This is a genomic window from Gemmiger formicilis (genome assembly GCF_018784445.1).
Classification (GTDB): domain Bacteria; phylum Bacillota; class Clostridia; order Oscillospirales; family Ruminococcaceae; genus Gemmiger.
In genome coordinates, this window is the sequence record NZ_WQOH01000045.1 from 1 (window position 1) to 57,671 (window position 57,671).

The following is a 57,671-nucleotide window of genomic DNA, read 5'->3' on the forward strand; positions in this document are numbered from 1 at the left end:
ACCCCATCTTGATCAGATACTCTATTTGCAAAAGCGGTTCGATATTCAGTTTTGAGGGTACATCCCTTGACAGGGTAGCACGAAAGTGTTATCCTAAACAAAAAGAGGAGCATGACGAAGGTCACGCGTTGGCCGGTGTCGATGACGGTGAGGTTCCACCTGTTCCCATTCCGAACACAGAAGTTAAGCTCACTTGTGCCGAAGATAGTTGGCTGGAAACGGCCTGTGAAAATAGGTAGATGCCGGCTTCTCGTAAAAAGGCCCTGTTCATCCTAGTGATGAGCAGGGCCTTTTTGTTTGTTATGGCGCTGCAGGGGCCGGGTCTGCCCGGCCTTCGGTTTTAAATTGCAATAACGGCGAAGTGGCCGGGTGGACTATATTTTGTGCCTGCATTGTTGACAAATCAATAATGATGCAGTATACTAACACGTATTGTTGAGTAATCATTGAAAGGTATGGGCAGATTGAAAGTAAAAACAAATTTTAAAAAGAAAGTTATGGCGGCGGTTACAGTCGTTGCTGTCGTATTGGCGGCGGTGCTGCTGGCGGTCAGCGTGTATCTGGTGAATTATGCCATTGGCCGCAGCGGCAGCGGCGGCGACCGTGATGTGGCGCTGGAAGTGGAAGCCTCGCCGGACAGCGTGGAGGCAGTCATTGCAGCGAATAAAGCGCAGTGTAAGGGAAAAATTGACGCTTTCACACAGGAAAATCCCGGGGAAAACCTGGCGATCACTTCCCAAGATGGACTAACGCTGCACGGTGTCTGCTACACCCATGCGGACGCAGACAGCCACCGCTGGGCCATTGTGCTGCACGGCTACCGCGGAGACTACACCGGGGCGCTGTGCCTGGCAGAACCTTACTATGAGGCTGGCTACCAGGTCATTGCACCGGATCTGCGCGCCTGCGGTGAAAGCGAAGGCAGCTATGTGGGCATGGGCTGGCTCGACCGCGAGGATATCTTGCAGTGGATCGACTATATCACGGTGCGCGACCCGCAGGCAGAAATCGTCATTCATGGCATTTCAATGGGCGCAGCCACCACGATGATGACTGCGGGTGAAACCACGCCCGACGCCGTGAAGGCGTTTGTCGAGGATTGCGGGTACACAAGCGTCTGGGATGTTTTTTCCAGCGAGCTGCAGCTGCGGTTCGGGTTGCCGGAATTTCCGATCCTGTACACGGCCAGCGCTGTGGCAAAGCTGCAGGCGGGGTACAGCTTTACCGAGGCCAGTGCGCTTCAGCAGGTGGCGCACTGCGAGAAGCCAATGCTTTTCATTCATGGTACGGCAGATGATTTTATCCCCTATGAGATGATGGATGCGCTTTACAACGCAAAGCCCGGGGACAACAAAGCGGAGTTGACCGCAGAGGGCGCGGGGCACGGTGAGGCACTTTACGCGCTGGGTGGCACGTACTGGGATACCGTGTTTGCGTTCCTTGAACCTTATATGAACTGATGCAAAACGGCGCGGCCTGCGGGTTGCGCCGTTTTTGTGTTACCGTGCCGCGCCCCGGCGTACAATGCAGCAGAGGGAGGGAGTACAGATGGAATATATCGTCATAGAAAAATTCTTGCACCCAAATGAAACGGAACACCGTGCGGCGCTGGCGCAGCTTCTGCGGCAGGCAGAAAATGCTCCCGCGTAAGGGGTGGGCGGCGGTATACTGCCGCCTGAGCAAGGAGGACGAGGACAAAGCCGCGGCGGAGTCCGAGAGTATCCGCAATCAGCGGGCACTGCTGCTGGACTGGGCGGCGACGCACGGCTACCATGTTTACAACGTCTACACCGATGAAGACTACTCAGGCATCGACCGGGCGCGGCCGGGGTTCAACGCCATGCTAAACGACGCGCGGCAGGGGAAATTTGAGGTCATCCTAGCCAAAACGCAGTCCCGCTTTACCCGCGATATGGAGCTGGTGGAGCGTTATCTGCACGGCCTGTTCCCCGAGTGGGGCGTGCGATTTATCGCCGTGCTGGATCATGTGGATACCTGCGACCCGGCCGGGAAAAAGGCGCGGCAGATCAACGGCCTTATCAACGAGTGGTATCTTGAAGATTTATCCGGCAATGTGCGGGCTGTGCTGGACCACAAGCGGCACAGCGGGTGCTACATTGCCAGTTTTGCGCTGTACGGCTACCGCAAAGACCCCGCCGACCACAACCGGCTGGTTATCGACCCGCCCGCAGCGGCGGTGGTGCGGCGTATCTTTGCCCTGTATGTGCAGGGGGCTGGCGCGGGAAAGATCGCGCAAACATTGAACGCCGAAGCCATCCCCCCGCCGTCCGTTTACCGCGCAGCGCAAAGCGGCCAACCCGCCGCAAAGCCAACACTGTGGAGCAAGGCAACTGTGCGGCGCATCCTGTCCAACAGCACCTATGTCGGCGACATGGAGCAAGGGCGCGTGCGCAAGCTCAACTACAAATCAAAAAAGGCCATCCGGCTGCCCCGCGACGAGTGGATCATCGTACCGGGCACCCACGAGGGCATCATCAGCCGACGGCGCTTTGCGGCCGTGCAAAAGCAGCTGGCAGCCCGCAGCCGTGTCGCACACGGAGAAACACAACACCCACTGGCGGGGCTTGTCCGGTGCGGTATGTGCGGCGGAAAGATGGAACTGACCGGCAGCGGCCCGCGCCGTTACTACCGCTGTTGCACAGCGGCCAAGAGCCGCGCGGCCTGTCCGGGGCAGCCATATCTGCCCATGCACGACTTAGAAAAGCTGGTGCAGTCCAAACTGCAAACCTATACACCCCAGCCGCTGACCTATGCCCTGGTGCACGCCCTGATACAAACGATTATCGTCAGCCCGCCAGAAAACGACCAACGCACGATAAAAATAGTCTGGCGCTTTTAACGGCCGTGTAATACCGTACTGTGTGGCGGGAACGCCATCCCAGGTAGGGTAGACCTCACTGGACGCGACGTTGGCGATGTAGGACTGAAAATTGACCGTCACATTTCTGACGTTGGCGGATGGCTTCCCCAGATGCACCGTGATTTTTTTCGGCACGACGACCCGGGTCAGGACGTTGCCGGGCAAGAGTTCCTCCGGTGCCGGGCCGCTGCCGCCGTCCCCGGCAAACAGCGTGTGGGGCGGGATGGTGATGACATCAGGATCCGTCTCGCCGCCCGCTGCCCGTGCGGCGCTGGGGATGCCGCCGTTGGGCAAAAGCGACAGCCGGGCCACGGTCTGTTGGCCGTCAAAGACCTGCACGCCGTTCAGCACGACCGTTTGCCAGCCGTCCAGTACGGTCTCTACGCTGTAAATCGCGTAGGGGCGCACCGCTGAGTTGGCCTCGTCCAGACTGTACGCGGCGTCGGGGGCGGGCAGGTCGGAGACTTCGGCAAAGCCGTCCGCGTCGGCCGTCAGGTGGGCGAGCGCCGCGCCGTTCTCGTCCAGCACGGTCAGGGCGACACCGGCCAGCGGGGCCGCCTGCCCCGCCGATGTGTAAATTTGGATACTGCCATTGGCCATAGCAAAACACCTCCTGTCCCACGCTATGCAGCGGCGCGAAAACGTGCTACAATAGGGGAAAAGGAGGCGGGCGCATGATTTATCTTTCCGGGTTTCGGTTCCCCGATGCAGCACAGGAGGCCAACTACATGGCGAACAGCTGGCGGGCAAAGCAGACATGTTATGATTCCTATTATCCGTTCGGGCTGTTTGAGGGCCGCACGCTGCCGGAGCTGGATTTTCTGGAAATCACGATTTTGTACGGCGGCAATGGCAGCGGCAAGACGACACTGTTAAATGTGATGGCCGACGCATTGCGGCTGCATCGCCGGGCAGAGTACAACCGCACGCCGTTCTTTGACGATTACGTGCGCCTGTGTGAGCCGCGCACAATGCGCCCGGTGCCGGCAGGCAGCCTGATTCTGACGAGTGATGATGTGTTTGACTATATGCTGGACCTGCGGGCGCTGAATGACGGCGTAGATATGCGCCGCGAACAGATGTTTGCAGATTATAATTCGCTGCGGTGCGAAAAGTTCCAGATGCACGGTATGCAGGACTATGACCGGCTCAAGCAGGTCAGCGCAGCGCGGCGGTACAGCCAGTCCCAGATGGCCCGCCGCACGCTGCCCGCCAATGTGCGCACCCGCTCCAACGGCGAAAGTGCGCTGGCAGTGTTCAGTGAGCGCATCCGCGAGAACGCGCTCTACTTGCTGGACGAGCCGGAAAACAGTCTTTCGCCCGCGCGACAGTTGGAATTGGCGCAGTTTTTGCATGATTCGGCGCGGTTTTATAACTGCCAATTTGTCATCGCGACCCACTCGCCGTTTTTGCTGGCCATGCCTGGGGCGCGGGTGTATGATTTGGATGCCGAGCCTGTCACAACACGGAAGTGGACGGAATTGGAGAATGTAAGGGCGACGTGGGAGTTTTTCCAGGCGCATAGGGATGAGTTTGCATAGAGCGTCTGGTGGAAAATTCAGCCAACAGCATTTGCCGCAACCACGCCGGAACCCACAATGCCGTCGCTGCCAAGGAGGGTGACGTGGTAGTAGGTCATCGGCAAATCGGACTGCTCCATCAGCTGTTTGACCTCCCGCAAAACCGTCTGCACATCCGTCTCCGTCGCCGCCGTCGGCCAGAAAATGGTGAGGGTAAGACAGGAGGGAACTTTGTCCAGAATCGCTTCATCCATCGGGGCATCAAGATAAATCACATCGCTGTAATGTTCCGCATGTGGGGCATAGCCGCTGCTGCTGTCCGCGTCTGGCTCTACGCAGAGTTCCACTTGGAGGGTGCCGTCCAAATCCGACCGGTCGCTCAGAGCGTCAAACATCCGCTGGGCCTTGTCGGTCAACGCTTGTTCCATCCGCTGACGGGCGGTCACGCCGTTGGTCACAGCGTCGGTGGTGCCGTAGTCATCCAGCCACAGCCACTTGCGCGTCTCCACTGTGAAATGGGTATCAGGGCTTTGGTCGGATTGCACCTCGACCGAATAATTGAAGTAGTAGGAATACCAGCTGCCCTTCGGCGCGGTAAAGGTCTGGCCGGGAAAACGCTGCTCAGCATAGCGGATGGCCCGTTGCTGCGCCCACGCACCGCTGATGGGGTCGCCGTTGACTGTGTAGGCAAACAGCGCAACAAGCAGCGCCGCCGCCAAAGCCAGTGCCAGCCAGCCGCGAACGCGCCGCCGCAGTCTGCACAGAATTCTTGCATCATCCGGGAGGGTATCCGGGGCGGGGGAGGGCGTATCCCCGCATTCGGCCTGCCACACCGCGCGGCATTCGGGGCAGGCGGCCAGATGGGCACGCACGGCGGCTTCACTCTCGGGGGCGGCCACACCGTCCAGCACCAGCGGCAGCAAATCGCGGCAAATGCCGCAGGAAATTTTCTCGGGCGTCATTCGTATCCCTCCTTCGTCAAATCCGCACGCAGCCGGGCGCGGGTGCGGTGTTCAATCACTCGGGCGGAGTTTTCGGTAATGTCCAGCCGCGCGGCAATCTCGGCGTAGCTGTACCCTTGCGCCCGCAGCAGTACAATGTCCCGGGGGCGGTCGCCGTAGCCGTCCAGCAGTTCGCGCACGCGGTGCAGCAGGGCGCGGGTCTCAGTGTGGGTATGCAGGGTGTCATCGGCCAAGTATTGCGCGGTCACCAGTTCGTCGGTGCTGACGGTGGGGTGCTGCCGCCGCAGGCTTTCGCACCAGGCGTTTCGGGCAATCGTGAAGAGCCAGGTCTTGACGCCGCTTTCGCCACGGAACGTCACCGCGCCCTTCAGCGCCCGCAGGAATGTCTCGCTCAACAGGTCTTCCGCCGCGGCGGAGTCGCGGGTCAGGCGGCAGAGATAGCGGTACAGGTCGGCGCGGTAGAGGGCGTACAGTTCATCCAACTCGGGTATATTCATATGGTGCGCCCCCCTTTCTGCTCTTATATCATTAGAGTACACAAAGCGGCAAAATATTACAAGCCGCACAAAAATAAAAACGCCCGCAGGCGTGGTGGAAAACCACACCTGCGGGCGAAATGCTTATTTCAGGCAGCTGAAAAATCAAGCCTTGTTGGCAGAGCCGAACAACTCGATCTTCTCGCGGACGGTAGCCTTGATGGCCTCGGCGCCGGGGGCGAGCAGCTTGCGGGGATCGAAGCCCTTGCCCTCGAGATCCTTGCCGGCCTCGATGTACTTGCGGGTAGCATCGGCAAAGCTCAGCTGGCACTCGGTGTTGACGTTGATCTTGGAGACGCCCAGGGAGATGGCCTTCTTGATCATCTCGTCAGGAATGCCCGTGCCGCCGTGCAGGACCAGAGGAATGTTGTCGGTGGCGTTGTGGATCTTGTCCAGCGCGACGAAATCCAGGCCCTTCCAGTTGGCGGGGTACTTGCCGTGGATGTTGCCGATACCGGCAGCCAGGAAATCGATGCCCAGGGATGCGATCTTGGCGCACTCAGCGGGGTCAGCAACCTCGCCCATACCGATGACGCCGTCCTCCTCGCCGCCGATGGAGCCGACCTCAGCCTCGATGGACAGGCCGTGGTCATGGGCCAGGGCGACCAGCTCGGTGGTCTTGGCGACGTTCTCGTCGATGGAGTAGTGGCTGCCGTCGAACATGATGGAGGTGAAGCCGGCGGCGACGCAGGCCTTAGCGCCCTCATAGGTGCCGTGGTCCAGATGCAGAGCAACGGGAACGGTGATGCCCAGGCTCTCGTCCATGGCCTTGACCATGGCGGCCACGGTCTTGAAACCGGTCATATATTTGCCAGCACCCTCAGAAACACCGAGGATGACGGGAGAGTTCATCTCCTGTGCGGTGAGCAGGACACTCTTGGTCCACTCCAGGTTATTGATGTTGAACTGACCGACTGCGTAATGACCATCGCGGGCCTTCAGCAGCATATTGGTAGCATTTACCAGCATAGAACATACCTCCACGTAAAACGTTATCAGTAGTGACGTACCGAGGTCCGGTGCGCCATCAAGTCTATTATAACCCGACTTTGACAAAAAATCAACAGGTTTTTTCGCGGTGGAAGATGTACTTTTGTCACAACCGGAAAGAATGCACGGATTTTGTGCAGTTTTTGTAAATTTTGTAAGGAAAACCAGAGGTTTCGCCTTAAAAATCAGCGTTATTCCAGGTTGACAACCGGGTTTATCCGGGCTGTTATGTGGAAAATTTCTCCACTGTGATTGTTGAAAACTTGGTTGAAATGGTGGAAAAGCCCATCGTAAAGCAGATTTTTAACACTTTCCACAGAGTTTTCAACAGGTGGAAAACCCGGTTGGCTCTACGCTTTGTATAAACAGCGATGTTTCGACAAGGCGCAAAAACGATTTGCACTTTTGGTGTATTTCGGGCGGCAAAGTTGTAAAAATGCGCCCGGCGGGCCGCAAATGGCGCAAAAAAAGATGACAAAGCCCCCCTGAGTGTGCTATACTGTTATCTGATTATAGAGCATAGTCGATAACTGTCGGCTTTTTACGATACAGATGGAGGACACTATGGAAAAAATCGCCCGCGACCGCGAACTGGCACCCGACCGTGCTGAACGCACCGACACCCTGGTATGGGGCAAAAATGCCGTGACTGAGCTGCTGAAAAGCGGCGGTGCGGTGGACACGGTCTACCTGACTGACACGATGCCCCAGGCGGTGGCGGGCTATTACACCGCCCTGTCCAAGGAGAGCGGCGCGGTCGTCAAGCGCGTGCCCGCCAACAAATTGCAGAAGATGTGCGGCACGCCGGACCACCAGGGCGTGGCTGCCCGCGCAGCCGAGGTCGAATACGCGAACCTGGACGATCTGCTCAAGGCCGCCGACGCGAAAGGCGAGCAGCCGTTTTTGGTGCTGTGTGACGGTGTCGAGGACCCGCACAACCTGGGTGCTATCGTGCGCTCGGCTTACCTGTGCGGTGCGCACGGCGTGGTCATCCCCAAGCGGGGCGGCGTCGGCGTGACAGGCACGGTCATGAAGGCCAGCGCCGGGGCTGCCGCGCGGCTGCCCATCGCCCGGGTGCCCAATCTGGCGCAGGCCATCCGCACGATCAAAGAGCATAATATCTTTGTCTACTGCGCAGACCTGGGCGGTGCCCCGCTGGCCAAGACCGATCTGTCCGGCCCTGTGGCGCTGGTTCTGGGCAGCGAGGGCGGCGGCCCCGGTGCCTTGACCCGCAAGCTGTGTGACGCTGCTGTGACGCTGGAAATGGCCCCCGGCCAGGCGACCGGCGTGGACAGCTACAACGTCAGCGTCGCCGCCGGCATCCTGTGCTATGATGTGATGCGCAGACGGATTGCGAAGAAGTAAAAACGAAGTTCATCCTTTTACAAAGAGGAATCACCATGCCAAGCAAACGTACCAATGATTCGGTTGACCGTATTCTGGAAGACCTGAATATACAGCAGGCGCAGGCCGGGCTGCGGGACAGTGTCACCGACCACCAGGTCGATGAGATTTTGCGCAGCGTCGGCATTTCCACCGCGCCTGCACAGCCGGTCCAGGGCGGCTTTGCCTTTGAGGCGGACGGCGACCTGGGCGCCCTGCTGAACGACCCCGGCCCTGCGCCGAGCCAGGCCGCCCCGCAGCCAAGGCAGGCCGCCTCGGCCCCGCGCCCTGTGCAGCCTGCGCCCCAGCCGACGGCCCCGCAGACACGACCAGCCGCCCCGGCGACCCAGCCGCCCCGGCAGAACCTGCCGATGGCGGACACCGGCACGACGACCTTCAGCGGCGACACGACCGGCACCGGCATCATCAAGGGCTTTCTGGTCAAGATGGCCCCGGAGGGCAGCAACGCCGACAGCGACGCGCTGAACCTGGGCAAAAACCAGTTCCAGAAATTCTTCAAAAACTCCGTCGCGGTCGTGCCCGATGAAAAGGGCCGCCTGCGGGAGCCGGGCAAGAAAAAGCACGGCCTCTTCGGTATGAAATACGCCGACGACACCGGGGAATTTGTGCCCATCAATGTCTCGTTAGGCGGCGGCAGCACTGCGCCCAAGCAGCCCACGCCCGAACCGCCCGCGCAGGAGGAATACTACCCCGACGAGGAACCCGCTCCCGCCCGCCAGCCCGCAGCCAAAAAGCACGGCTTTTTCGGCGGCCTGTTCGGCGGGGAAGGGGAGACCGAGGAACTGATGATCCCCGAGGAACGCGTGGAGGAACCGACGCTCTCCCGCCCGGCGGTGACGCAGCCCGCCCCGGCGGAGGATACCTCCACCCAGGAGGTCTGGCGCAGCAAGTACACCCGCCCGGCCCGCCGCGCCGCCGAGGAAACCGAAAGCCGAACGCTGGAGCGCATCCAGAGCACGGTGGGCTGCGCCCAGCAGCACCCCGCGCCGCCGTCTAACAGCGGCGCGACCGGCACGATCTACCGCAAAAAGCGCAACACGGTCGAGTTTACCCCCGGCCAGAAGATACAGACGACCCCGCCGCCCCAGCCGATGCCGCAGCATGTCGGCGAGCCGGTGGGCGAACCCATCGAGACGCCCCGCAATCAGCCTGCCCAGCCGCCGGTCTCCACCGGCTTCACGATGCAGATGGACGCGCTGGACGCCAAGCCGGTGGACAGCACCCAGGAATTCATGAGCGCTTACAACGCCGTGCGCCGTCCCCGCCCGGCTGCGCAGCCTGCCCCAGCGCCCCGGCCTGCCCCGGCCCCGCAGCCGAAGCAGCCGGAATCGGAAGAGGACGCCTACGACGACACCCTCGTCATCGGCGACCAGTCCCGAGAGGCCATCGAGGAGACCGGCGAACGGCTGCTGCCCCACCGCCAGCGCGACGATGTGGATACCCTTGTCGATACGCTGACCGGGCGCATCAAGCTGACCCCGGTTGCCCCGGCCCCGCAGCCCGCTCCTGCACAGCCTGCCCACACCGGGTTCACCCAGAACCTCGGCATGGTGCAGCCTGTCCCGGCACGGCCCGCGCAGGCCCACAGCGGCTACACGCAAGACCTGGCTGGCCCCGCCCCGGCAGAGCCGAACACCTCGGCTTTCGTCAGCGACATTGCAAATGCCATCAACAGTGAAAAAGAGGATGCGGCCCAGTACGCTGCCGCAGCGGCCCGGCTGACGGCCTCGCTGGCTGAGGACGCCGGTGCCACCCGCACCCGCGCCCGCATCCCCACGGCAGCCGACGTGAAAAAGGCTGCCGCCCGCCTGACAGGCCCCGCCGCCGACGAGGGCGACGACAACACCGTCTCGCCGTTTGACACATCGGAGATTCCTGTGCCCCACAGCCGTGAGTATGAGCGGGCCGAGGATGCCCCCGCCGTGCGTGCCGAGCTGGCAAAACGCCTGACCCGGGCCACGATCGGCTGTATCGCGGCAGGTGTGGCCGCAGCGGTCATGATCGTGCTGGCAGTGCTGCCTGCCCGGCCTGCCGCCCTGAACGATGCCACCGTCTACCCGGCGGTCATGCTCGTGCTGCTGCTGGCAGCCTGCGTCGCCAACTGGCAGACGTTTTTGAGCGGCTTCAAGGGCCTTGCCAAGATGCCCACGCCGGACAGCCTGGCCATTCTGCCCGCTCTCGGCGCGGCCATCCAGTGTATTGTGCTGCTGGCCACCGGCGGCTACACTGGCACGCTGCCGATGATGACCGGCCCGGCAGCGCTGGTACTCTGCCTGAACGCCGTGGGCCGCCGCCTGAACGCGGTCACGGTCAGCGAGAACTTCCAGCTTGTCAGCGCCAAAGTCGAGCATTCCGTCGCCTACCGGCTCAAGGACGCCGGGGCGCTGAAAGCTGTCTCCCAGGGCCTGGCCGAGCCGCACCCCAGTGTGCTGGTCAGCCGCCCGACCCAAATTTTCCGCAGCTTTTTGACCAACAGTGCTGCCCACGGCACCAGTGATAAGAACCAGCAGCAGTTCGCCTGGGTGCTGGCGGCCTGCGGCGCGGCGGCGTTCCTTTTCACGGTTATTTCCACCAAGAACGTGGCCACGGCGGCCACGGCCATGGCGGGTGTGTTCTGCCTGGCGGCCCCGTTGGCCGGTACGCTGCTCTCGGCTCTGCCTGCCCGCATGATGCAGCGCAGCGCTGCCCAGGTGGGCGCGGTCATCCCAGGCTGGCGCGACATCCGCCAGCTGGGCCGCATCAATGTTATCCAGGTCACGGCGCGTGACCTTTTCCCGGTAGGGTGCGTCACGCTGGCGGGCATAAAGCCTGTCAAGCCCGAGCATATCGACACTGCCATCGTCTACGCGGCCTCCATCTTGTCCGAGGCCGGACCCACCCTGCGGGACGTCTTTATGAATATGCTGGGGGAGAACCGCAGCCTGCTAGCCAAGGTCGACGACCGTGAGACGGTCTACGGCAAGGGCTATGTGGGCTGGGTCAACAAGCGCCGCGTCCTGGTGGGCAACCGCGCCCTGATGCAGGACTACGGCATCAAAATCCCCAGCCTGGAATATGAGCAGCACCATACTGTGAACCAGCGCCGGGTCATCTACCTGGCTGTATCCGGCAAGCTGTTTGCCATGTTCCAGGTAGCCTACCAGCGCGACCCCGACACCGCCGCCGTGCTGGAAACGCTGCACCACAACGGCCTGTCCCTGGTGGTGGACTGCGATGATTTCAACTGCGACGTCAAGCTGCTGGAGACCGCGTACAGCCTGCCCGCCGGTTCGGTCAAGGTGCTCTCCAGCGCCGAACACCAGGCCATGGCCCCGGCGGTTGCCTGGCTGCCCGAGAGCGAGGGCAATATGCTCCATCTGGGCAGCTTCGCCAGCTTTGTCGGCGGGTTGGAGGCCGCCTCCGGCGCAGCCGAGGGCGAGCATAAGTCGGCCATCGTGCTGACGGTGAGTGTGCTGCTCAGCTGTGTGGTCGGCGTGTTGCTGACCCTGACCGGCGGCCTTGTCACGCTGCCGCTGCCCGGCATTGTGCTGTATCAGGCGGCGTGGTGTGTGCTGGCGCTGATCTTCCCGCTGCTGCAGCGCTACTAATGTAAAAAGAAAGGGGAAATCCCAATGTACCGTGCGCGCGAAAAACAGATGTCGATTTACGACTATCTGCCGCCCTACCATGGGGAACTGTGCAACGCCAACCGTTGGGTGCAGCTGGCCGCCGCCATCGACTGGGATGGCTTTGAAAAGGCGTACAGCGAACTGTTTGCCCCCGGCGGCAAAGTGGCCCTGCCCGCCCGCGTGGCGCTGGGCTGCCGTATCATCCAGCTGCACTACGGTGTATCGGACCGTGAGGTCGTGGCGCTGGTGCAGGAAAGCCCCTATCTGCAATATTTTTTAGGGTTTGAAAATTTCACCGACGAGGTGCCGTTTTCTTCCCGCACGGTGGCGCGGTTCCGCGCCCGCATCCCCGATAAGGCTGTGCGCCCGGCAGTCCGCCTGCTGCGCAGCTTTCAGTGACCCATAGTTTCATTATAGAGAGGTATTCATGGAATTGTTTGTAGACGCCCTTCTGGACGCCTTGGTCGATGGCGTAAAAATGCTGCCGTTTCTCTACTTGGCCTACCTGCTGATCGAATGGCTGGAACGCCACCACGGCGAGAGCATTGAAGGTGCCCTCGCAGGCGGCGGGCGCTGGGGGTTCATCCCCGGTGCGCTGCTGGGCTGTGTGCCGCAGTGCGGCTTCAGCGCGGTAGCCTCCAACCTGTACGCAAGCCGGGTCATCACCCCGGGCACGCTGCTGGCCGTGTTCATCGCCACCAGTGACGAGGCCATCCCCCTGCTGGCGGCTGAGCCGTCCCAGTGGGTGACGCTGGTGCTGCTGCTGGCCTGCAAGGTGGCCTTTGCCATCGTGGGCGGCTGGCTGCTGGATATCCCGCTGCGCCATATCCTGCCCCACTCGCTCTACGGCGGGTATGAGGGCCACGCCGACGACGTGGACTGCCACGAGGAACACGAGGAGACGAGCAGCATCTTTTTGGCGGCTCTGCGCCACACGCTGGAAATTTTCGTGTTTATCCTGCTGTTCAGCTTTATCATCAGCCTGCTGTTTGAGGGCTTTGGTGAGGAACCCATCACGGCGGCACTGTCCGGCATGGGCATCTTCCAGCCGATGCTGACGGCGCTGGTCGGCCTTGTGCCCAACTGCGCGGTCAGCGTGCTGCTGGCCCAGCTCTACGTGCAGGGGGCCATCAGCTTCGGCAGTCTGTTTGCGGGCCTGACCGCCGGTGCAGGCGTGGGCCTGGCCGTGCTGTGGCGGGTGAACCCCAGCTGGAAGCAGAACCTTTTCATGACCGGCCTGCTCTGGGCCATCGGCGCAGCTGTGGGTATGCTGCTGCAGATACTGCCGATATAAAATAACACCAAGCGTAGGGCGGCATGCCCTCATGCCGCCGCGGCGGGGTGAGGACACCCCGCCCTACATTCGCGTGAAAACGCACTTTAAAACTGTATACTATACAATTTGTATATTTATAAGGAGGCTTCCCTATGCAATACAGCATTGAAAACGACATCCTTCGCCTGACCGTGGATACCCACGGCGCGGAGCCTGTCAGCGTCATCCACAAGCCCACCGGGGCTGAACTGCTCTGGAGGGGCGACCCCGCTGTCTGGGGCCGCCATGCGCCCATTCTGTTCCCCTACACCGGCAAGCTGACCGGCGGCAAGATGATTGCTAAGGGCGTGGAGTACGCGGGCGGCCAGCACGGCTTTGCCCGGGATGTGGAGCACACGATGACCCACCACACCGAAGCCCTGCTGGAATTTGAGCTGCACGCCAACGCCGAAACGCTCCCTAAATGGCCCTACGCCTTTGTGCTGCGCTCCACCTTCACGCTGGAAGGGGAGACCGTCCACCACACCCTGACCGTCGAGAACCCGGTGGAGGAAGAACTGCGTTTCGGCATCGGCTACCACCCGGCGTTCGCCTTCCCCTTCGATGACCGCCATGTCACCGAGGACTACGAGATTCGCTTTGACGGCATCGAGTCGCCGCTCTGCGTCAGCGCCCAGCCCAACGGCCTGCTCAACGGCGAGAGCTATTATCTCGCCCGCAACGTCGAGGCCATCCCCCTGACGGACGATTTGTTTGACAACGACAGTCACGCTATGGTCAACCTGCGCAGCGGCCATGTCTCAGTCATCGAGAAGGACACCGGCCGCAGCGTCATCTGCGATGTGTCGGACTTCCCCTACACGCTGATTTGGTCTGCTGCCAAAAAGCCGCTGCACTTTATCTGCATCGAGCCTTGGCACAGTCTGCCCGGCGAGGAAAACGGTCCCCTCGAATGGGAGCAGCGCCCTTGCGCCGCATCCCTCAAGCGCGGTGAAAGCTGGTCCACCACCCTGTCCACGACGTTTGTGCGGTAAAAATTGGCAAAGATGAAAACACTGAAAAAATATCGCTGGCCCCTCACCGGTGCGCTGCTGGGGGCGCTGATCTTTTTGCTGCTGTACGGTGTGCGGGTGCTGGACCCCACCAGCGTTGACTGGATCTTGAACAACCCCAGCCCCGACCCCGCGCAGCACTACCTCGGGTGGGAGCTGTTCCGCCGCAGCCCGGTACATCTGCCGTATATCGGCGCGAACTACAACGCAGTCTATCCCTTCCGCACCAGCGTCCTGTTTACCGATTCGCTCCCGCTGGCGGCGCTGCTGTTTAAGCTGCTGGGCGGCATCCTGCCCACCCGGTTCCAGTATTTTGGCTGGTGGGGGCTGTTCTGCTACATGATGCAGGGCGGGCTGGCGCAGGCCGTCATTGCCCGCATCGCGGGCGTGCAGCCCACATTTGGCCGGGGCGACAAGAGCAAGGCCGCCATCGCCATCATCATGAGCCCCGGCCAGACCGCCAAACTGTGGGGCAGTGTGTTGGGTGCGGGGGTGCTTGTGCTCTTCCCGGCGCTGACGATGCGCACTTTCGCCCATGAGGCGCTGGCCGGAACCTGGCTTGTATTGCTGGCGCTCTACCTCTGGCTGCGCAGCGACGAACTCATGTCTGCGACCCGCCGCGCCTGTCTGCTCTGGGGGCTGATGGGGCTGCTCTGCGCGGGCATCCATCTGTATTACCTGCCCATGGTCGGGCTGGTGCTGGTAGGGTACGCGGTGCGCCGCGCCCTGCAAAAGCGCGGTCCGGCGGCGGTGCTGCTGCCCATTGCCGCATTCTGCGCGGCGGCACTGGCCGAGCTGTTCCTGCTCGGCGCGTTTGCCGTCAACTTCGCAGGCTACTCCAACGGATATTTAAGCGGCGCGGACTATCTCGGCCTGTTTGTGCCGTGGCTCGCGCCAAGCTGGGAGCAGAATGTCTACATGGGCCTCGGCGCAGTGCTGGCTGTTGTGCTGGCGATTTTTAGCGTGGTCTGCAATGTGCGCAAAGCGGAGAGGTTCTTCACCGCGCACCATGACTGGGTCGTGGCGGGTGTTGTCGTGCTTGTACTCGACCTGCTGGCTGCGGGCGGCAACGCCATCACGGTAGGCGGCAAGACGCTGTTCACCGTGCCCATTCCGCGGTTCTTGATGGATTTTTGGGCGATGTTTTCCTCCTGCGCGCGTCTGGCGTGGGTGGCGGGCCTGCTGCTGGCTGTCGCCGCCTGCGGCCTGGTGCTGCGCTTTTGGCAAAAGGGCGTTGTACCCGCTTTGATGCTGGCCGTCTGCGCTGTGGCGCAGGGCTGGGGCCAGCGCGGGGAACTGTTCAACCGCTGGACGGACTACCACTACTACGGCTTCCGCTACGAGAATAAGACCCTGCTGACCGACCCCGTGTGGGAGGACATCGCCGCCAGCGGCAAGTACAGTCATCTTGCGTTTGCCAGCTTCGACTTTGAACATGACGAGTTCTGGGACCTGGTGGATTTTGCCGCCGACCACGGCTGGACGTCCAACAGCTTCTACATGGCGCACATGGACGGCAACCTGGCCGCGGTCACGCTGCCGGGCGAGCTGAACGACCTTGCCGCCGACACGCTCTATGCCTTCATCGACGAGGACGAGCTGGCGCGGAACAGTTACGACCTGCACTATTACCGGCTGGATGGCATCCTGATCGGCAGCGTCGAGCCCATCGACGGCATCGAGGAGGAGCCTGCGCCCGAAGTGCCCGCCCACACGATGGATTTGACGAAGTCGGATGTTGACCCGCTCTTTCTGGCGGCGGACGGCATTGTTCTGGGCATGAACGGTGAGATGATGACCGAGGAGTGGACGCTGTTCCCCGGGCGCTACCGTGTGACGCTGACCGGCAGCGGCTTTGACCACAGCTACATCTACGCCCGGTACGGCCTTATCAACGAGGAAACCTGCAAGCTCGATATCGACTTTACCGGCATTGACCCCAACGAAATGACCTTTGAGTTCACGGCCACCGAGATGCTCCACTACTGGCGCGTTGCCGTCCATACTCTGGACGATGCCAATGTCACCGTCAGCAGCGTGACGGTAGAAAAAATCGGATAAAAAACTGCCTGCAAATGCGATTCCATTTGCAGGCAGTTTTTTATCCGGTACTTACTTAAATACTTACTTAAAACGCAACCTTTTTGGCAACGTAGTCGCGCAGCTCGGAAATCGGCATACGGATCTGCTCCATCGTGTCGCGGTCGCGGACGGTCACGCAGCCGTCGGCCTCAACCTTGTCGTCGCCCACGGTCTGGAAATCGACAGTGATGCACAGCGGGGTGCCGATCTCGTCCTGGCGGCGGTAACGCTTGCCGATGGAACCGGCGTCGTCGTAGTCCACCATAAAGTCCTTAGCCAGCTCGTTGCGGATCTCCATCGCCTTGTCGCCCAGCTTTTTGGACAGGGGCAGCACGGCGCACTTGAACGGTGCCAGGTAGGGGTGCAGATGCAGCACGGTGCGCACATCCTCCTTGCCCTTGGCATCGACAAGGTGCTGCTCGTCGTAGGCCTCGCACAGGAAAGCCAGCGCCACACGGTCGCAGCCCAGGGACGGCTCGATAACATAGGGGATGTAATGCTCGTTCGTCTCGGGGTCAAAGTACTCAAGCGACTTGCCGGAGGCCTCCTGATGGCGGCTCAGGTCGTAGTTGGTACGGTCGGCAATGCCCCACAGCTCGCCCCAGTCGGTGAACGGGAAGGCATACTCAATGTCGGTGGTGGCGCGGGAGTAGAAGGCCAGCTCGGCGGGCTCATGGTCGCGCAGGCGCAGGTTCTCTTCCTTGATCCCCAAGCTCAGCAGCCAGTTCTTGCAGTAGTCCTTCCAGTAGGCGAACCACTCCAGATCGGTGTTGGGCTTGCAGAAGAATTCGCACTCCATCTGCTCAAACTCGCGGGTGCGGAAGGTGAAGTTGCCCGGGGTGATCTCGTTGCGGAACGCCTTGCCCACCTGGCAGACGCCGAAGGGCAGCTTGCGGCGGGTGGTGCGCTGGATGTTCGCGAAGTTGACGAAGATGCCCTGCGCGGTCTCGGGACGCAGATAGCAGGTGGAGGAGGAATCCTCGGTAACACCGATGGCGGTCTTGAACATCAGGTTGAATTTACGGATGGGGGTAAAGTCATGCTTGCCGCAGACGGGGCAGACGACCTCATCATGGCTGGCGATAAAAGCATCCATCTCATCAAAGGTCATGGCATCCACATCCACGCCCTTGCCCTGCTCACACTCGGAGATCAGCTTATCAGCGCGGTGACGGCTCTTGCAGGCGCGGCAGTCCAGCAACGGGTCAGAGAAGCTGGACACATGGCCGGTGGTGACCCAGGTCTGGGGGTTCATCAGGATGGCGGCGTCCAGGCCGACATTGTAGGGGCTTTCCTGCACGAACTTCTTCATCCATGCCTTTTTGACGTTGTTCTTGAACTCAACACCCAGCGGGCCGTAGTCCCAGCTGTTTGCCAGGCCGCCGTAAATTTCGCTGCCCGGATAGATGAACCCGCGGTTCTTGCACAGGTTCACGATCATGTCAAGGGTCTTTTCACTGTTCTTCATTACGTTACTCCTTCCGCATGGCTGGCTGCCACACAAAGCGATTATTCCCACCGCGCCGGATAAATTTGGCGCGATATAACCATTATAGCATACCATGCGGGCGGGAACAAGGCACTGCAGCAAAAATATGTCTGCGGGTGCGGCGTAGTTTATCGGACACGCAAAAACCTTTTGCCGCGTCGGAAAGACCGCTGCAACTGCACCATCAACGTATTGCTGTAATTTATGGGTCTAAATTTGTGCCATTTACCCAAAAATTGCCCGGTCTGGCATCGAATTCAAAAAAAGTGTTTATTTTGTTGCAGAGAAATAGTATAATGTTTCCAGTAATATACGCCGCGTGCCCTGCCCGGCAGCGGATAAATTTTGAGGTGACCACTGTTATGGTTTTTAGTATGTATGACCCCAAGCTGCTGGAAGGCGTCCGCACGATCCATTTTATCGGCTGCGGCGGTTCCGGCACCTATCCGCTGATCCAGATCCTGCACAGCCGCGGCTACGCCATCACCGGCTCTGACGTCGAGGAGACCAAGAACACCGAGGCCGAGCGTGCCCTGGGCGTGCGCGTCTCCATCGGCCACGACGCCGCCAATGTCGGCAACGCCGATCTGGTCGTGTACAGCGCTGCCATCCACGACGACAACCCCGAGCTGCAGGCCGCCCGCGCCCGCGGCATCAAGGCCATTGAGCGCAGCGTTATGCTGGGCTATATCAGCCGCACCCATTCCCAGAGCATTGGCGTGGCCGGTACCCACGGCAAGACCACGACCACCGGCATGATCACCACCATGCTGGAACTGGCGGGCAAGGATCCCGCTGCGGTCATCGGCGGCAAGCTGCCCCTCATCGGCGGCTATGGCAAGGCCGGCAACGGCCAGAGCGTCGTCATTGAGGCCTGTGAGTACCACGAGACGTTTTTGCAGCTGACCTGCTCGGTGGGCGTCATCCTGAACATCGACAATGACCACCTTGAATATTACGGCACGATGGGTCAGCTCAAGCTCGCGTTCCAGAAGTTTGCGCTGCTGTCCCGCACGGTCGTCTTCAACATGGACGATAAAAACACGATGGATGTTGTCAACTCCATCGACCGCCCGGTGCTGAGCTTCGGCATCAAGGAGGAGGCCCGCTTCCGCGCCGTCAACATCGGCGAGTACAAGCCCGGCTTCTTCGAGTTCGACGTCCTCGAGCTGGGCGAGCAGTTTGCCCACATCAAGCTGGGCGTGCCCGGCTACCACAACATTTACAATGCCCTGGCCATGTGTTGCTGCGTCCGTCCGCTGGGCCTCAAGCCTGAGGATGCCGTCCGCGCAGCCGAGCAGTTCCACGGCACGGGCCGCCGTTTTGAGGTCAAGGGCGAGTGCAACGGCGCGGTCATCGTCGATGATTACGCCCACCACCCCACCGAGTTGGCCGCCACACTGGCAACTGCCAAGGAGATGGGCTATGACCGCGTGATTGCCGTGCACCAGCCCTTCACCTTCAGCCGTACCAAGATGCTGATGGATGAGTTCGCCAAGGTGTTGAGCGCCGCTGACCAGGTCGTACTGCTGCCTATCATGGGCGGCCGCGAGAAGGACGACGGCACGGTCAAGAGTGAGGACCTGGCCGCCAAGCTGCCCGGCAGCGTTGTGGTCGATGGCCTGGAAGGCGCTGCAAACTGGGTCAAGCAGAACGCCAAGAAGGGCGACCTCGTCGTCTGCATGAGCTGCGGCGATCTGTACAAGGCCGCCGATATGATGGCAGGAAAATAAAATCTGATGACAGGCTGTCCGGCAGGGCAGCCTGTTTTTTGCAACAGAGTGCAGGGGCCGGGCATGCCCGGCCCGGTCGTGTAAGGTGAGCGGCTGTCTGTGGGAAAGCCGCGGGCCACACATATGCGGCCCTTACAACGCTGTGCCGCCGCCAACTTGCCAGTACCACCCACTTTATGCTACAATATCAGCAAACAAACATTATATAAAGGAGATCACCCCATGAACCAACACTTCCTCCAACTCTACGCCGATTTTATCGTCAAGGTAGGCGTCAATGTGCGCCCGCGCCAGAACTTTATCGTTCGCTGCCCGGTCACGATGCCCGACTTTGCCCATGCCTGCGTCCGCGCGGGATATGAGGCGGGCGCAAAAACCGTTGTTGTCCGCTGGGAGGACGACAAGCTCACCCGACTGAACATGGAAATGGCCGACGAAAAAGATTTGGCCGCCATGAAGCCCTATGAGCTGCGCAGCTACCTCGACTATGCCGAGGACCCGGACGGTTGCTGCACGCTGGCCATCCACGCCGAGGACCCCGAGGCGCTGACCGGTCTCGACGCGGGCAAGCTGAACCGCGTCAACCTGGCCCGCCGCAACTTCCTCAAGCCCTGGCAGGAGTACACGATGAACGACCGCGTGCAGTGGTGCGTGGCCGCTGTGCCCGCCCCGGGCTGGGCCGCCAAGGTATTCCCCGAACTGCCTATCGACGAGGCTGTTGAAAAACTGTGGGCACTGATTTTTGACGTCTGCCGCGTCTCCACCGGCGACCCGGTCGCCGCATGGCAAGAGCACGTCGCCAAGACGAAGGCCCGCCGCGACCACATGAACGAGCTGGATCTCGACCGCATCCACATGACCAGCGCCAACGGCACCGACCTGACCGTCGGCCTGGCCGACGACGCCACCTGGGAGGGTGCATCCAGCAAGACCGAGGGCGGCATTGAGTTTATCGCCAACGTTCCCACCGAGGAAGTTTTCTGCGCGCCCCACCGTGAGCGCACCAACGGCATCGTCTACGGCACCAAGCCCTACGCCTACAACGGCCAGCTCATCGAAGGCTGGCACGTCACCTTCAAGGATGGTGTCGTTGTCGAGCACGGCGCGGAGAAAAACGCCGACCTGCTGACCGAGCTGCTCTCCACCGATGAGAACTCCAACCGCATCGGCGAGGTTGCCCTTGTGCCCGCCTCCAGCCCCATTAACCGGAGCGGTGTGCTGTTCTTCAATACGCTGTTTGACGAGAACGCCGCCTGCCACATTGCCTTTGGCGCGGGTTATCCCACGAACATCAAAGGCGGCTCCGCCATGACCCGCGACGAACTGATGAAGAAGGGCCTGAACAACTCCGCCATCCATGAGGACGTCATGATCGGCGCACCCGACACCCGCGTCATCGGTATCACCAAGAGCGGGGAAGAAGTCACGATCTTTGAAAACGGCGAATGGGCGTTCTAAACCGCGCCCCTGCGCCCATCGACGCAGACCGCCCGGCGGCTGCGGACTTTGTGCGGGTGCTGGCGACCTGGGCCGTCGGCGCGTTCCACATCTGGCAGCAGAGCTGGTACGGCGGCGCAGCCCCGGCACACTGGCTGCGGGCGGGCAGCGTCGGCGTGGACCTGCTGGTCATGCTGTCGGCGTTCTGCCTGTTCCTGCCCTGGGCCAACGCGGCTGTGCGGAACCAGCCTTGGCCGCGCATCCGCCCGGCGGAATTCTACCGCCGCCGCGCCCTGCGGCTGCTGCCCGCCTACTACGTCAGCCTGCTGTTCAGTCTGGTGCTGGCCGTGGCGCGGCGTGGGTGGAGCAAGGCGCTGGCGCTGGATCTGGTTGCCCACCTGGCGCTGACCCAGCAGCTCTACCGCCCGGCCTACCTGGCCTGCCAGCTCAACGGCGTGACCTGGACGCTGACGGTGTTTGCACTGTTTTATCTCGTGTTCCCGCTGCTGGCCCCGCTCTGCGCAAAATGGCCGCTGCCCACGCTGGCTGCGCTGGGACTGGTGCAGCTGGGGTACACGTGCTGGCTGCTGCCGCAGTACGGCAGCGGAGACTATTCTGCCCGGTTCAACCAGCTCCCGGCGTTCAGCGGGGTGCTGGCCGTGGGACTGGCGGCGGCATGGGCGTTTGCTAAATTCGCCCATGGCGGCTGGGCACAGCACGTACTGCCCCGCGCGGGCTGTACGGCGCTGGGGTTGGCGGCGCTCATCTGGCTGGATGCCGAAATGCGCGCCCAAGCTGCGACGGCAGAGTACCAGCAGTTCCAGCTGATAAACCGGATGCCGCTGGTTCTTGCGGCTGCGGCGGTGCTGGTGTGCTTTGGCCTGGGCCTGACCCTGCCCGAGGTGCTGCGCCGCGCCCTGCGTTGGCTGGCTGCGCTGACGTACAGCTTTTACCTGTGGCACCAGATGCTGACGGTCTTCTTAAAGTATGATCTGCATCTGCCCGCCTGGGTGGGGGACACACCGCCCAACCAGTTAGGGGATGCCGCCTGGATGCACCGGGCCGACCTGCTCTACTGGGCGGCCGCGCTAGCGGTCAGCATAGCGGCCTACTACGGCATTGAAAAGCCCGCGGCGCGGCGGTTTTCCAAAACTCCGCAAAAAATGTGCGCTCAAAAAGCCCGATAACAGGCAATTCCGCCCGGCGGGGGCTTGCATTTCGCGCGGGAGTATGGTATATTCATAGTGTTCGATGATGATTTTACTGAAAGTGGGCCGCAAGGTCCGCTTTCTTTTTATGATTGGAGCATTTTAATTATGGCAAAACCCGGTAAACCGCAGCAGGGCAGTGCGGTCAAGGTCGTGGAAGCCCTCGTCCGCCCGGTCGTGGAAGGCATGAACCTGCGTCTGTGGGACGTCCGCTTTGAAAAGGAAGGCCCGGACTGGTTTCTGCGCGTGCTGATCGACCGCGACGAGCCGCTGGACACCGACACCTGCGAGGCTGTCTCCCGCGCCATCGACCCGCTGCTGGACGAGGCAGACCCCATTGAACAGAGCTATTATCTCGAGGTCGGCAGCCCCGGCCTGGGCCGCCGCCTGACCCGTCCCGAGCATTACGAGCAGCTCAAGGGCCAGAAGTGCGCCGCGCACCTGATCCGCCCCGATGAGCAGGGCCGCCGCGATTACGCGGGCATTCTGCAGGGGCTGGACGCCGACGGCAACGTGACCCTGACCGATGGTGAGGAAAGCTGGACCTTCCCGGTCAAGAGCGCGGGCTATGTCAAGCTCTGCGATGATGAAGATTTGTTCTGAATGGCTCCCCCCTCGGGGAAAGCTGTCAGCGGCTTGACCGCTGACTGATGAGGGGCAGCTTTGCCGAAGTCGCCCCTCATCCGGCCCTGCGGGGCCACCTTCCCCCAAGAGGGAAGGCAGAGCATTTTAAATACTGTATTGCGTGTACTTGAAATATAATTGGGAGGAAACCATAAAATGGCTACTGCTAACAACGAATTCTTTGAGGCTCTTGCTGCGCTGGAAAAGGAACGCGGCCTGCCCGCGGACTACCTGATCGAAAAGATCAAGGCAGCCATCGTCATCGCGGTCAAGAAGGACTACGAGGTCGAGGACGACAACGTCGTCGTTGATATCGACCCTGAGCTGGGCGCTTTCCGCGCCAGCCTGCTGCGTGACATCGTGGAGGAGGTCGAGAACCCCCACACTCAGGTCAGCCTGGAAGATGCCCAGAAGATCCGCAAGAGTTACAAGGTCGGCCAGCGCATGGTCACCCCGCTGAAAACCAAGGAATTCGGCCGTATCGCTGCCCAGACCGCAAAGCACGTCATCCGTCAGGGCCTGCGCGAGGGCGAGCGCAACCTGCAGTGCAGCGAGATGCAGTCCCGTGCCCATGAGCTGATCGCCGCCACCGTCGTTTCCATCGACCCCGAGCGCGGCAACATCGTCCTCGATCTGGGCAAGGGCGGCAGCGCCGTTCTGCCCCGCAACGAGCAGGTCCCCGGCGAGACCTTCACCGAGGGCCAGACTGTGCAGGTCTACGTCGTGGATGTGCTGGCGACCGACCGCGGCCCCCGCGTGACCATCAGCCGCACCCATCCCGGCCTGGTCAAGCGTATGTTTGAACTGGAAGTCCCCGAGATCTACGATGGCACCGTCGAAGTCAAGGCCATCGCCCGCGAGGCCGGTGCCCGCACCAAGCTGGCCGTCTGGAGCAAGAACCCCGACGTTGACCCGGTCGGCGCCTGCATCGGCGCCCGCGGTGCCCGCGTGGAGAAAATCGTTCAGGAACTGAACGGCGAGAAGATCGACGTCATCCGTTGGAGCGAGGATATCACCGAGTTCATCTCCGCTGCACTGTCCCCGGCCAAGGTCGTCAAGGTCGAGCTGCTGCCCGGCGAGACCAAGAGCTGCCGCGTGACCGTGCCCGATCACCAGCTGAGCCTTGCTATCGGCAACAAGGGCCAGAATGTGCGTCTGTGCGCCCATCTGACCGGCTACAATATTGATATCCGCCCCGAGTCCGGCTACTACGGCGAGGACGAAGAATAAATAAAAAGAGATAAGAGATAAAACATAATAAATAATAAAAAATGTGGAGTTTTTGCCCGCAGGGCAAAAACAAAATTTTGAGCGGTGCGCAGCGCCGCGGAACACCATATTTCTTATCTTTTATCTATTATTTAGAAATGAGGTCTGCCAGTTGCAGCAGCAAAAGCAAAAAAAGATACCGGTGCGCCGGTGTGTGGGCTGTAATGCCCAGCGCCCCAAACGCGAATTGGTGCGCGTGGTGCGCAGCCCGGAAGGCGAGATCAGCATTGATCTGCGCGGCAAAGCACCGGGGCGCGGCGCGTATCTGTGCCCCTCGGCCGCCTGCCTTGCCAAAGCGCGCAAGGCCAAGCGGCTGGAACGCACGTTTGAGGTTCCCATCCCGGACGGCATCTACGACCGCCTGACTGAGGAAATACAATGTGCGGAACAAAGCGCAAAGGAGGCGGCGAGCGATGAATAACGATCAGCACCCGCTGCTGGGTGCGCTGGGGCTGTGCCGCAAGGCCGGTAAGCTGCTGCATGGGTATGACCGCGTACAGGAAAATGCACTGCGCGGCAAAGTGGCCCTGGTGCTGCTTACCTCCGACGCCAGCGAGCGCACGGTCAGCCATATAAAGGACGCCTGCGACGGCATCGTCGCCTGCGAGCAGATGCCCCTGACCAGCGCTGACCTGGCCATGCTTACCCCCAAACCTGCCGCCGTGTTCGGCGTTACCGACGAACACCTTGCACAGCTGTGCGCAAAATACCTTTGATGAGGAGGACCACGATATATGGATTTTAAATACAAAATCGCTGATGTTGCCAAGGAGTTCGGCGTACCCGCTAAAAAGGTCATCGAAACCGTTTCCGGTGTGACCGGCACCGCCTACAAGACAGGCGGCACGTTTGAGGAAAAAGAACTCAACGTCCTGTTGGAGACCCTGACCCGCGAGAACGCTGAGACGAGCCTGGATGCCTACCTTGCCAGCGGCAAGGAGGAAGCCAAGCCCGCCCCGAAGGCGGAACCGAAGAAGCCTGAGGCCAAGAAGGCAGAGGAGAAGAAGCCCGCTGCCCAGCCCGCCAAGGCAGAGCAGCCCAAGGCCGAAGCCAAGCCCGAGCAGAAGCCTGAGCAGAAGAAGGATCGCAAGCCCGAAAAGCAGGCCGAGAAGCGCAATGAAAAGCGCGTTACCCTGCAGGAGCTGGCCGCCGATACCGGCATCAAGGAGCCTGTCAAGACCGAGCAGGTCCAGGTCAACCGTGCCCAGGTGTCCGTGGACACCCGCACCGTCGATGTGAACGTTGACAAGTTCAACGCCCGCTATGACGACCTGGCCGACAGCCGCAATATGCCCAGCAAGCGCAAGAACCAGCCCACCGGCAAAAAAGAGAAGTTCAATAACCGCAACAACCGCCGCGGCCAGCAGTTTGGCCGCCGCCGCGAGACCGAGGCTGAGCGCCTGCAGCGCATTCAGCTGGAAAAGGCCCGCAACGCGCAGCTGAAAATCTCCATCCCCGACGAGATCACTGTCGGCGAGCTGGCTACCCGCCTGAAGCAGAACGCTGCCAAGGTCGTTGCCAAGTTCATGCAGATGGGCGAGATGCACGCCATCTCTGACGTCGTCGATTTCGACACCGCCGCCCTGATCGCCGAGGAATTCCACGCCAAGGTCGAGCACGAGGTCCATGTCTCCATCGAGGAGCGCCTCTTCGTGCAGGAAGAGGACAACGCCGCAGACCTCGTCGAGCGTCCGCCGGTCGTCGTCGTCATGGGCCACGTTGACCACGGTAAAACCTCCATCCTGGACGCCATCCGCAAGACCAATGTCACCAAGGGTGAGGCCGGCGGTATCACCCAGGCCATCGGCGCCTACCAGGTCAAGAGCAATGACAGCGTCATCACCTTCCTGGACACCCCGGGCCACGAGGCCTTCACCTCGATGCGTGCCCGCGGCGCGAACATGACCGATATCGCGGTTCTGGTCGTCGCGGCCGATGACGGCATCATGCCCCAGACCATCGAGTCCATCAACCACGCCAAGGCAGCCAACGTCAAGCTGATCGTCGCCATCAACAAGATGGATAAGCCCACCGCCAACCCGGAACGCGTCAAGGAGCAGCTGACCAAGTACGAGATCGTCCCCGAGGATTGGGGCGGCGATGTCGCCTGCATCCCCGTCTCTGCCGTCACCGGCATGGGCATCAGCGACCTGCTGGAGCGCATCGCCCTTGAGGCTGAGGTCATGGAGCTGAAAGCCAATCCGAGCCGCCGCGGCAAGGGCGCAGTCGTCGAGGCCCGCCTGGACAAGGGCCAGGGTCCCATCGCGACCCTGCTGGTCCAGAACGGTACCCTGCATAAGGGCGACTGCCTGATCGCCGGTACCGCCGTTGGCCGTGTGCGTACCATGCGCAACGATAAGGGCCAGGAGATCACCGAGGCCGGCCCCTCCACCCCCGTGGAGATCACCGGCCTGACCGAAGTGCCCGAGGCCGGTGAGCTGTTCGAGGCCGTTGAGGACGAGCGCCTGGCCCGTGAGCTGGCTGACAAGCGTACCGCCGAGGCCAAGGAGAAGCAGTTTGCCGCCTACACCAAGGTCACGCTGGATAACCTGTTTGACCAGATGGCTGCCAACGATATGAAGGAACTGCCCATCATCGTCAAGGCCGACGTCCAGGGCTCCGCCGAGGCCGTCAAGCAGAGCCTTGAGAAGATCTCCAATGATGAGGTCCGCGTCCGCGTTATCCATGCGGGTGTCGGTGCTATCTCCAAGTCCGACGTCTCTCTGGCCGATGCCTCCAACGCCATCATCATCGGCTTCAACGTCCGCCCCGACGCCGTTGCCAAGGCGGAAGCCGAGCAGACTGGCGTGGAAATGCGTATGTACCGCGTCATCTACGACGCCATCAACGATGTTTCCGACGCTATGAAGGGTATGCTGGCCCCGAAGGTCCGCGAAGTCGCCCTGGGCGAAGCACAGGTCCGCCAGGTCTACAAGATCTCCAGCGTCGGCACCGTTGCAGGCTGCCGCGTTACCGACGGCAAGATCACCCGCGATGCCCAACTGCGCCTGGTGCGTGACGGCATCGTCATCTGCGAGGATTCCATCGCCAGCCTGAAGCGCTTTAAGGACGACGCCAAGGAAGTGGCCGAGGGCTACGAGTGCGGCATCACGCTTGCCAAGTTCCAGGATATCAAGGAAGGCGACGTGTTCGAGTGCTTCAAGATGGAAGAGTACCGCGACTAATTGCAGAGGTAAACTAAATGCCAACCAAAAATCACGGCCGTATGGCCCAGGATATGAAGCGTGAGCTGATTGCGATTATCGGCGAGATGAAGGACCCCCGTGTGAACGGTGGTTTGCTGACCGTGACCCGACTGGATGTGACCCCTGACCTCGACCAGGCCAAGGTCTACATCAGCGTTATGGGCCGCGAGGGCGGCCCCGAGCCGGTAGTCAAGGCGCTGAACAAGGCCTCCGGCCATGTCCGCACCGAGGTCAGCCGCCGTATGCACATCCGCAAGGCACCGCGCTTTGTATTTGTGAAAGATGAAGGCGCAGCCTATGCCGCGCACATCAACAAGCTGCTGGGTGAGCTGGACATCGAGTCCGACTCTGACGCAGAGTAAACCCTGCACCCGGTTAGAAAAGAGGAACCTATGACTCAGAATGTGGATCGCGAAACCGTTGTTTCGCGTCTGCTTGCTGCAGATGACATCTTGATCTTGTGTCATAAAAACCCGGATGGCGATACCATCGGCTCGGGCACGGCGCTCTGCCTTGCCCTGCAGCAGCTGGGCAAAAACGCCGCGGTGCTGTGCAGCGACCCCATCCCAGCCATGTACGACTATATGCCTATCACGGTGTTTGACGGCAGCTTTAGCCCTGCGTTCGTCGTGGCGGTGGATGTGGCCGGTATCCAGTTGTTTGGCGAGCGCAACAACATCCGGGATTACGCTGAGCACGTCAATCTGTGCATCGACCACCACGGCTCCAACAGCGGCTATGCCTATGAGACGCTGGTGGACGACCACGCGGCGGCCGCCGCCGAGCTGCTGACGACGCTCATCCCCGAGATGGGCGCGAAGATCACGCCGGAGATCGCCGCCTGCCTGTATACCGGCGTGGCGACCGACACCGGCTGCTTCCGGTTCAGCAACACGACGGCGGAGACCCACCGCGCGGCGGCGCTCATCGAGGCCGGTGCCGATGTGGAAAAGCTCAACGAGCGCCTGTTCGAGAGCCGCTCCCACGCGCGGGTCATTGCCGAGCGGATGGCAATGGAAAGCCTGGAATTTTACTACGACGACCGCTGTGCGCTCATCTGCCTGACCTGGGACCAGATCCAGGCCGCAGGCGTGGCCGGGGCCGAGCTGGAAGACTTGACCAGCCTGCCCCGCTCCATTGAGGGCGTCGAGGTCGGCCTGACCCTGCGCCAGCAGAAGGACGGCAGTTTTAAAATCAGCGTGCGCACCGGCCACGACACCAACGCTTGCAACATTGCACGGCGGCTGGGCGGCGGCGGCCACCCCCGCGCCGCAGGCTGTGAGATCAGCGGCAACCCGGACAACGCCAAACATGCCATTCTCGAGGAAGTCAAAAAGGAACTGGACCGCGCCGACGCGGAGAAAGAAGCGCAATAAAGCCTTTTCCCCCCTAGGGGAAAGCCTTTTAAACCCTAACAACAGAAAAGGAACCCTGCTATGCAAACGCCAAACGGCATTCTGCCTATCGATAAGCCTGCAGGCTGGACCAGCTTTGATGTGCTGGCCAAGCTGCGCGGCGCGCTGGGCACACGCAAGCTGGGACATTCGGGCACACTGGACCCTATGGCCACCGGTGTGCTCGCGGTGTTTATCGGCAAGGCAACTTCTGCCGCCGACCGCCAGCTTGACCACGATAAGACCTATGAGGCAACCATCCGCCTGGGCCTGCGCACCGATACAGGCGACGTAACGGGCACCACGCTGGAAACCGCGCCGGTCACGGTGGGGGAGCGTGAACTGCGCACTGTGCTGCCCCGATTCATGGGCGACAGGATGCAGCTGCCGCCGATGTACAGTGCGGTAAAAATCAATGGTCAGCCGCTGTATAAGGCCGCCCGCAAGGGCCAGACTGTGGAGCGCACGCCCCGCCCCATCACGATTTATAATATTGAATATCTCGGCAGCCCCGCGCCCGATGAATACACCATCCGCGTGGCCTGCTCCAAGGGCACCTACATCCGCGTCCTGGCCGAGGAGATCGGCGCGGCCCTCGGCGTGCCCGCCACGCTGGCCGCGCTGCGCCGCACTCAGGCGGGCGTGTTCAGCCTGGAACAGTGCCACACGCTGCCGGAAATCTTGGCCACCGCCGAGAGTGGGAAACTCGAGACCAACGGCTGGGTGCTGCCGATTGAAACGGTGTTCGCCCCGCTGCCCGTCCTGTATGTCAATGAGAGCGTTAAGGCCCACCTGTTCAACGGCTGCCCTACGAGCCACTATAAAGCCGCCGATGGCCGTTATCGCACCTACGACGAAAACGGTGCGTTCCTGGGTCTTGCCACCGTCGAGGGCGGTGTGCTGAAAGTCGAAAAACTATTTTGCGAAAGGGGATGACCGCCCAATGCAGATATACCAGAGCCTGACGCCCATCCGCGCACCCCAGGGCAGCGCGGTGGCGCTGGGCTACTTTGACGGTGTCCACTGCGGCCACCGCGCCGTGCTGGGTGCGGCGGTTGACTGCGCCAAAGCCAACGGCCTGACCGCCGCAGCTTTCACGTTTGAACTGCCTGCGGGCAGCACGCTGAAAGGCGGGCGCATCCTGTCTCTGCGCCAGAAGCACGCCCGCGTGGCGGCCCTGGGCATCGAGGAATACCAGGAAGCCCCCTTTGACGAGTTCCGCGCCCTCTCGCCCGAGGATTTTGTCCAGACGGTGCTGGTGGAGTGCTTCAACGCCAAGGAGCTGTTCTGCGGCGATAACTTCACCTTCGGGGCGCGCGCGGCGGGCAATGTCGAACGGCTGCGGGAACTGTGCAAACCCTTGGGCATCGGCGTCCATATCGTGCCGATGGCCCAGTATCAGGGCCAGACTGTGTCCTCCACCCGCATCCGCGCGGCGCTGGAGGAAGGCCGCCTGGCCGACGCCAACGCCATGCTCGGCACGCCTTACGCCATTGATTGGCCGGTCGTCCACGGCAAGGGCATCGGCAGCGGCAAGCTGGGCACGCCGACGCTGAACCAGAACTATCCCGCTGCCGCATTGCAGCCCTGCGCGGGCGTCTACCTGACCCGCATTTTCCTCAATGGTACGTGGTGGCCGGCCGCAACCGGCATCGGCAAGCGCCCCACTGTGGACCAGAGCGCCGACGCCGCCGTGACCTGCGAGACCTTTGTGCCGGACTTCACCGGCAATGTCTACGGCCAGCAGCCGGTACTGGAATTTTACAAATATTTCTGTCCTGTGCGCAAGTTCAATTCCCTCATCGAGCTGGCGGCCCTCATCCACCACGCCGCCGACGAGAGTAAAGCATATTTTGTCGGGGTAAATGCGACAAAATAATTGCGGAAAAAGCAGATTTGCACTTGTATTCCCCAAAAGGTTGTGCTATACTACTAGTGTTACCGCGGCCCGGTATGGGGCGTATGCCTCAACGGTTCCAACTACCCCTTACTGCGCCAACGGCCGATATATTTTTCAGAAAGAGGTATTTACCAATGAGCCAGAAATCCGCTATCGACAAGCAGCCCATCATCGCTAAGGCAGCCATCCATGAGGGTGACACCGGTTCTCCGGAGGTTCAGGTTGCTCTGCTGACCGCTCGTATCAACCACCTGACCGAGCATCTGAAGACCAACAAGCATGACAACCACAGCCGCCGCGGCCTGTTCAAGATGGTCGGCCGCCGCCGCAATCTGCTGGCCTATCTGCAGAAGAAGGACATCAACCGTTACCGTGCCCTGATCGCTGAGCTGGGTCTGCGTAAGTAATTTTCGCAAAAACGGGCAGGGTGCATTTGCACTCTGCCTGCTTTTTTTATAAGTGCGCAGCCGCCCATTTCGCGGACGGTTGTAGGGGCAGATTCCATATCCGCCTGTGCCTGTTCCCGGCAATGCACACCTGAAAATCCACTGCACCTGTATTTTACAGCCGCCCCGCCGCCATTTTGTGCAGTAAATCGAGCACCCAAGCAACTGGCTTGGCTGCTGGCTTTATTGTACAGAATCGGGGCAGGGGAGCGCTGAAAGTAAAAATCTACCAAAGAAGGAGAATCCCTATGGCTTACGAATTCGCATCCAGACTGGAAACCTTCCCCAAGTACCGCAAGTTCGAGACGACCTTTGCGGGCCGCCCCTTTGTGGTCGAGACCGGCAAAATGTGCGGTCTGTCCAACGGCAGCGCGATGATCCGCTACGGCGCGACCTGCGTGCTGTGCAACGTTACGATGAGCGACAAGCCGCGCGACGGTGTTGACTTCTTCCCCCTGAGCGTCGAGTTTGAGGAAAAACTCTACGCCGCCGGCCGCATCCCCGGCAGCTTCATGCGCCGTGAGGGCCGCCCCGGCGAGCACGCCATCCTGTCCTCCCGCGTCGTTGACCGCCCCATCCGCCCGCTGTTCCCGAAGGATATGCGCAACGATGTCTGCGTGACGATGACCGTCATGAGCCTGGATCCCGACTGCTCTGCCGAAATCTCCGGCATGAATGGCGCGTCCCTGGCCATCGCCATGTCTGATATTCCGTGGGGCGGCCCCATCGCCGGCGTTTTCGTCGGCCTGGTGGACGGTGAAATCGTCCTGAACCCCACCAAGGAGCAGCGCGAGCACAGTGACCTGTCCTTGACCCTGGCCGCCAGCGAGGAAAAGATCGTCATGATTGAGGCCGGTGCCAACGAGGTCGACGAGGAGACCATGATGAAGGCCATCCGCGCCGGTCATGAGGAAATCAAGAAGATGCTCGCCTTCATCAACGGTATCGTCGCCGAGATCGGCAAGCCGAAGAAGAGCTTTACACCTGTGGAGTTGGATCATGCCCTGCTGGCCGATGTCTATGCCAAGCATCTGGACGAAGTCAAGGCTGCCATGGACACCGACGACAAGAATGTCCGCGACGCCGCCCTGCTGCCCATCATGGATGCTATTGCCGCCGAGCACCCCGACCTGACCGCCGCCGACCTCGACCTCATCAGCTACAAGCTGCAGAAGAAGGTCGTTCGTACCTGGCTGCTCGAGGACGGCAAGCGCGTGGACGGCCGCGGCATCAATGAGATCCGCCCGCTGGCCGCCGAGGTTGGCCTGCTGCCCCGCGTCCACGGCTCCGGCATGTTCACCCGCGGCCAGACGCAGGTGCTGACCATCTGCACCCTCGGCTCCACCAAGGATGCCCAGCTGATGGATGACCTGTCCGACACGCCTTACAAGCGCTATATCCACCACTACAACTTCCCGCCGTACTCCGTCGGCGAGGCTCGCGCACCCCGTAGCCCCGGTCGCCGCGAGATCGGCCATGGCAACCTGGCCGAGCGTGCCCTGATCCCCGTACTGCCCGATCAGGCCGAGTTCCCCTACACCATCCGCTGCGTCTCCGAGGTTCTGTCCTCCAATGGCTCCACCTCCCAGGCTTCCATCTGCGGCTCTACGCTGGCCCTGATGGACGCCGGTGTGCCCATCAAGGCACCCGTTGCCGGTATCTCCTGCGGCCTTATCACCGATGGTGACCCGCTGCACGGCGGCCGCTGGATGACGATGCTCGACATTCAGGGCGTCGAGGACTTCCACGGCGATATGGACTTTAAGGTCGGCGGCACCCGCCGCGGCATCACCGCCATCCAGATGGACATCAAGGTGGACGGCCTGACCTATGAGATCGTTGAGGAAGCGCTGGAGAAGTGCCGCAAGGGCCGCCTGTACATCCTTGACCAGATCATCAAGCCGGTCATTGCCGAGCCGCGCGCCGAGCTGTCCAAGTATGCGCCCAAAATGTTCAGCATGATGATTCCGGTTGACAAGATCAAGGATGTCATCGGCAAGGGCGGCAAGGTCATCCAGGAAATGTGCGCCAACTTCAACTGCAAGATCGACATTGAGGAGGACGGCCATGTCTTTATCTCTGCCGTCGATCAGGACGATGCCAAGCGCGCTATTGCGACCATCAAGACCATTGTCGAGGATCCCGAGATCGGTGCTATCTACAAGGGCCGCGTGACCCGCCTGATGAACTTCGGTGCCTTCGTCGAGATCGCCCCCGGCAAGGAGGGTCTGGTTCACATCTCCAAGCTGGACGATCATCGCGTTGAGCATGTTGAGGATGTCGTTGCCGTCGGCGACCCTATCTTCGTCATGGTGACCGACATCGACCAGCAGGGCCGCATCAACCTGTCCCGCAAGGACGCCCTGGCAGCCATCGCCAAGAAGCGTGCCGAGGCCGCTCAGCAGTAAGTTACTTTTCTTGCAAGAAAAGTAACCAAAAGAACTCCAAACAAATAAGCCGTAAAAGGGAGGCTGCCCAGGTGGGCAGCCTCCCTTTTTGAATTTCTATTGTGCCGTAGGGGCCGGGCATGCCCGGCCCGCAGCCTCATGTCAGCACCCTTTCATGGATTACATTGTAGGGGAGGAATTCATCCCTCCCGCGGGGCGTCGGGGACGCCGCCCCCTACAAATGAGGAGTTACCATTTTCCTTTAGTAATTCGTCCACCGACCAAAATGGCGGAGAAAATGGCGACAAAAAGAAAGAATGTAATCCAGAGCGGAGCGAGTATCCAAAACCAAGACCATGAAATTAGTCCCATTGCTTTTAGCACAGCGAAAATCAGGGTTAACGCAACTACGGGATCCAATCCGGGCCGTTCTGAGCGTCTAGCATTCTTCATACGCATAATCCCCTCAAAATGCTGATTGATTGTTTTCTTACCGCCGATTATACCACAAAAGAGGCTGCCGCACAAGGTCAAACCCTATGCCGCAGCCCCTCGCTATAACTCGCTCCCGGTGAAAAATATTGAAAGTTCTTTTGCTTACTTTTCTTTCAAGAAAAGTAAGACTTACTTCTCAATGACTTCCTTCGTGTCGCGGGCAATCATCAGCTCCTCGTTGGTCTCGATGATCAGCGTGCGGACGCGGGCGCCCCAGGCAGTGACCTCAACGACATCTTCCTTCTGCTTGTGTGCATCGCGGTTCTTGTCGGTGTCGATGCGGATGCCCAGCCAATCCATGTGGTGGCAGATCTTGGCGCGGGAGTCGGCGTCATGCTCGCCGATGCCGCCGGTAAAGACGATGGCATCCACACCGCCCATAGCGGCAATGTAGCTGCCGATGGTCTTTTTAATCTGGTAGTTCAGCATGTCGCTGGCCAGCTGTGCGCGCTTGTTGCCGTTTGCGGCAGCCTCTTCCACGTCACGCTTGTCGCTGGACACGCCGGAAACACCCAGCAGACCGGACTTCTTGTTCAGGATCTCGTCCAGCTCGTGGCCGGTGATTTCGAGATTATACTTCAGGTAGTTGACCACAGAGGGATCCAGGTCGCCGCAGCGGGTGCCCATCATCAGACCGGCCAGCGGGGTCATGCCCATCGAGGTGTCGATAACTTTACCCTGGTCGACAGCGGCGATGGAAGAACCGTTGCCCAGATGGCAGGTGATGAGCTTCAGGCGCTCAATAGGCTCCTCCAGAAACTCGGCAGCGCGGTGGCTGACGTACTTGTGGCTGGTGCCGTGGAAACCGTAGCGGCGGACACCGTACTTCTCATAGTACTCGTAGGGGATGGCGTACATGTAGGCCTTCGGGGGCATGGTGGAGTGGAACGCGGTGTCGAAAACAGCCACGTTCGGCTTGTCCTCGCCAAAGACCTTGTAGGAGGCCTCGATGCCCAGGATGGCGGCGGGGTTGTGCAGGGGGGCCAGGGGAGACAGGTCATGGATAGCCTTGACGACCTCGGGGGTGATCAGGCAGCTCTCCTTGAACTTCTCGCCGCCGTGGACCACGCGGTGGCCGATGGCGTCGATCTCGGAAACGCTCTCAATGACCTTGCCCTCGCCGGTGGTCATCTTCTTGACGACCTCGGTGAAAGCCTCGGTGTGGGTGGGGAAGATGGCGGGCGTGGTGGCCTTGTGGCCGTTGGCCTCATGGGTGATCATGCTGCTCTCCATGCCGATGCGCTCGCACAGACCTTTGCACAGGACCTTCTCGCCCTCCATGTCGATCAGCTGGTACTTCAGGCTGGAAGAACCGCAGTTGATAACCAGAACTTTCATGGAATATCCTCCTTAAAACTTGGCAGGGCAGATTTGCCCTTTCCTTATCCGTGATTTTATTATATAATGGTGAAAAAGAATTTTCAAGGGCAAGTTCTGCAAGATAGCACAATTTTTGCACAGTAACGGCAAAGTACTTTTTTAACAATCTATCGCCAAAGAATCAGGAGAAAATCGTTATGGATTTTACAGGCATTATCGCCGAATATGACCCCTTCCACAACGGCCACGCGGCCCAGATTGCGGCGGTGCGGGCGGCAGGTGCCCAGTGCATTGCTGTTTGCATGAGCAGCGGCGCGGTGCAGCGCGGCGGCGTGCCGATTCTGCCCGAGCGGGTGCGGGTGCAGGCAGCGCTGGCTGCCGGGGCGGATATCGTCATTGCCCTGCCTGCGCCCTACGCCTGCGCCACGGCGGAGCAGTTCGCCGCCGCGGGAGTGTATCTGCTGGCCGCCCTCGGGTGTGACACACTGGCTTTTGGGGCCGAGACGCCCGACGCGGGGGCGCTGCTGGACGCGGCCAGGCTGCTGCAATGTGAAGAAATTGACGATGTGATACGCAAAAATCTTGCAACCGGCATGACCTACGCCGCCGCCCGGGCCGAGGCCGCCGACACCCTGCGCCCCGGCACAGGGACTTTGCTGCGCACCCCCAACAACATTTTGGGCATCGAATACTGCAAGGCAATTTTGGCGCAGCACACGCCCCTCACGCCTTTTGCGCTGCCGCGGCTGGGCGCGGCCCACGGCGGCGGGGCAGGGGAGCATGCGGGCACACCGATGGCCAGCGCCAGTTTTTTGCGCAGCCTGCCCCAGCCTGATTGGGAACCCTTTGTGCCTGCCTGGGCGGCGGAACTCTACGGCAAAGCCGCCGCCGAGGGCCTTTTGCTGGACGGCGCAAAATTTGAGACGGCCATTTTAACGCTGCTGCGGATGCAGGATCCCGAAAATTTCGCGCAGGTGCGTGGAGTCAGTGAGGGGCTGGAAAACCGCCTGGCTGCCGCCGTGCGAGAGGCAAACAGCATGGACGACCTGTATACGAGACTAAAAACCAAGCGCTACCCCCACGCGCGGCTGCGGCGGCTGGTGCTGGACGCGGCGCTGCAGCTCCCGGCAGAATTGCCAATGCCGCCCTACCTGCATGTGCTGGGCGCACGAAAAACAGCGCTGCCGTGTTTAAAACAGGCAACGCTCCCGGCGGGCACAGCTCTGGCCGACCTGGTGCGCAGCAGCGCCGAAGCTGAAAAAATCGGCAGACTGCATAGCAAGGCAACAGATTTTTCGTCATTATGCAGAGAAAAAATTCAGCCTATGGGGCTTGCGTTTACTGCTAAGGCGGTGGTAATATAAATATCATATGGAGAAAAAATGCGCATAATACAAGATTGTTGCATTTTTAACGCGCAAAATCGGTACGAAATGAAGGAGTAAAACATGGCGCTGCACGTAATGGACGAAGCAAACCACTGCCTTGGCTGCAAGGTGCCCCGCTGCCAGCAGGGGTGTCCCATCCACACCAATATTCCGGAAGTCATCCGCCTTTTAAAAGCCAACAAGCTGGACGAAGCGGGCCGTATGCTGTTTGAAAACAACCCCCTGACCACCGTCTGCTCGCTGGTCTGCAACCACGAGAACCAGTGCGAGGGGCACTGCGTGCGCGGCATCAAGGGTGCGCCCGTGCATTTCTCGGTCATTGAGAACTACATCTCGTCCACCTACGCCAGCCAGATGACCCAGGGCCCTGCGCCCTCCAACGGTAAAAAGGCCGCCATCATCGGTTCCGGCCCGGCGGGCCTGACCATTGCGGTCATCCTGGCACGCTATGGCTACGATGTTACGATCTTTGAGAGCCACGATAAAATTGGCGGCGTGCTGCGCTACGGCATCCCGGAGTTTCGTCTGCCGAAATCGGTGCTGGATGACTTCGAGTACCGCCACCTACGCTTGAAGGGCATCAAGGTCCGCCCCAACACCGACGTGGGCAAGGCGCTGAAAATCGAGGACCTGTTCCGCGACGGCTACAAGGCCATCTTTATCGGCACCGGTGTATGGCGGCCCAACACGCTGCACATCAAGGGCGAGAGCCTGGGCAACGTACACTACGCCATCAACTACCTGCAAAACCCCGATGTCTACCACCTGGGTGAACGGGCCATTGTTATCGGCGCGGGCAACGCGGCCATGGACGTGGCGCGCACCGCCATCCGCCACGGCACGCGGCATATCGAGTGCTTCTCGCTGTCCCGGCACATCACGGCCAGCGAGTACGAGGCCAGCTATGCCAAGCTCGAAGGCGTCAACTTTATCTTTAACAAAAAGCCGCTGGAAATCACCGATAAGGGCGTTGTCTTTATCGATCTGAGCGAGGCCGAGGACGGCACGCTGACCGAGATCCCCGGCACCGAGAAGCTCTACCCGGCGGACAGCGTTATTGTCTCCATCAGCCAGGGCCCCTGTACGACGATCACCGACAGCACCAAGGATCTGAAAACCAACACTCGCGGCCTGTTTGAAACGGATGAGGTCGGCCGCACCAGCATCCCCGGCATCTTCGCCAGCGGCGACGCCGTCAAGGGCGCACGTACGGTGGTCGAGGCCGTGGCATACAGCAAGACCGTGGCCGAGGCCATGCACGAGTATATGCAGACCCTGCCCCCGGATCTGCCCGACGAGTACGCCAATGTACCTGTCGCGGAGTATGACGAGGGAAACTGACATAAAAAGGCTTCCCCCATGGGGGCTTTATCGCATCCGCGCAAACTCCCTTGCATGCTTCACAAACTCCTTCGCCGCGGGGGACAGCGCCCCACGCGACAAACATGCTAATCCAATGCTGCGCTTGGCGGCAGGTTCCAGCTGCAAAACTTGGCAGCCCGCGCTGGCGGCACCCTCTTTAAACATCAGCTCGGGCATCAGGGCCAAGCCCTGCCCGCAGGCCACCATGGCGATCATGCTCTGGTCGTCCACGATATAGCATTGGCTCGACACGTGCAGATCGTTCTTTTTGAAATAACTTTGGATGTCGGCGTCCACGTCGGACTGCTGGCTGACAAAAGGCTGACCGCGCAGTTCCTCGGCCCGCACCACGCCGGGGCGGCGGGGCTTGTAGTCCGGCGGTGCAATGCAAATCAGGCGGTCATCGTACAGCGGCTCAAAATCCAGTTCCTGGGCGCTGGAATTGGAGAGAAATCCCAATTCCACCGCGCCGGTTTTCAGCCAGCCGGTAATATCATCGTAGGATCCCTGGTAAATTTGCACGTCGATGCCCGGGAACGCAGCCCGGAAGCCCGGCACGATTTTGGGCAGCCAGGTTACGCAGGCCGAGTTGAACACCCCCAGCCGCAGCGCACCCTTGTGCATACCGTTGATCTGGGCAATGGACTGCTCCAGCGACTCGCTGCTGGCCAGCATTTGCTGGATGGCGGGCATCAGTTTTTCGGCGGCGGCGGTCAGGGTGACGCCGCTTTTGGTGCGGGTGAACAGCGGAAAGCCGCACTCGGCCTCCACGCCGGACACCGCGTGGCTGACGGCGGAAGGGGTGATGTGCATACGCTCCGCCGCGGCGGCAAAGGTGCCCAGCTGGGCGACAATGCTTAACAGCTGGCAGTCTGTCAGAGTCATGGTCTGCATCTCCTATGGTGAATAAAATTCATGTGATGTATGAAAAAGTTGAGCTTTACTTCATGCCTATAATGTACTATCATAAAGTCAGAAAGTCAATGCCTGCATCGCACAATGCAGGTTGAAAATGACTCCTCTCCCTCCAACCTCACCCCACCGGCCCGCACACCGGTGGGGCTTTTTTTATTTTGCGGATTGTGGTATGATACTAATAAAGCCTTTCCCCAAGGGGGAAGGTGCCCCGAAGGGGCGGATGAGGGGTGGCCTTCCCGCGGCAAACCGTGAATGGGTGGCTGCGGCAGACCGGCCCCTCATCAGGCCGTTTCACGGCCAGCTTCCCCCAAGGGGGAAGCCTTTAACGTAAAGGTGGAAAATCACATGGCAAAATCACGTGGGGTGCGGGGCGCGGCGGGTTTCTGCGCGGTGGCATCCTTGGTATATCTTCTGGTGCGCAGCCTGCTGTATGCGCTGGTCAGCACCCTTATGGGGCTGGCGCACCCGGGGGCCAGTATGGCAAAACCCCTGGGCTTCAGCGAGGTCAGCCTGGCGCTGTTCCAGTTGATTATTGGGCTGGGGGCCATCGGTCTGACGCTGGTTTTTATGATGAAACTGACCCGTCTGCGGTCCGACGACCTGCGCCTTACGCTGCCCGCACCGTGGAGCCCAGGCTTCTGTCTGCCGGTGTTCCTTGGCGTGGCGAACCTCGCCAACCTGGCAGGGGCGCTCATCAACCACATCACCGGCAGCGAGACAACGGCCCAGATGCTGCCCAGCGGCGGGCCGGAGCTGTTCATGTACTATCTGGCGCTCTGCGTCATGCCCGCTGTGGCCGAGGAACTACTGTTCCGCGGCGCGTTCCAGGGCTTGATGCGCCCTAGCGGCAGCGCGGCGGCCATCTTTGCCCCGGCACTTCTGTTCGGGCTGCTGCATCTGGATCTGGCGCAGGGGTTGACGGCTTTTGTCTGCGGCGTGTTCCTGGGCTGGCTGGCCGAGCGCTCGGGCAGCATTTTACCGGGGATGCTGCTGCATCTGGTGAACAACACACTGGCATTTTTGACGATGTATCTTCGGTATTATGCCCCGACGGAGGCATCCTTCGGCGTCGAGCTGTTCCTGCTGCTTTTCTTCCCGCTTTTCGGGCTGTGGATGATCTGGCACGCGCGAGGGCAGGGGTTCCGCTTTTCGGCGGGGCTGCGGCCCGGCGTGGATGTACTGGCGGTCTTTACCAGCCCGGCATACAGCGCAGTTGTGATTTTCCTGGTGGTTTATGCTGTGATTTTTGTACATTGAGAGGAAACTATGTCCGATGAAGAACTGATGCAGACCGCGCTGGACGAGGCAAAAATTGCTGCGTCCCTCGGCGAAGTGCCGGTGGGGGCGGTCGTCGCCAAGGACGGCGAGATCATTGCCCGCGCCCACAACCTGAGGGAGAGCGGCAAAAACGCCACCTACCATGCCGAGCTTATGGCCATCGACGCAGCCTGCAAGGCACTGGGCGGCTGGCGGCTGTGGCAGTGTGAGCTGTTCGTGACGCTGGAACCCTGCCCGATGTGCAGCGGAGCCATCATAAACAGCCGCCTGAAGCGGGTCGTCTACGGCGCCCGCGACCCCAAGGCCGGCTGCTGCGGTGGCCTGACTGACCTGTTTGCCCTGCCCTTCAACCACCACCCGGTCATTGAATCGGGTTTGATGGAGGCAGAAGCGCAGGCCCTATTGCAGGAATTTTTTGTGATGCTGCGGGAAAAAAGGAAGAAAAAATAACCATGAACAAAAACGTACTCATCACCGGCGGCAGCCGGGGCATTGGCGCGGCGGCGGTGCTAGCGTTCGCCAAGGCCGGTTATAACGTCGCCTTTACCTACAACGCCCACCCAGACGCCGCGGACGCCGTGCGCCGCCAGGCCGAAGCCCTCGCCCCCGGCGGGTGCTTCCTTGCCATCCGGGCCGACGCGGGCGACTCTATTCAGGTGCAAGCCGCCGTGGAGCAGGCACAGCGGGAACTAGGCAGCCTGCAGGTGCTCGTCTGCAACGCGGGCATCGCACAGGTCAAACTTTTCACCGACACCACCGACGAGGATTGGCGGAGGATGATGGCCGTTGACATGGACGGCGCGTTCTACGCTTGCCGTGCCGTGCTGCCCGGCATGATCCACCAGAAATATGGCCGCATCCTGCTGGTCAGCAGTATGTGGGGCCAGACCGGCGGCAGCTGCGAGGTCGCGTACAGCGCGGCCAAGGCGGGCCTCATCGGTCTGGGCAAGGCGCTGGCAAAAGAGGAAGGCCCCAGCGGCATCACGGTCAACGTCATTGCGCCGGGCGTCATTGACACCGACATGATGGCGGGCTTTACCGCAGAGGACCGCGCCGCTTTGGCCGAGGAAACCCCGGTGGAGCGCCTGGGCACAGCGGACGAGATTGCACGCACGATGGTCTTTCTGGCCGATGAGGCCAGCGGCTACATCACCGGCCAGGTGCTGGGTGTCAACGGAGGACTGGTGATTTGATGCGCGCCGAATACCGCGAGGGAGAGCGCTTTTCACACCTTGATTTTACAGAGGAAACCTTTTACGACTGCGACTTCTCCGACTGCACTTTCATCGACTGCACATTTGAAAACTGCAAGCTGGACCACAGCGTGCTGAGCGAGTGCCAGTTCATCCGCTGTACAATTACAGGACTGAAAACCACGATGTCCCGTGCAAAGTTTACAGAATTTCAAAACTGCACCCTCAACAATATCGACTGGCTGTCCCTGCAGGGAGACGGCTCGTTTGCTGACCCGATCGAAAAATTGCAGGACTGCCGCCTGAAATACAACACCTTCACCGAGATGAACCTTACAAAATTCAACTTTGCGGGCAACGAGATCCAACGCTCTATGTTTGCCAAGTGCAATCTCGTCAGCGCGGATTTCGAGAAATGCGACCTGTTGGACACCGAGTTTTACCAGTGCGATATGCGGAAGGCAAACTTCAAAGAGGCTGGCGGATATAAAGTCGATATCTTCGGCTGCAAGCTGCAGGATGCAAAATTTTCACTGCCGGAGGCAGTGTCGCTGTTGGGAGATTTGAGGATCAAATTGCTATGAAGAATATACAGATTGAAAAACTGTCCAATTTGTATACAATCCGCCGCCTGACAGACGCCGATGTGTCGATGCTGTACGCATGGATGCTGCGCAATGACCAGTACTTCAGGTATTGCGGCGGCGGTACGACTCGGCATTGACAAGGAAAACCTGCAGTCCAATCATTTCTGGCGCAAAAACGGCTTTGCAGTGTTAAGAGAAGCAGCGCAGGAGCGCGGCATCGTCTTGCTTGCGGAACGGCGTCTGGCGTAAATGCCCTCTGGCTGCCGCCCTTACAGTGGAAACAGGATACTACACACCCCACCCCCCTCTTTGCATACTATACCGCAAAGGGGGGCTTTTTATGGCTGTATACCAGAACGGCATTGATGTGTCGCGCTACCAGGGCAATATCAACTGGGGCAGGGTGGCGGCGGCGGGCAAGCAGTTTGCCATGGTGCGCGTGGGGTCCAGCAACAGCGGCGGGCTGTATGTTGACCCGTATTTCTTGCAGAATGTCAACGGGGCTAAGGCGGCGGGCCTGCGGGTGGGGGCCTACTACTACACCTACGCCCGCACCCGCGCCGCCGTCGCCAACGAGCTGACGACCTTTTTGAACGTCATGGAGGGGCTGCAATTAGAGTACCCGGTGTTTGTGGATGTCGAGGATTTCAGCCTGACCAGCCTGGGCCGCGCCGAGTTGACCAGCCTGGTGCAGTACGCCATGGATATCCTCTACCAGCGCAAATGGTACGCAGGATGGTATAGCTACACGAACTACATCAATAATTATCTGAACGCCGCCGCGCTGCGCCAATATCCGCTGTGGGTGGCGGATTACCGCTCGACCTTAGGCTACAACGGCAACTACGCCATGTGGCAATATTCGGGCAGCGGCAGTGTGAACGGGATATCCGGCGCGTGCGACCTGAACCGTAGTTACAAGGACTTTTTACCCGAAATACAGGCCGGAGGCTACAATAATTATGGGGTCTCCGGCCCTTCTATGGAGACGGTGGCGGGCCAGCGGCTTGTGGTGTTCAATGCCCGGTGCGAGTATTTCTACACGGCCAATTTCAACGATGTAGTGGGCTATCTGCCGCTGGGCAGCTACTGCGTCGTCAAGCAGAGCACCCAGAAATACAACGGCTATGATTGGGTCATCTTCCGCTTCCAGGGTACCGAGTATTGGACAGCTGTCATCGGCGACCGCAACCGGGTCGAACCGTGTAATTGTAACTGCAATTCATAAGAACAACTTGACAACAACGAATTGTTGTATTACACTGAGCTTGCAGGGGCGGATGCCCGCATCTGCCCCCTACAACCTGCCCGCAGAGAGTAAGTCGATTTGACAAACACTTCCAAACTGTGGTTTAATAAAAATATATGTGCAAAAACTACCACTGTTTCAATATAAATCAGGGGGAACCGCCGCATGGCAAAAAAACAACAGGAATACGGCAATGACAGTATCCGCCAGCTGAAAGGCGCCGACCGTGTGCGCAAGCGCCCGGCGGTCATCTTCGGCTCCGACGGTGTCGAGGGCTGCGCCCATTCCATTTTTGAAATTATCTCCAACTCCATTGATGAAGCCCGCGACGGCCACGGCAACCGCATCAACGTCACGCTCTTTCCGGATCATGTCGTCGAGGTCGAGGACTTCGGCCGCGGCATCCCGGTGGACTACAACAAGGCCGAGGAACGCTGGAACTGGGACCTCGTTTTCTGTGAGTTGTACGCCGGCGGCAAATACGCCGAGGGCAGCGGCAACTATGATTTCAGCCTGGGTCTGAACGGCCTGGGCCTGTGTGCCACTCAGTACGCCAGCGAGTGGATGACTGCCGATATCTACCGCGACGGTTTCCACTACCACCTCGACTTCCAAAAAGGCGAGAATGTGGGCGGTTTGCAGAAAGAGCCGTTCAAGGGCAAGCGCACCGGCTCGGTCATCCGCTGGAAGCCCGACACCGAGGTCTTTACCGACATTGCCGTCCCGGCGGAATCTTTCAAAGATATGCTGCGCCGCCAGGCCGTCGTCAACGACGGTGTGACGCTGGTGTTCACCGACAAGTCCGGCGCGGACGCCGAGAAGTTTGAGTATCTGTACGAGCACGGCATCACCGACTATGCCAACGAATTGGTAGGGGATAAGGCATTGACGCCGGTATACTTCTGCAGCGGTGCTGCCACCGGCCGCGACCGCGCTGACCAGCCGGACTATCAGGTCAAGATGAACGTCGCGTTCGCATTCTCCAACACCGTGCAGTGTCTGGAATACTACCACAACTCCAGCTGGCTGGAGCACGGCGGCAGCCCCGACCGCGCTGTGCGCACGGCCTTCGTCAGCCAGATCAACGCCTGGCTGAAAAACAAGGGCCTGTATAAGAAAAACGAAAGTGCGATTACCTTCGCCGATGTGCAGGACTGCCTTGTGCTGGTGTCGTCCAGCTTCTCCACCCGCACGAGCTACGAGAACCAGACCAAGAAAGCCATCACAAACAAATTTGTGGCCCAGGCCATGACCGAGTTCCTCAAGCATCAGATCGAGGTCTACTTCATTGAGCACCCCGACGAGGCAGAAAAGGCCTGCAAGCAGGTTCTTATCAATAAGCAGAGCCGCGAACACGCCGAAAAGGCGCGCATCACCATCAAAAAGACGATGACCCAGCAGATGGACCTCGCCAACCGCGTGCAGAAGTTCGTCGACTGCCGCACCAAGGATGCCAGCCGCCGCGAGCTGTACATCGTGGAGGGCGATTCCGCTATGGGTGCGGTCAAGCAGAGCCGCGACTCGGAGTTCCAGGCCATCATGCCCATCCGCGGCAAGATCCTGAACTGCCTGAAAGCCGACTACGCCCGTATTTTCAAGTCGGAGATCATCACCGATCTGATCCGCGTCATGGGCTGCGGTGTTGAGCTGGGCGGCAGCCACAACAAAGACCTGGCCAGCTTCAACCTGGACAACCTGCGCTTTAATAAAGTCGTCATCTGTACCGATGCCGATGTCGACGGCTACCAGATCCGCACCCTAGTGCTGACGATGCTCTACCGCCTGACGCCGACCCTTATCAACAAGGGGTATGTCTACATCGCCGAGTCGCCGCTGTACGAGATCAACACGAAGAACAAAACCTACTTCGCCTACACCGAGCCGGAAAAGGCTGACATCCTGCGTCGCATCGAGGACGAAAAGTACACGATCCAGCGCTCGAAAGGTCTGGGCGAGAACGACCCCGAGATGATGTGGCTGACGACGATGAGCCCCGAGAGCCGCCGCCTTATCAAGGTATTGCCCACCGATGCCGAGCGCACCGCCGCGGTGTTTGACCTGCTGCTGGGTGACAACCTGCAGGGCCGTAAAGAGCATATCGCCGAGCACGGTTCGGAGTATTTGGACGATTTGGATGTAAGCTGATTGCCCACGATGTTACGCATGTAGGGGCGGGGTATGCCCCGCCCTCAGCCTTTCCGCAAACGCTCTGCTCCCGGCAGGAGCCGGACATATCCGGCCCCTGCCGGGCAGCTGTGAAATATAGGATTTTATCATATGGCAAGAAAAAAAGAAAAAAAGCTGACCCCGGCGCGCCCGCAGCTGGGCGATAACGTCGAGATTTTATCAGCGGGCGAGGTGCTGGAATCCGCCATCACCGACACGCTGGAAACCAACTATATGCCCTATGCGATGAGCGTTATCGTCTCCCGCGCACTGCCGGAGATCGACGGCTTCAAGCCCGCCCACCGCAAGCTGCTCTACACGATGTACGAGATGGGCCTGCTGAAAGGCAACCGCACCAAGAGCGCCAACATCGTGGGCAGCACCATGCACCTGAACCCCCACGGCGACGCTGCGATTTACGACACGATGGTTCGCATGGGCCGCTCCAATGAGAGTCTGCTCGTACCGTTCGTCGACTCCAAGGGCAACTTCGGCAAGGCGTACAGCCGCGATATGGCCTACGCCGCCGCCCGTTACACCGAGGCCAAGCTCGAGCCGGTCTGCGACGAACTGTTCCGCGATATCGACAAGGACACCGTAGACTTTGTGCCCAACTACGACGGCACGACCACCGAGCCGACGCTGCTGCCCGTCACATTCCCGACGATTCTCGCAAACAACACGCTGGGCATCGCCGTCGGCATGGCGTCCAATATCTGCTCCTTCAATCTGGAAGAACTCTGCAACGCGACGATCGCGCTGATGAAGGACCCCCAGGCCGATTTGCGGGAAATCATCCCCGCGCCGGATTTCGTCGGCGGCGGCACGATTCTCTACGATGCCGCCGAGATGCAGAACGTGCTGGAAAACGGCCGCGGCAGTGTCCGCGTCCGCGCTAAGTGGAGCTACGATAAAGAGAACAACTGCATCGACGTCACCCAGATCCCGCCCACGACGACCGTTGAGGCCATCATGGACAAGATCACCGAGCTGGTCAAGCTGGGCAAAATCCGCGAAATCAGCGATATGCGCGACGAGACTGACCTGAACGGTCTGAAACTGACCATCGACCTCAAGCGCGGCCAGGATCCCGACAAGCTGATGACCCGCCTGTATAAGGCCACGCCCTTGGAGGACAGCTTTGCCTGCAACTTCAATGTCCTGATTGCGGGCCAGCCCAAGGTGCTGGGGGTGCGCAGCATTCTGAATGAGTGGATCGCTTTCCGCGCCGAGTGCGTGCGCCGCCGCACCTACTACGATTTGCAGGGCAAGCAGAAGCGCCTGCATCTGCTCAAAGGCTTGAAAGCTATCCTGCTGGATATCGATAAAGCAATTGAAATTGTGCGCAATACCGCAGAGGAAACCGAGGTCGTACCCAACTTGATGATTGGCTTCGGCATCGACGAGGTGCAGGCCGAGTACGTGGCCGAAATCAAGCTGCGCCACTTGAACCGCGAGTATATTTTGAAGCGCACCGAGGAAATTGAGGAACTGGAAAACGCCATTGCTGACCTCGAGGATATCCTCAAACGTCCGGCACGCATCAACAAAATTATCATGAAAGAGCTGGCCGACGTCGCCAAGAAGTACGGTAAGCCCCGCCGCTGCGAAATTATGTACGAAGTCCCCGCCGCCGAGAGCGAGGAGCCGGAGCAGCAGATCCCGGATTACCCGGTGCATCTGTTCTTCACGCGGGACGGTTACTTCAAGAAAATCACGCCGCAGAGCCTGCGCATGAGCGGTGAACAGAAGCTGAAAGACGGCGACGAGGTCCTGTTCACCTGCGAGAGCACGAACAGCGTGGAACTGTTGTTCTTCACGAACCATCGTCAGGTTTACAAGTCCCACGCCTATGACTTCGGCGACAGCAAGGCGAGCGTTTTGGGCGATTACGTGGCCTCGGCCCTCGGCATGGAGGAGGGTGAAGTGCCGCTGTATATGGTGGTCACGCCCGACTACAAAGGCTGGATGCTCTTCTTCTACGACAACGGCAAGTGCGCCAAAGTGCCGCTTTCCAGCTATGAGACGAAGCAGAACCGGCGCAAGCTGCTGAAAGCGTACAGCGACAAGGCCGTGCTGGCTTTTATGCGCTATCTGCCCGAGGAAACCGAGCTGGCTATCTTCACCAGCAACAACCGCCTGCTGCTGGTGGGCAGTGCGCTGATTCCCGAGAAGGCGACCCGCGACACCGCCGGTGTCAATGTGGTGGCGCTCAAGAAAAACGCGAAGATTTCCCGCGTGACGCTGGCCGAGGGCCTGGAACTAAACGACGCCCCGCGCTACCGCGTGCGGACCCTGCCTGCCGCCGGTGCCATTTTGAAAGACGACGACAAAGCCGAGCAGCTGACACTGTAAGCGCGAAAGGCTTCCCCCAAGGGGGAAAACGAGGTTTCCTGTGAAATTTCCAAAATTGCTTGACATTGTGCTTGCTTTGTGCTAAAATATTTCAGCAATCGTTCAGATGGCTGCTCCGTCCGCACAGGATGGCGGGCGCTGGTGGCCGCAATTCGGAGATTGTGATGAGCACATATATTGAGTATGGCTCCTTTTATCATGATCGAGAAAGAGGTGAAATAACCATGAAGCAGGGCATCCATCCGAACTATGTGGACTGCACCATCACTTGTGCCTGCGGCAACGTGATTCACACCCGTGACACCAAGCCGGAGATCCACGTCGAAGTTTGCAGCAAGTGCCATCCCTTCTACACCGGCAAGCAGAAGCTGGTCGATACCGGTGGCCGCGTCGAGCGTTTCAAGCGCCGCTTCGCCAAGTCTGGCAAGTAATTCCGTTTTTTGTACCCCGGATGGTTTTTCATCCGGGGTATTTTTTGCTATACAGCGAGGTTTCCTATGGCTGATTACAAGACCATCCGCGGCACATCCACCTTTGAATATGAGGAAAAGCGCAGTCGTTTTATCGCCACCGCCGCCTTTGCCGACACCGAGGAAAAGGCCCTGGCTGTGCTGAACGCCGTGCGTGCCGCCAACCGCACCGCAAGGCACAACGTTTACGCCTATGTGCTGCAAAACGGTCGCACGCGGTATTCCGACGACGGCGAACCAGCCAAGACCGCCGGTACGCCGGTGCTGGAAACCATCGGCCATGCGGGCGTGGCGGACGTTATTGTTGTGGTAACGCGGTATTTCGGCGGCATCCTGCTGGGCACCGGCGGATTGGTGCGGGCCTACACCGCCGCCGCGTCGGGGGCTTTGCAGAATGCCGAGCTTGTCAGTATGCGGCTGGTGGTGGACTGCCGCCTGCGCGTGCCCTACGCCCAGTTTGAGCAGGCCCAGCGCATCATAGCGGCGGCAGAAACACGGCTGGACGAGCCGATTTTTGACGATGCCGTGACACTCTGCTGGCGTATGCCCGCAGGGCAGGAGGGCACACTTGTTACAGCCCTGACCGAGCTGACCCGCGGCGGCGCAGAGGTGGAGATCTCCGAGGCACAGTACGCGGCGTTTTGAATTGCGGCGCCCCTAGCGGGGTGAGGGTGCCCCGCCCGACGTCCCGCCCCCCGCAGCCGTGAAAAAACTTCAAAAAAATTTCCACAAAAAAAGAGTGTTTCCCGCAGTTTTGTCGTATTTATAAATAGAAGCTGTAAAAAAGGGGGACATACCATGACGATCCGCGAAGAGACCGAAGCCATCGAGCGCCGAACCTTGAGCCGTTATGCAACGTTGAGCGAAAACAGCCTGGGCCGCCGCACGCTGTTGGAAGATGACCCCATCCGCCCCTGTTTCCAGCGCGACCGGGACCGCATTCTGCACTGCAAGGCGTTCCGCCGCCTAAAGCAAAAGACCCAGGTCTTTCTCTCGCCGGAGGGCGACCACTACCGCACCCGCCTGACCCACACACTGGAAGTCTCCCAGATCGCCCGCACGATCTCCCGCGCTCTGCGCCTGAACGAGGATTTGACCGAGGCCATCGCCCTGGGCCATGATCTGGGGCACACGCCCTTCGGCCACGCGGGGGAGCGGGCGCTGAACCGGCTGTGCCCGGGCGGCTTTACCCACTACCGCCAAAGCCTGCGGGTGGTGGATTACTTAGAGCGCGACGGCCAGGGCCTGAACCTGACCTGGGAGGTGCGCAATGGCATCGTGACCCACACGTCGGGCGCGTGGGCCCGCACACCGGAGGGCTGCGTTGTGCGCCGCGCCGACCACATTGCATTTTTGAACCACGACATCGAGGACGCCATCACCGCCGGTGTGCTGGACGCCCGCCAGCTGCCGCCCGAAGCTACCGCCGTGCTGGGCGCGACGAAATCCCAGCGCATCACGACGATGATAACCGATCTGATCGTCCACAGCGGGGAAGGGCAGATCAATTTTTCGCCCGAGGTCGAGGCCGCCTACGCGATTTTGAAGGACTTCATGTACTCAACGGTCTACGTTGACAAGGAGGCCAAGCGCGAGGAAAAAAAGGTGGACAAGCTCATCAGCGAACTGTACACCCGCCTGAGCGACGAACCGGCCCTGATGCCAAATTTTTATATGCAGATCGCCTACAACGAGGGCGTTGACCGCGCCGTGACCGACTACATCAGCGGCATGAGCGATGAGTTTGCCACACGCCTGTTTGAGGAACTGTTCGTGCCGCAGAAATGGCACGTTTTGTAACCGCTGCGCCGTAGGGGCCGGGCATGCCCGGCCCTGCACAGATTGGCAGACGCAGCATTGCGGGAAAACCGCGGGCCGGGCATGCCCGGCCCCTACAATCTGACAAGGAGGTGCAGTCAACCCATGATCCCCCAGGAATACATACAGGAAGTCGTGCGGCGCAATGATATTGAAGAGATCATCGGCCAGTATGTGCAGCTGCGCCGCCGCGGGCGCACCGCCACCGGACTGTGCCCCTTCCATAACGAAAAAACGCCGTCCTTCGTCGTTTACCCGGACACCCAGAGCTTTTACTGCTTCGGCTGCGGCGCAGCGGGCGACGTCATCAGCTTTGTGCGCAAGTACAATAACCTCGGCTATGTCGAGGCCGTCAAACAGCTGGCCTCCCGCGCCGGAATGCCCCTGCCCGAGGAGGACGACCGCGAATCCCGTGCCCGCCAGCGTCTGCTGGAAATCAACCGCTGCGCCGCGCGGTATTTCTACGAGAACCTCAACGCCAAAACGCCGGAGGCCGCCATGGCCCGCCGCTACTGGAAAGAGAAGCGCGGCCTGTCCGACGCGGCCATCCGCCGCTTCGGCCTGGGCTATGCGCCCGATGATTTCGTCGGCCTGCTGCACTATTTAAAGCACCTTGGCTTCTCGGAAAGCGAACTCGAAACTTCCGGCCTTGTCAAGCGCAGCGCCAAGGGCAATCTCTACGATATCTTCCGCCACCGCGTCATGGTACCCATCATCGATGTGCGCGGGGCTATCATCGCCTTTGGCGGCCGCGTGCTGGATGATTCTAAGCCCAAGTACATCAACAGCCCGGAGACGATGGTTTACCACAAATCCCGCACGCTGTTTGCGCTGAACGTCGCAAAAAAATCCAAGTCCAAGCGCTACATCCTCTGCGAAGGCTACATGGACGTTATCTCAATGCACGAGGCCGGGTTCGACACGGCGGTCTGTGCCTGCGGAACGGCCCTGACAGCCGAGCAGGCCAAGCTGCTGAGCGAATACGCCGACGAGGTCGTATTGAGTTACGACTCCGACGAGGCGGGCCAGAAAGCCACCGAGCGCAGCCTGGGCATCATGGCCAATACGCCGATGAAAGTCAGCGTGTTAAGCTACCAGGGCGCGAAGGACCCCGACGAGTTCATCAAAAAATATGGCCGTGAGCGGTTTGAAATGCTCTTGAACGGCACGGCCAATCCCACCGAGTTCCAGCTGAAAAAGGCAAAATCCAAGTACGACCTGCGCAGCGACGATGGGCGGTTGAGCTACATCCGCGAGGCTATCGACATTCTGACCGAACGCGGCGTCAGCCCCACGGCGCGGGATGTCTACGCCGGGCGGCTGGCCGACGAGACCGGCGTCTCCAAACAGGCCATCGTATCCCAGATGCAGGGCGCGGTGCGCACCGCCGAGCGCCGCAATTACCGCAAGGAACAGCGCGATTTATCCAAAGAGGGCATTGCCGCTGATATCCGTGTGCCCTACACCAGCGGCGGCGAGTCTGCCCTGGGCGCGGCCAGTGCGGCCCGGCAGCTGGCCGCGGCCCTGCTGCAAAAGCCGGAGGAAGTGCCCTACGTGCGCAGCCGCCTGGATATGGAGATGGTGCTTGACCCTGAAATGAAAACGGTGCTGAACGCCATCTTCCGCTGTGTGGACGAGCAGCTGCCGCTGAACCTGACGACCTTGCAGCAGATGCTGGACGACAAGGCCTTCGGGCAGATTGCCCTGGCTCAGGCGCAGAACCACGGTACGCCCCTGCAAAGACAGGATATTGATATGTACCTGGACCGTATGCAGACCGCCAAGCCCGCCAGCGAAAAGGTCAAGCAGATGGACGCTGACCAGTTCGCAAACTTCTTTGCCGATATCGGCAAGCGCAAGGGCGCCCACCAGCCGACGCCCGATGAATAACGCCATCCCACATCGTTGTTGAACAATATAAAACCAAAAGGAGAACCTACTTATGGCAGAAAAGAAAGACCCCATCCGCAATCTGATCGACAGCGGCCGCCGTGCAGGCAAGCTGACCAGCACCGAAATCAGCGACGCTATGGAAGAAGCCGGCAACGTCCTGGAAGTCGAAGCGATGGAAAAGCTCTATGAGGAGCTGGAAAGCAACGGCATTGAGGTCATCGACGACACCCCCGTCGAGGTGGACGACACCGTTGCCGCCCCGGATGACGGCGCCGACGATTACGAGGACGGCCTGACCGCCGACGGCATCACCATCGACGACCCCGTCAAAGTTTACTTAAAGGAGATCGGCCGCGTGCCGCTGCTGACCCCCGAGGAAGAAACCGAGCTGGCGCTGAAGATTCAGGCCGGCGGCCCCGAGGGCGAGAAGGCCAAGCAGCGTTTGAGCGAGGCCAACCTGCGTCTGGTCGTTTCCATCGCCAAGCGCTATGTCGGCCGCGGCATGCAGTTCCTGGATCTCATCCAGGAGGGCAACCTGGGTCTGATCAAGGCTGTGGAAAAGTTCGACCACACCAAGGGCTTCAAATTCTCCACCTATGCAACGTGGTGGATCCGCCAGGCCATTACCCGTGCCATCGCTGACCAGGCCCGCACCATCCGCATCCCGGTCCACATGGTCGAAACTATCAACAAGGTCAAGAAGGTGTCCAGCCAGCTGCTGCACGAGTGCGGCCACGACCCCAGCGCCGAGGAAATTGCCGAGCGCCTGGATATGCCGGTCGATAAGGTCCGCGAGATCATGCGCGTAGCTCAGGAGCCGGTCAGCCTGGAAACCCCCATCGGCGAGGAGGAGGACAGCCACCTGGGCGACTTCATCCCCGACGACGACGCCCCGGTCCCCGCCGAGGCCGCCAGCCAGACCCTGCTGAAAGAGCAGTTGGCCGATGTGCTCAAGACCCTGACCCCGCGTGAGGAAAAGGTCCTGCGCCTGCGCTTCGGCCTGGAGGATGGCCGCCCCCGCACACTGGAAGAGGTCGGCAAGGAGTTCAACGTCACCCGTGAGCGTATCCGCCAGATCGAGGCCAAGGCCCTGCGCAAGCTGCGCCACCCCAGCCGCAGCAAAAAACTGCGTGACTTCCTGGATTAAGCCCCAAATTGCGGTATTTGGGCCTGAATGTGGTTATTCATACATCAAAAACGACGTTTCATCCGAAAAGAGTGGCAAACTCCACCCTGATGATGTAGAATCATGACAGAAAGTTCTTCAAGGAAAGGCTGCAGGCAGCACCCCCAACAAGGCGCTGCCCGCTGAAAATCAAGGAGGAAAATAGTATGATTTGTGTACATTGCGGACGCGATATCCCCAACGGAACGAAGTTCTGCCCCTTCTGCGGCCAGCCGGTCGCCGCTGACCAGCCCGCCGGTCAGCCTGCGTTCAACATCCAGCCCGGCGCAAGCGTGCGGCCGCCGCAGCAGCCCCCGGTCATGGGCGCACAGCAGCCCATGGGCGGCCAGTCCGCAGCGGCCACCGCAACGGTGACGCCCAAAGCACCCATCGACCCCAAGAAGCTGGCTGTGCCGGTCGCTGTGGCGGCTGTCGTGGTTGTGGGCGGTGTGCTGATTGCCACCCATAAGCCCACCGTCAACCTGAACAAGTACATCACCCTGTCTGCCGAGGGCTACAACTCCATCGGCACGCTGGATGTCGAGTTCGACACCGACAAGCTGGAAAAGGATTACGGCAAAAAGATTGCCAAGAACTTCCAGAAGGCGATGAAGAACCACGAGGAGGACACCTACGGCCTCAGCAACCTGGCCGGCTCCCTGTATGAGGGCGGCGAGACGAGCCTGTTTGTCACCTACTGCGCCGACGGCAGCGCCGACAAGACCCGCAACCTGAGCAACGGCGATGTTGTCACCTACACTTGGGACGGTGTCAACGAGCAGACCAAGAAGGAAGCCGAGGAGCTGTTCGGCGTCAAGATCAAGTGCAGCGACGTGACCTACAAGGTCTCCGGCCTGACTGCTGTGAATACCTTTGATGCTTTCGACGGCGTCGAGGTCGAGTTCGACGGCATCTCCCCGGACGGCAGCGCCACGGTCAACACCCTGCCCACCGCCGAGGCCGCCAAGAGCTTGTACTATACACTGGACGAGCAGTATAACCTCGCCAACGGCGACACCGTCACCGTGACCGTACACAGCAACCGCGATGATTTCAGCGACTGCATCGAGAAGTACGGCGCTATCCCCGCCGCCACTGAAAAGACCTACACGGTGGAAGGACTGAAGGAATACATCACGAGCACGGACGGACTGACCGACTCCGTGTTGGTTAGCTTGCAGAACCAGGCCGAGGATGTGTTGAATGCATACATTGCCAAGTCTTGGGACAGCGAGTGCGTCACCCTCAAGGGGATGAGCTACTTGGGCTACTACATCCTGACCCCGAAAAACAAGGATAACTACGGTGTTTATCAGGATGTTATCATCCTGCCTTATCAGGTGACCTCGCATAACCACTTTGAGGATGATAAAGGCCAGGTTTATGATGCAGATGTTTCGTACTACTGGTACATCGCTTTCAGGAACGTCAGCAAAGATGCCGACGGCAACATCGCCGGTGGTCTGGATGACTACTATACAGCGAATGCGAGCTTCGATGTTAAAACCGGCCTCGATGATGGCTGGTGGGAGAAGTACTGGAGTTACGATGGCTACCAAACCCTGGACGAGCTGTACAGCAATGCTGTCACCCGTAATGTCGAGGACTACAACCATCAGGACAATGTCGGCTGATAACGGCCTGACACCAATCTGAAACTAACAGCCCCGCCTGCCCGGCGGGGCTGTTTTGCTGCCATGGGGTTGCATTTTGTGCTTGTATGTGATACACTTGCTCACGTGCAAAAAAACTATAATGCGGAGGGAAATAGGAAAAATCATGAAAGAAAAAAACAGAAGCAGCTTCTCCGGTAAACTCGGCTTTGTGCTGTCGGCGGCCGGGGCATCGGTGGGGCTGGGCAATATCTGGCGGTTCCCGTACCTGGCGGCTAAATACGGCGGCGGTATTTTCCTGCTGATTTATATTGTGCTGGCGCTCACCTTCGGCTACACGATGATTATGGCTGAGACCGCCCTGGGCCGCATGACCCACAAAAGCCCGGTCAGCGCCTACGGCAGCTTTGCCAAGCCGGGCAAGAAAAACGGCTTTCTCGGCTTTGGCGGCTGGATCAACGCCATTATCCCGGTCTTGATCGTGCCGTACTACTCGGTCATCGGCGGCTGGGTCATCAAGTATCTGTTTGAGTATCTGCGCGGCAACGCCCAGGGCCTTGCACAGGATGACTATTTCAGCGCCTTCATTGCGGACGGAGCCTCGGCGGAGATTTGCTTTCTGCTGTTTGCGCTCTTCACGCTGGGCATCATCTTTGCAGGCGTACGCAACGGCGTCGAGCGCGTCTCCAGGATCATGATGCCGGTGCTGGTGGTGCTGTCGGTCATTATCGCGGTCTACTCGATCACGAGGCCCGGCGCGCTGGCGGGCGTGGCCTACTTCCTGGTGCCCAACCCGGACAACTTCTCCTGGATGACCGTGGTCACGGCCATGGGCCAGATGTTCTACTCGCTGTCCATCGCTATGGGCATTTTGGTCACGTTCGGTTCTTACATGAAAAAGGACGTCTCGATCGAGGAATCCACCGAACACGTTGAAATTTTTGACACGATCATCGCCATCATGGCGGGCCTTATGATCATCCCGGCGGTGTTTGCTTTCTCCGGCGGCGACCCGGACACCTTACAGGCAGGCCCGGCGTTAATGTTCATTACCATCCCCAAGGTGTTTGCCAGCATGGGGCTGGGCACAGTCGTCGGTGTGCTGTTCTTCCTGCTCGTACTGTTCGCGGCGGTCACAAGCTCGATTGCTCTGACCGAGAGCGCTGTCTCGACCTTTGAGGATGAGCTGGGCTGGGGCCGCAAAAAATCCACGGTGCTTGTCGGCGTCATCATGGTGGCGCTGGGTACGCTGTCCAGCCTGGGCTATGGCCCACTGGCGGGCGTGACCATCATCGGAATGCAGTTCCTTGACTTCTTCGACTTCCTGACCAACTCGGTCATGATGCCGATCGCGGCCATTGCTACCTGCCTGCTTGTCTCTCGCGTCATTGGCGTGGAGAAAATCGAGCAGGAGGTCGAGACGGACGGTCAGCCCTTCCGCCGCAAGAGGATTTTTGCCTTCATGATCCGCTGGCTCTGCCCAATTTTTGCCGCCATCATCCTGGCCAGCTCGGTAGCCAACGCGTTTGGAATCATTAAGATGTGACAACAAAAAAAGCCTTCCCCCACAGGGGAAGGCTTTTCTTGTTGTAGGGGTCGGCGTCCTCGACGGCCCGGGAACGTTTCCGCAGCCGCTTACTTTTTTGCCGGGCTGTACCGCAAAACTTTCTCCGAGAAATTTTTGCTGAAAAACTGCACGAACGGTCCCAGCCCAAACGCACAGATCAGTGTGCCCAGACCAATTAGACCGCCCGACACAAATGTGATGACCGCGCACAGCGCGTCGGTGAAAACACGGCAGCCGAAGTAGGGAACAGGGAGGCGGTCGGCCATCATCAGCGAGAGCGCGTCATAGGGCGCAACACCTAAATCGGCCGTCTGGTACAGCGAACACCCAAACGCCACCACCAGCACACCCACGGCCACCCAAACCAGCTGTACAGGGAGTGTGTCCGCCGTGCCAAACACCCGGACAAGCGCGTCGTTCGTGAATGTCACAATAAACCCGATGCAAAAGCTGTTGATGATGGTGCCCAGCCCGATGTACCGCCGCCCCCAAATCAGCTGCGGTATAAATAGGAACAGGTTCATGAGCACATTCTCGATGCTGAACGGCAGGCCGACCAACTCCGCCAGCCGCAGGTTCAGCGCACTGATGGAGTCGTTCCCCAGGTGCGAAAACTTGAACACCGCAATGCCGATGCCGATAATGACCACGCCTGCAATCATACCCAGGATGCGGCGCAGGCTGATTTTCTGACCGAGAATATTCATATGCAAAACTTCCTTTTCTGTATCGCCTGACTTGAAGCCTCCCCTCAAGGGGAGCCTTATGGAGTTATTTATAATAACTATCCCGTAAAATGCACCCCTTTGTCAAGGGTAAACCTGTTTAAAATATCACACCTAACCTTGTGAAAACTGCCGAAACGGGCAGGTGTAACCGCTACGCCGGATTTGTCAAGTGCGGGGAAACGGTGCAAAATCAGCAAATTGCTGAAATTTTGTTACACTGGCCCGGGCGTTCGACGCAAAGAAAAAACTTCATAAAAAAGCCGAAAAAACCTTGACAGCAAGCCTTTTACCCTGTATACTAATACAGTATCACAAAAATGGAATAGAGCGCCCTAAAGGGATTTTGCGAAATCTGCAAAATCGAAAAGTTTGTGAAAAACGACGAATATGCCGCATTTTCACAGTATGCTTTCGGGTCGCTTTCGCCAACTTTGTCAATCTATGGAATAGGAGTGGTCGCGTTTTATGGTAAAGGTCAAGCCCGTACAAAACGGCAGAACGACCCGCATGAGCTTTTCCCGCATCAACGAAGTGATTGGTATGCCCAATCTGATCGAGATCCAGAAAAACTCTTACAACTGGTTCCTGGAGGAAGGCCTGCACGAGGTTTTCCACGACATTGCCGCGATCGAGGACTACACCGGCAACCTGGTGCTGGAGTTCGTTGATTATCGGCTGGACAAGAACCCCAAATATTCTATT

50 protein-coding genes and 1 rRNA gene (1 of these 51 running past the window's edge) are annotated in these 57,671 nt (G+C 60.0%); 43 read left to right on the forward strand and 8 right to left on the reverse strand.

All coding sequences use genetic code 11. The annotated features are described in order from the left end of the window. Window positions 1–131: 131 nt before the first annotated feature. From rrf to GPK89_RS11570, 4 genes are all read left to right on the forward strand, one after another. A 5S ribosomal RNA gene (gene rrf, locus GPK89_RS11555) occupies window positions 132–248 on the forward strand. 249 nt (window positions 249–497) lie between these two features. Further along, entirely contained in the window at window positions 498–1,460 is a 963-nt protein-coding gene (locus tag GPK89_RS11560; RefSeq protein WP_215693302.1) for an alpha/beta hydrolase, read from the forward strand. Between the two features lie 176 nt (window positions 1,461–1,636). Beyond that, the gene (locus GPK89_RS11565) at window positions 1,637–2,860 is read left to right on the forward strand and encodes a recombinase family protein (RefSeq protein WP_215693304.1); all 1,224 of its coding nucleotides are present in this window, start codon (window positions 1,637–1,639) and stop codon (window positions 2,858–2,860) included. 695 nt (window positions 2,861–3,555) lie between these two features. Continuing rightward, window positions 3,556–4,422 (forward strand): AAA family ATPase, encoded by an 867-nt coding sequence (locus GPK89_RS11570; RefSeq protein ID WP_215693306.1) that lies wholly within the window; start codon window positions 3,556–3,558, stop codon window positions 4,420–4,422. 17 nt (window positions 4,423–4,439) lie between these two features. Here GPK89_RS11570 and GPK89_RS11575 read toward each other — a convergent pair whose 3' ends face one another. The 3 genes from GPK89_RS11575 to fba form a co-directional block, all read right to left on the reverse strand. After that, window positions 4,440–5,363: a zf-HC2 domain-containing protein gene (locus GPK89_RS11575; protein WP_215693308.1), complete on the reverse strand. Its 924-nt coding sequence runs from the start codon at window positions 5,361–5,363 to the stop codon at window positions 4,440–4,442. Continuing rightward, window positions 5,360–5,860 (reverse strand): RNA polymerase sigma factor, encoded by a 501-nt coding sequence (locus GPK89_RS11580; RefSeq protein WP_215693310.1) that lies wholly within the window; start codon window positions 5,858–5,860, stop codon window positions 5,360–5,362. The genes GPK89_RS11575 and GPK89_RS11580 overlap by 4 nt, the downstream gene beginning before the upstream one ends. 144 nt (window positions 5,861–6,004) lie before the next feature. Continuing rightward, a complete protein-coding gene (gene fba, locus GPK89_RS11585; protein ID WP_215693312.1) occupies window positions 6,005–6,868 on the reverse strand; it encodes a class II fructose-1,6-bisphosphate aldolase in 864 nt (287 codons plus the stop codon). A 585-nt stretch (window positions 6,869–7,453) separates the two neighbouring features. Between fba and rlmB the strand changes: the two genes are divergently transcribed. The 6 genes from rlmB (at window position 7,454) to GPK89_RS11615 (ending at window position 16,290) form a co-directional block, all read left to right on the forward strand. Then, on the forward strand, window positions 7,454–8,254 hold the full coding sequence (gene rlmB / locus GPK89_RS11590) for a 23S rRNA (guanosine(2251)-2'-O)-methyltransferase RlmB (RefSeq protein ID WP_215693313.1): 801 nt from the start codon (window positions 7,454–7,456) through the stop codon (window positions 8,252–8,254). Window positions 8,255–8,289: 35 nt separating this feature from the next. Continuing rightward, window positions 8,290–11,880, forward strand: a complete 3,591-nt coding sequence (locus GPK89_RS11595; RefSeq protein ID WP_215693315.1) for a hypothetical protein — start codon at window positions 8,290–8,292, stop codon at window positions 11,878–11,880. A 24-nt stretch (window positions 11,881–11,904) separates the two neighbouring features. Continuing rightward, entirely contained in the window at window positions 11,905–12,300 is a 396-nt protein-coding gene (locus tag GPK89_RS11600) for a transposase (RefSeq protein ID WP_215693317.1), read from the forward strand. A gap of 28 nt (window positions 12,301–12,328) precedes the next feature. Further along, window positions 12,329–13,195, forward strand: a complete 867-nt coding sequence (locus GPK89_RS11605) for a putative manganese transporter (RefSeq protein ID WP_215693318.1) — start codon at window positions 12,329–12,331, stop codon at window positions 13,193–13,195. Between the two features lie 134 nt (window positions 13,196–13,329). Further along, window positions 13,330–14,211 carry an aldose 1-epimerase family protein gene (locus tag GPK89_RS11610; protein WP_215693319.1) on the forward strand — a complete coding sequence of 294 codons (882 nt, stop codon included), beginning with the start codon at window positions 13,330–13,332 and terminating at the stop codon, window positions 14,209–14,211. A gap of 12 nt (window positions 14,212–14,223) precedes the next feature. Next, the gene (locus tag GPK89_RS11615) at window positions 14,224–16,290 is read left to right on the forward strand and encodes a DUF6311 domain-containing protein (protein ID WP_215693320.1); all 2,067 of its coding nucleotides are present in this window, start codon (window positions 14,224–14,226) and stop codon (window positions 16,288–16,290) included. A 67-nt stretch (window positions 16,291–16,357) separates the two neighbouring features. Here GPK89_RS11615 and GPK89_RS11620 read toward each other — a convergent pair whose 3' ends face one another. Next, the gene (locus GPK89_RS11620; RefSeq protein WP_215693321.1) at window positions 16,358–17,779 is read right to left on the reverse strand and encodes a glycine--tRNA ligase; all 1,422 of its coding nucleotides are present in this window, start codon (window positions 17,777–17,779) and stop codon (window positions 16,358–16,360) included. 383 nt (window positions 17,780–18,162) lie between these two features. Here GPK89_RS11620 and murC point away from each other — a divergent pair, with 383 nt between their 5' ends. The 14 genes from murC to GPK89_RS11690 all read left to right on the forward strand — a co-directional run bounded on the left by murC (window position 18,163) and on the right by GPK89_RS11690 (window position 33,425). Further along, window positions 18,163–19,533 (forward strand): UDP-N-acetylmuramate--L-alanine ligase, encoded by a 1,371-nt coding sequence (murC, locus tag GPK89_RS11625; RefSeq protein WP_215693322.1) that lies wholly within the window; start codon window positions 18,163–18,165, stop codon window positions 19,531–19,533. Window positions 19,534–19,755: 222 nt separating this feature from the next. Beyond that, window positions 19,756–20,991 carry an aminopeptidase gene (locus GPK89_RS11630; RefSeq protein ID WP_215693323.1) on the forward strand — a complete coding sequence of 412 codons (1,236 nt, stop codon included), beginning with the start codon at window positions 19,756–19,758 and terminating at the stop codon, window positions 20,989–20,991. Further along, window positions 20,979–22,157, forward strand: a complete 1,179-nt coding sequence (locus GPK89_RS11635) for an acyltransferase family protein (protein ID WP_215693325.1) — start codon at window positions 20,979–20,981, stop codon at window positions 22,155–22,157. Before GPK89_RS11630 ends, GPK89_RS11635 begins: the two co-directional genes overlap by 13 nt. A gap of 129 nt (window positions 22,158–22,286) precedes the next feature. Beyond that, entirely contained in the window at window positions 22,287–22,781 is a 495-nt protein-coding gene (gene rimP, locus GPK89_RS11640) for a ribosome maturation factor RimP (protein ID WP_215693326.1), read from the forward strand. Window positions 22,782–22,958: 177 nt separating this feature from the next. Further along, a complete protein-coding gene (gene nusA / locus GPK89_RS11645) occupies window positions 22,959–24,032 on the forward strand; it encodes a transcription termination factor NusA (protein WP_215693328.1) in 1,074 nt (357 codons plus the stop codon). A 151-nt stretch (window positions 24,033–24,183) separates the two neighbouring features. Then, window positions 24,184–24,492 (forward strand): RNase P modulator RnpM, encoded by a 309-nt coding sequence (gene rnpM, locus GPK89_RS11650; protein WP_215693330.1) that lies wholly within the window; start codon window positions 24,184–24,186, stop codon window positions 24,490–24,492. Further along, window positions 24,485–24,787 carry a L7Ae/L30e/S12e/Gadd45 family ribosomal protein gene (locus GPK89_RS11655; RefSeq protein WP_147610525.1) on the forward strand — a complete coding sequence of 101 codons (303 nt, stop codon included), beginning with the start codon at window positions 24,485–24,487 and terminating at the stop codon, window positions 24,785–24,787. The genes rnpM and GPK89_RS11655 overlap by 8 nt, the downstream gene beginning before the upstream one ends. 18 nt (window positions 24,788–24,805) lie before the next feature. Beyond that, the gene (gene infB / locus GPK89_RS11660; RefSeq protein ID WP_215693332.1) at window positions 24,806–27,256 is read left to right on the forward strand and encodes a translation initiation factor IF-2; all 2,451 of its coding nucleotides are present in this window, start codon (window positions 24,806–24,808) and stop codon (window positions 27,254–27,256) included. A gap of 17 nt (window positions 27,257–27,273) precedes the next feature. Continuing rightward, window positions 27,274–27,639, forward strand: coding sequence for a 30S ribosome-binding factor RbfA (gene rbfA / locus GPK89_RS11665; RefSeq protein WP_215693334.1), 366 nt, complete (start codon window positions 27,274–27,276; stop codon window positions 27,637–27,639). A gap of 30 nt (window positions 27,640–27,669) precedes the next feature. Next, complete coding sequence (locus tag GPK89_RS11670; protein ID WP_215693336.1) at window positions 27,670–28,653, forward strand: DHH family phosphoesterase; 984 nt, start codon at window positions 27,670–27,672, stop codon at window positions 28,651–28,653. A 60-nt stretch (window positions 28,654–28,713) separates the two neighbouring features. Further along, a complete protein-coding gene (truB, locus tag GPK89_RS11675) occupies window positions 28,714–29,607 on the forward strand; it encodes a tRNA pseudouridine(55) synthase TruB (protein WP_215693338.1) in 894 nt (297 codons plus the stop codon). 7 nt (window positions 29,608–29,614) lie between these two features. Further along, a complete protein-coding gene (ribF, locus tag GPK89_RS11680; RefSeq protein ID WP_215693340.1) occupies window positions 29,615–30,550 on the forward strand; it encodes a riboflavin biosynthesis protein RibF in 936 nt (311 codons plus the stop codon). Window positions 30,551–30,705: 155 nt separating this feature from the next. Further along, window positions 30,706–30,978 (forward strand): 30S ribosomal protein S15, encoded by a 273-nt coding sequence (gene rpsO / locus GPK89_RS11685; protein ID WP_078784277.1) that lies wholly within the window; start codon window positions 30,706–30,708, stop codon window positions 30,976–30,978. A gap of 287 nt (window positions 30,979–31,265) precedes the next feature. After that, complete coding sequence (locus tag GPK89_RS11690) at window positions 31,266–33,425, forward strand: polyribonucleotide nucleotidyltransferase (protein WP_215693342.1); 2,160 nt, start codon at window positions 31,266–31,268, stop codon at window positions 33,423–33,425. Window positions 33,426–33,653: 228 nt separating this feature from the next. Here GPK89_RS11690 and GPK89_RS11695 read toward each other — a convergent pair whose 3' ends face one another. Then, entirely contained in the window at window positions 33,654–33,857 is a 204-nt protein-coding gene (locus GPK89_RS11695) for a hypothetical protein (protein ID WP_215693344.1), read from the reverse strand. 171 nt (window positions 33,858–34,028) lie between these two features. Beyond that, the gene (locus tag GPK89_RS11700) at window positions 34,029–35,237 is read right to left on the reverse strand and encodes an acetate/propionate family kinase (RefSeq protein WP_215693347.1); all 1,209 of its coding nucleotides are present in this window, start codon (window positions 35,235–35,237) and stop codon (window positions 34,029–34,031) included. 179 nt (window positions 35,238–35,416) lie between these two features. Here GPK89_RS11700 and GPK89_RS11705 point away from each other — a divergent pair, with 179 nt between their 5' ends. Then, window positions 35,417–36,583 carry a nucleotidyltransferase family protein gene (locus GPK89_RS11705; protein WP_215693349.1) on the forward strand — a complete coding sequence of 389 codons (1,167 nt, stop codon included), beginning with the start codon at window positions 35,417–35,419 and terminating at the stop codon, window positions 36,581–36,583. 84 nt (window positions 36,584–36,667) lie between these two features. After that, window positions 36,668–37,948, forward strand: a complete 1,281-nt coding sequence (locus GPK89_RS11710; protein ID WP_215693350.1) for an NAD(P)-dependent oxidoreductase — start codon at window positions 36,668–36,670, stop codon at window positions 37,946–37,948. A 27-nt stretch (window positions 37,949–37,975) separates the two neighbouring features. Here the strand turns inward: GPK89_RS11710 and GPK89_RS11715 are convergent, their stop codons facing one another. Then, window positions 37,976–38,854 carry a LysR family transcriptional regulator gene (locus GPK89_RS11715; protein ID WP_215693352.1) on the reverse strand — a complete coding sequence of 293 codons (879 nt, stop codon included), beginning with the start codon at window positions 38,852–38,854 and terminating at the stop codon, window positions 37,976–37,978. A 378-nt stretch (window positions 38,855–39,232) separates the two neighbouring features. Between GPK89_RS11715 and GPK89_RS11720 the strand changes: the two genes are divergently transcribed. From GPK89_RS11720 to GPK89_RS11795, 16 genes are all read left to right on the forward strand, one after another. Continuing rightward, complete coding sequence (locus tag GPK89_RS11720; protein WP_215693354.1) at window positions 39,233–40,144, forward strand: CPBP family intramembrane glutamic endopeptidase; 912 nt, start codon at window positions 39,233–39,235, stop codon at window positions 40,142–40,144. A gap of 9 nt (window positions 40,145–40,153) precedes the next feature. Next, the gene (locus GPK89_RS11725) at window positions 40,154–40,615 is read left to right on the forward strand and encodes a nucleoside deaminase (protein WP_215693356.1); all 462 of its coding nucleotides are present in this window, start codon (window positions 40,154–40,156) and stop codon (window positions 40,613–40,615) included. Window positions 40,616–40,617: 2 nt separating this feature from the next. Continuing rightward, window positions 40,618–41,358: an elongation factor P 5-aminopentanone reductase gene (ymfI, locus tag GPK89_RS11730; RefSeq protein ID WP_215693358.1), complete on the forward strand. Its 741-nt coding sequence runs from the start codon at window positions 40,618–40,620 to the stop codon at window positions 41,356–41,358. Beyond that, on the forward strand, window positions 41,358–41,942 hold the full coding sequence (locus GPK89_RS11735; RefSeq protein WP_215693486.1) for a pentapeptide repeat-containing protein: 585 nt from the start codon (window positions 41,358–41,360) through the stop codon (window positions 41,940–41,942). The genes ymfI and GPK89_RS11735 overlap by 1 nt, the downstream gene beginning before the upstream one ends. Then, window positions 41,939–42,082 carry a hypothetical protein gene (locus GPK89_RS11740; protein WP_215693360.1) on the forward strand — a complete coding sequence of 48 codons (144 nt, stop codon included), beginning with the start codon at window positions 41,939–41,941 and terminating at the stop codon, window positions 42,080–42,082. Before GPK89_RS11735 ends, GPK89_RS11740 begins: the two co-directional genes overlap by 4 nt. Beyond that, window positions 42,036–42,194 carry a hypothetical protein gene (locus GPK89_RS11745; protein ID WP_215693362.1) on the forward strand — a complete coding sequence of 53 codons (159 nt, stop codon included), beginning with the start codon at window positions 42,036–42,038 and terminating at the stop codon, window positions 42,192–42,194. The genes GPK89_RS11740 and GPK89_RS11745 overlap by 47 nt, the downstream gene beginning before the upstream one ends. Window positions 42,195–42,285: 91 nt before the next feature. Continuing rightward, entirely contained in the window at window positions 42,286–43,173 is an 888-nt protein-coding gene (locus GPK89_RS11750) for a glycoside hydrolase family 25 protein (protein ID WP_215693364.1), read from the forward strand. A gap of 186 nt (window positions 43,174–43,359) precedes the next feature. Next, window positions 43,360–45,339 (forward strand): DNA gyrase/topoisomerase IV subunit B, encoded by a 1,980-nt coding sequence (locus tag GPK89_RS11755; protein WP_215693366.1) that lies wholly within the window; start codon window positions 43,360–43,362, stop codon window positions 45,337–45,339. Between the two features lie 132 nt (window positions 45,340–45,471). Continuing rightward, the gene (locus GPK89_RS11760) at window positions 45,472–47,715 is read left to right on the forward strand and encodes a DNA gyrase subunit A (protein ID WP_215693368.1); all 2,244 of its coding nucleotides are present in this window, start codon (window positions 45,472–45,474) and stop codon (window positions 47,713–47,715) included. A gap of 224 nt (window positions 47,716–47,939) precedes the next feature. Further along, window positions 47,940–48,146 (forward strand): 50S ribosomal protein L31, encoded by a 207-nt coding sequence (gene rpmE, locus GPK89_RS11765; protein ID WP_078784264.1) that lies wholly within the window; start codon window positions 47,940–47,942, stop codon window positions 48,144–48,146. 66 nt (window positions 48,147–48,212) lie between these two features. After that, window positions 48,213–48,830 carry an IMPACT family protein gene (locus tag GPK89_RS11770; RefSeq protein ID WP_215693370.1) on the forward strand — a complete coding sequence of 206 codons (618 nt, stop codon included), beginning with the start codon at window positions 48,213–48,215 and terminating at the stop codon, window positions 48,828–48,830. A 153-nt stretch (window positions 48,831–48,983) separates the two neighbouring features. Beyond that, the gene (locus tag GPK89_RS11775; protein WP_215693372.1) at window positions 48,984–49,985 is read left to right on the forward strand and encodes a deoxyguanosinetriphosphate triphosphohydrolase; all 1,002 of its coding nucleotides are present in this window, start codon (window positions 48,984–48,986) and stop codon (window positions 49,983–49,985) included. A gap of 123 nt (window positions 49,986–50,108) precedes the next feature. Continuing rightward, window positions 50,109–51,893, forward strand: a complete 1,785-nt coding sequence (gene dnaG / locus GPK89_RS11780; RefSeq protein ID WP_215693374.1) for a DNA primase — start codon at window positions 50,109–50,111, stop codon at window positions 51,891–51,893. A gap of 52 nt (window positions 51,894–51,945) precedes the next feature. After that, window positions 51,946–53,043, forward strand: coding sequence for an RNA polymerase sigma factor RpoD (gene rpoD / locus GPK89_RS11785; RefSeq protein WP_215693376.1), 1,098 nt, complete (start codon window positions 51,946–51,948; stop codon window positions 53,041–53,043). A 185-nt stretch (window positions 53,044–53,228) separates the two neighbouring features. Beyond that, complete coding sequence (locus tag GPK89_RS11790; RefSeq protein WP_215693378.1) at window positions 53,229–54,695, forward strand: zinc ribbon domain-containing protein; 1,467 nt, start codon at window positions 53,229–53,231, stop codon at window positions 54,693–54,695. A 145-nt stretch (window positions 54,696–54,840) separates the two neighbouring features. Next, on the forward strand, window positions 54,841–56,220 hold the full coding sequence (locus GPK89_RS11795) for a sodium-dependent transporter (protein WP_215693380.1): 1,380 nt from the start codon (window positions 54,841–54,843) through the stop codon (window positions 56,218–56,220). An 89-nt stretch (window positions 56,221–56,309) separates the two neighbouring features. Here the strand turns inward: GPK89_RS11795 and GPK89_RS11800 are convergent, their stop codons facing one another. Beyond that, on the reverse strand, window positions 56,310–56,948 hold the full coding sequence (locus GPK89_RS11800; protein ID WP_215693382.1) for a YczE/YyaS/YitT family protein: 639 nt from the start codon (window positions 56,946–56,948) through the stop codon (window positions 56,310–56,312). 486 nt (window positions 56,949–57,434) lie between these two features. On the opposite strand from GPK89_RS11800, the gene GPK89_RS11805 reads away from it, so the two are divergent. Beyond that, window positions 57,435–57,671 carry the 5' portion of a DNA-directed RNA polymerase subunit beta gene (locus GPK89_RS11805; protein WP_215693384.1) on the forward strand. The gene runs 3,588 nt beyond the window's last position, so only the first 237 of its 3,825 coding nucleotides appear in the window; the start codon lies at window positions 57,435–57,437; the stop codon falls past the right edge of the window.

Excerpts from the sequence above, each read along its gene's own strand:
- GPK89_RS11560 (WP_215693302.1), top strand. The coding sequence starts at position 498 with ATGGCGGCGGTTACAGTCGTTGCTGTCGTATTGGCGGCGGTGCTGCTG.
- GPK89_RS11565 (WP_215693304.1), top strand. The coding sequence starts at position 1,637 with ATGCTCCCGCGTAAGGGGTGGGCGGCGGTATACTGCCGCCTGAGCAAG.
- GPK89_RS11570 (WP_215693306.1), top strand. The coding sequence starts at position 3,556 with ATGATTTATCTTTCCGGGTTTCGGTTCCCCGATGCAGCACAGGAGGCC.
- GPK89_RS11575 (WP_215693308.1), bottom strand. The coding sequence starts at position 5,363 with ATGACGCCCGAGAAAATTTCCTGCGGCATTTGCCGCGATTTGCTGCCG.
- GPK89_RS11580 (WP_215693310.1), bottom strand. The coding sequence starts at position 5,860 with ATGAATATACCCGAGTTGGATGAACTGTACGCCCTCTACCGCGCCGAC.
- fba (WP_215693312.1), bottom strand. The coding sequence starts at position 6,868 with ATGCTGGTAAATGCTACCAATATGCTGCTGAAGGCCCGCGATGGTCAT.
- rlmB (WP_215693313.1), top strand. The coding sequence starts at position 7,454 with ATGGAAAAAATCGCCCGCGACCGCGAACTGGCACCCGACCGTGCTGAA.
- GPK89_RS11595 (WP_215693315.1), top strand. The coding sequence starts at position 8,290 with ATGCCAAGCAAACGTACCAATGATTCGGTTGACCGTATTCTGGAAGAC.
- GPK89_RS11600 (WP_215693317.1), top strand. The coding sequence starts at position 11,905 with ATGTACCGTGCGCGCGAAAAACAGATGTCGATTTACGACTATCTGCCG.
- GPK89_RS11605 (WP_215693318.1), top strand. The coding sequence starts at position 12,329 with ATGGAATTGTTTGTAGACGCCCTTCTGGACGCCTTGGTCGATGGCGTA.
- GPK89_RS11610 (WP_215693319.1), top strand. The coding sequence starts at position 13,330 with ATGCAATACAGCATTGAAAACGACATCCTTCGCCTGACCGTGGATACC.
- GPK89_RS11615 (WP_215693320.1), top strand. The coding sequence starts at position 14,224 with ATGAAAACACTGAAAAAATATCGCTGGCCCCTCACCGGTGCGCTGCTG.
- GPK89_RS11620 (WP_215693321.1), bottom strand. The coding sequence starts at position 17,779 with ATGAAGAACAGTGAAAAGACCCTTGACATGATCGTGAACCTGTGCAAG.
- murC (WP_215693322.1), top strand. The coding sequence starts at position 18,163 with ATGGTTTTTAGTATGTATGACCCCAAGCTGCTGGAAGGCGTCCGCACG.
- GPK89_RS11630 (WP_215693323.1), top strand. The coding sequence starts at position 19,756 with ATGAACCAACACTTCCTCCAACTCTACGCCGATTTTATCGTCAAGGTA.
- GPK89_RS11635 (WP_215693325.1), top strand. The coding sequence starts at position 20,979 with ATGGGCGTTCTAAACCGCGCCCCTGCGCCCATCGACGCAGACCGCCCG.
- rimP (WP_215693326.1), top strand. The coding sequence starts at position 22,287 with ATGGCAAAACCCGGTAAACCGCAGCAGGGCAGTGCGGTCAAGGTCGTG.
- nusA (WP_215693328.1), top strand. The coding sequence starts at position 22,959 with ATGGCTACTGCTAACAACGAATTCTTTGAGGCTCTTGCTGCGCTGGAA.
- GPK89_RS11655 (WP_147610525.1), top strand. The coding sequence starts at position 24,485 with ATGAATAACGATCAGCACCCGCTGCTGGGTGCGCTGGGGCTGTGCCGC.
- infB (WP_215693332.1), top strand. The coding sequence starts at position 24,806 with ATGGATTTTAAATACAAAATCGCTGATGTTGCCAAGGAGTTCGGCGTA.
- rbfA (WP_215693334.1), top strand. The coding sequence starts at position 27,274 with ATGCCAACCAAAAATCACGGCCGTATGGCCCAGGATATGAAGCGTGAG.
- GPK89_RS11670 (WP_215693336.1), top strand. The coding sequence starts at position 27,670 with ATGACTCAGAATGTGGATCGCGAAACCGTTGTTTCGCGTCTGCTTGCT.
- truB (WP_215693338.1), top strand. The coding sequence starts at position 28,714 with ATGCAAACGCCAAACGGCATTCTGCCTATCGATAAGCCTGCAGGCTGG.
- ribF (WP_215693340.1), top strand. The coding sequence starts at position 29,615 with ATGCAGATATACCAGAGCCTGACGCCCATCCGCGCACCCCAGGGCAGC.
- rpsO (WP_078784277.1), top strand. The coding sequence starts at position 30,706 with ATGAGCCAGAAATCCGCTATCGACAAGCAGCCCATCATCGCTAAGGCA.
- GPK89_RS11690 (WP_215693342.1), top strand. The coding sequence starts at position 31,266 with ATGGCTTACGAATTCGCATCCAGACTGGAAACCTTCCCCAAGTACCGC.
- GPK89_RS11695 (WP_215693344.1), bottom strand. The coding sequence starts at position 33,857 with ATGAAGAATGCTAGACGCTCAGAACGGCCCGGATTGGATCCCGTAGTT.
- GPK89_RS11700 (WP_215693347.1), bottom strand. The coding sequence starts at position 35,237 with ATGAAAGTTCTGGTTATCAACTGCGGTTCTTCCAGCCTGAAGTACCAG.
- GPK89_RS11705 (WP_215693349.1), top strand. The coding sequence starts at position 35,417 with ATGGATTTTACAGGCATTATCGCCGAATATGACCCCTTCCACAACGGC.
- GPK89_RS11710 (WP_215693350.1), top strand. The coding sequence starts at position 36,668 with ATGGCGCTGCACGTAATGGACGAAGCAAACCACTGCCTTGGCTGCAAG.
- GPK89_RS11715 (WP_215693352.1), bottom strand. The coding sequence starts at position 38,854 with ATGACTCTGACAGACTGCCAGCTGTTAAGCATTGTCGCCCAGCTGGGC.
- GPK89_RS11720 (WP_215693354.1), top strand. The coding sequence starts at position 39,233 with ATGGCAAAATCACGTGGGGTGCGGGGCGCGGCGGGTTTCTGCGCGGTG.
- GPK89_RS11725 (WP_215693356.1), top strand. The coding sequence starts at position 40,154 with ATGTCCGATGAAGAACTGATGCAGACCGCGCTGGACGAGGCAAAAATT.
- ymfI (WP_215693358.1), top strand. The coding sequence starts at position 40,618 with ATGAACAAAAACGTACTCATCACCGGCGGCAGCCGGGGCATTGGCGCG.
- GPK89_RS11735 (WP_215693486.1), top strand. The coding sequence starts at position 41,358 with ATGCGCGCCGAATACCGCGAGGGAGAGCGCTTTTCACACCTTGATTTT.
- GPK89_RS11740 (WP_215693360.1), top strand. The coding sequence starts at position 41,939 with ATGAAGAATATACAGATTGAAAAACTGTCCAATTTGTATACAATCCGC.
- GPK89_RS11745 (WP_215693362.1), top strand. The coding sequence starts at position 42,036 with ATGACCAGTACTTCAGGTATTGCGGCGGCGGTACGACTCGGCATTGAC.
- GPK89_RS11750 (WP_215693364.1), top strand. The coding sequence starts at position 42,286 with ATGGCTGTATACCAGAACGGCATTGATGTGTCGCGCTACCAGGGCAAT.
- GPK89_RS11755 (WP_215693366.1), top strand. The coding sequence starts at position 43,360 with ATGGCAAAAAAACAACAGGAATACGGCAATGACAGTATCCGCCAGCTG.
- GPK89_RS11760 (WP_215693368.1), top strand. The coding sequence starts at position 45,472 with ATGGCAAGAAAAAAAGAAAAAAAGCTGACCCCGGCGCGCCCGCAGCTG.
- rpmE (WP_078784264.1), top strand. The coding sequence starts at position 47,940 with ATGAAGCAGGGCATCCATCCGAACTATGTGGACTGCACCATCACTTGT.
- GPK89_RS11770 (WP_215693370.1), top strand. The coding sequence starts at position 48,213 with ATGGCTGATTACAAGACCATCCGCGGCACATCCACCTTTGAATATGAG.
- GPK89_RS11775 (WP_215693372.1), top strand. The coding sequence starts at position 48,984 with ATGACGATCCGCGAAGAGACCGAAGCCATCGAGCGCCGAACCTTGAGC.
- dnaG (WP_215693374.1), top strand. The coding sequence starts at position 50,109 with ATGATCCCCCAGGAATACATACAGGAAGTCGTGCGGCGCAATGATATT.
- rpoD (WP_215693376.1), top strand. The coding sequence starts at position 51,946 with ATGGCAGAAAAGAAAGACCCCATCCGCAATCTGATCGACAGCGGCCGC.
- GPK89_RS11790 (WP_215693378.1), top strand. The coding sequence starts at position 53,229 with ATGATTTGTGTACATTGCGGACGCGATATCCCCAACGGAACGAAGTTC.
- GPK89_RS11795 (WP_215693380.1), top strand. The coding sequence starts at position 54,841 with ATGAAAGAAAAAAACAGAAGCAGCTTCTCCGGTAAACTCGGCTTTGTG.
- GPK89_RS11800 (WP_215693382.1), bottom strand. The coding sequence starts at position 56,948 with ATGAATATTCTCGGTCAGAAAATCAGCCTGCGCCGCATCCTGGGTATG.